A 46,014-nucleotide genomic window follows, 5' to 3' on the forward strand; every position below is an offset into this window, starting at 1 on the left:
AGTGTAGTGCCGTCGTGAGAGAGTCATTATAAACCGATCGTGGTGTCGCTGTCAGCTTTTTATAAGTGAGTCGGACGGCTCCGCGGTGAAGGTCTCAAACTCCGCGCTCGTTTTAATTAGCTTGATCCAATCTTGCACGTGGGAAGGCCTCAAAGCCCCAAGCCGTCGTTTTTAAGTAGCTGAATCAATTTGACGGTGAAGGCCTCAAAGCGCGAGCGCCGACGACTCGCGCGGCGTTGTTGCCGCAACTCCTCGCTCAGTCGCTCACGCGTCGCGGCTGCGGTGCTTACTGCGCCGTGCTTCGTCCTCGCGGCCTGCCCTTTGAGTCCACCCGCCCGCACCGCAACGCCAACCTCACACTCCATCATCGCGGTTCGCTCTCTGCGAGCGCTCACGCGTCCCCTCGCGGGTGGCTCGCGGCGCCGGTGGCGGCCGTCGCCAGGCGCGCCGACGCATCCGCCTTTTTATAAGTAATCTCGCCGTCGCTCACCGGTCAGTCGTGGCGGAAGCAGCGCGACCCGGTGAACGCCATCGCCATGTCGTGCTCGTCGGCGGCGGCGATCACGTCCTCGTCGTTGACGGAGCCGCCGGGCTGGATCACGGCCCCGATCCCGGCCTCGGCGGCCTCCTCGATGGCGTCCGGGAACGGGAAGAAGGCGTCAGAGGCCATCACGGCGCCCGCGGCGGACTTGCCCTCGGCGTCCTTCTCGGCCTTCATCGCCGCCAGCGTCACGGCGTCGACGCGCGATACCTGCCCCATCCCGACGCCGACCGTCTCGGTGCCGGTCGCGAACAGGATCCCGTTCGACTTGACGTGCTTGAGCGTCTTCCAGGCGAAGACCATCGTCTCCAACTGCTCGTCGGTGGGTTCGCGCTCGGTGACGACTTCCAGGTCCGCGGCGGTGGGCGACTGGCGGTCCCGCTCCTGCACGAGGCGGCCGCCGACGATCGGCTTCTCCGTGAACCGCTCGGCGAAGCGGTCGTCGCCCTCGCCTAGCGGGCCGACGTCGAGCACGCGGAGGTTCCCCTTCTCCCGGAGCACGTCGAGCGCGCTGTCGGTGTAGCCGGGCGCGACGACGACCTCTTTGAACGAGTCGGCGACCGCGGTCGCGGTGTCGGCGTCGCACTCGCGGTTCAGCGCGACGATGCCGCCGAACGCCGACTTCGCGTCGGTCCGGAGCGCGCGGTCGTACGCGTCCGCGAGCTCGTCGCTCGTCGCGCAGCCGGCGGGGTTCGTGTGCTTGATCACGGCGGCCGCGGGCTCGTCGAACTCCTTCACGAGGTTCAGGGCGGCGTCGGCGTCGTTGTAGTTGTTGTACCCCATCTCCTTCGAACCGGGGTTCAGCCGGTCGGCGCCGACGACGCTCGCCTCCTCGCAGCCGTCGTCCGCGTAGAGCGCGGCGTCCTGGTGCGGGTTCTCGCCGTATCGGAGCGTCGCGGCGCGCTCCTCGGAGGCGAACCGACGCTCCGGGAAGTCGCCGCCGGCGTCGCCCTCGACGGTCACGCCGACGGCGTCGCTGCCCTCGCGCTCCACCGTCACGCGGTCCTCGGCGAACCACCGGACCGCCCGCGGGTACGCCGTGAACTCCGCGTCGTGGAGCACCCGGTCCTTCAGCGAGTCGGCGTCGTCGTCGCCGTAGACGGGGACCGGCTCCTGGGTGACGATCGGGCCGTCGTCGATCGCCTCGGTGACGACGTGGACGGTACACCCCGTTGTCCGAACGCCCGCGTCCAGCACCTGCTCGTGGGCGTCCATCCCGGGGAACGCCGGGAGCAGCGAGGGGTGGACGTTCAGCGTCGTCGGCGCCGCGTCGAGGAACTCGTCGGTGAGCACGCGCATGTACCCGTCGAGGCAGACGAGGTCGAAGTCGTAGTCGGCGAGCCGGTCTAAGATTCGTCGCTCGTGGGACGCGCGCGACTCCTCCCCCTCGCGCTCGACGACCTCGGTCGGGATCCGTCGCTCCGTCGCGGCCTCCAACACGGGCGCCTGCTCCCGGTTCGTCAGAACGACCGACAGCTCCGCGCCGCCCGGAGCGGCGTCGGCGATGTGTCTGAGGTTCCGTCCCCGGTTGCTCGCGAGTCCGGCGAACTTCATACGCGAGTGGTCCGACCGATCGCGTATATCGATTGCGGTCCGTTCCGCCCGAGTATCCACGTTTGCGGATAGGATCGCCCGACCGGTCGCGAAAAGTGGGCTCACCTATCCACGTCCGTGTGCCACGCCATCGACACGTTTTTGCTGGCTCCGGCGGCAGTCGCGGACATGACGGACCACGCCATCTCGGGCCTGTCGCGGTCGGACCCCCTCGCGGCAGTCTCGCCGCTCGACGGGCGATACGCCTCGCGGACCGCGCCGCTGTCGCCGTACGCCAGCGAGGCCGCGCTGATGCGCGCCCGGACCCGCGTCGAGGTCGAGTACCTGATCGAGCTCGCCGCGCTCGACGAGACGCCGATCGCGCTCGATGACGACGCCGAGGCGGCGCTCCGCGACGTCTACGAGTCGTTCTCCGCCGAGGACGCGCGCCTGATCAAGGCGCTCGAAGTCGAGGGCGCCGAGGGGTACGCCGCGACCAACCACGACGTGAAGGCGGTCGAGTACTTCCTGCGCGTCCGGCTGGACGAGGCGGACGACTCCGGGGCGGTCGACGACGCGGAGGCGCTGTACCCGTGGGTCCACTTCGGGCTCACCAGCGAGGACGTTAACAACCTCGCGCACCGGCTCCTGCTCAAGCCCGCGGTGAGCGAGGTGCTCGTGCCCGCGATCCGGGAGGTCCGGGACGCCTTGGTCGACCTCGCCCAGGAGTACCGCGGGACGCCGATGCTCGCCCGCACCCACGGCCAGCCCGCGACGCCGACCACGTTCGGCAAGGAGATGGCGGTGTACGCCTCTCGGCTCGGGCGCGCGCTCGGCCGCGTCGTCGTCGCGAACGGGGACCTCTCCGGGAAGCTGGCCGGCGCCTCGGGCACGTACGCCGCTCACGACGCCGCCTACCCCGACGTCGACTGGCGGGCGTTCTCCGAGTCGTTCGTGCGCGGGCTCGACTTGGAACACACGCCGCTCGCGACGCAGGTGAACCCCTGCGACGACCTCGCGGCGCTGTTCGACGCGCTCCGCGGCGTCAACAACGTGCTCCTCGACCTGGACCTGGACGCGTGGCTGTACGTCTCCGACCGGTACCTCGGCCAGCGGACCGTCGAGGGGGAGACCGGCTCCTCGACGATGCCGCACAAGGTGAACCCGATCGACTTCGAGAACAGCGAGGGGAACCTGTCGAAGGCGAACGGCGACCTCACCTTCCTCGCGGACTACGTGACTGGCTCGCGGCTCCAGCGCGACCTCTCGGACTCCACCGTCAAGCGCAACGTCGGCGCCGCGCTCGCGCACTGTCTCATCGGCTACGGGAAAGCCGGGAACGGGCTCGCGAAGGTCGTTCCGAACGAGGCGGTGATGCGCGAGGAGCTCGCGGCGACCCCCGAGGTGATCGGCGAGGCCGTCCAGACGATCCTCCGACGCGAGGGCGACACCGACGCCTACGAGCGCGTGAAGGAGCTGACGCGCGGGCGGTCGGTGACGCTCGACGACTTCCGCGAGCTGTTCGGCGACCTCGACGTCGACGAGGACGTGCGCGAGGAGCTGCGGGCGCTGACGCCCGCGGGGTACGTCGGCGTGGCCGACGGACTCGTCGACGAGATCGACGAGTAGGCGTCGCGGTCGCGAGGGACGTCGCGATCGAGAGAGACGTCGCCGGCGTCGCACACCCCCACAAGAGGTTTGTCGGTCGCGCGTGCAGGTAGGGCTGATGCCCTCCGAAAACGACGACGACGTGGAGTACTCCGTCTTCGGCAACGAACCGAGCGACGAGTGGGACGACGCGGACGACGGTCGCGCCGATCCCGACTCGGCGCGATCGGGAGACCGACCCGAATCGCTGGCGGCCGGCGAGGGATCGGGCTGTCCGAAGTGCGGGAGCGAGGAGACCGAGACGGACGAGATCGCGACGAGCGGCACCGGCCTCACCAAGATGTTCGACGTGCAGAACCGCTCGTTCGTCGTGGTCTCCTGCGCGAACTGCGGCTACTCGGAGCTGTACAAGGGACAGTCGAAGGGGAACGCCATCGACTTCTTCGTCGGCTGAGAGCGACGCGGCGACGTCCGTGGCCGCTCCGCCCCGTAGCGGCGCTTGAGACCGCCACACGACGCCGGGAGCGACCGATTTATGTCGACAGAGGAACCGGTTTCGACCGCGTATGGTCTCCCTCCGTCACCCCTCCGAGCTCCCCGTCGTCGGCGTCGTCGCCGACGGCCGCACGTACAGGCACCTGTTGTACCTCCTGCTCGCCGTCCCGCTCGGGCTCGTCTACTCGGCGGTCTTCACCTTCGGGGTCGCGTTCGGCCTGGCCCTGTCGGTCGCGCTCGTCGGGCTGGTGGTCCTGTTCGCGACGCTGATCGGCGCCCGGCTCGCCGCGGGACTGGAGCGGCGGCTCGCGAACGCGCTGCTCGGGACCCACCTACTGCGCCCGGACGACCTCGCCGCCGCGGACGGCGCGCTCGCGGGCGCCAGGAAGTACGTGGACGCGCCGTCGACGTGGCGGGGGCTCGGGTTCCTCTCGTTGAAGTTCTGGGTGAGCCTGCTCGCGTTCGTTCCCCTCGTCCTGCTCGCGAGCGCGCTGCCGCTGGTCGCCGCGCCGCTTCGGTACCCGTACACGGCCGATTTCGGCGAGGTCAACGGCGAGCCGGTGACGTGGGCGATCGACACCCTGCCGGAGGCGCTGGTCGCGCTCCCGCTCGGCGTCGCCGGCGTCCTCCTCGCGCTCCATCTCGCGAACCTCGCGGCGTACGTCGCTCGGCGGATGGCCCTCGCGCTGCTCGGTCGCCCCGAGCCGTCCGAGCCGCTTCCGGCGGTATCGGTGAGCGGCGACGAGGGCGGGAGCGACAGCGCCAACGGCGACGGCGACGAGGGCGGCGACGGTGACACGGACGACGACGGTGACACGGGCGGCCACGGGACCGCCGGCAACGGTGACACGGGCGGCCACGGGACCGCCGGCAACGGTGACACGGGCGGCGACGAGGCCGACGCCTCCGGCGACTTCGACTTCGTCGACGACCCCGCTCCCGCCGACCGCGACGGCGACGCCCGCTGATCCGGGGACGGCTCCCCGAGCGACTTATTCGGCTGGGCTCGTCAAAGCGGATATGGCACCGACGTTGGTCAACGCCGCGTTCGGCGCGCTGCTCGCGGCCGCCCTGCTCGGCGCCGCGTTCGACCGGCGCTCGGTCGCGGTCATCGTCGTCGCCGCGGTGCTCCCGGACCTCGACGCGGTCGCGAGCCTCGCGGTCCCGGGCGCGACGAACGCCCTCCTCCACGCCGTCTGGCTCCCGCTCGCGGCCGGCGTCGCCCTCTACTGGGACACCGAACTGCGGGACGCCTCCCGGCTCCGCGAGCGGGCGGGGCGACGGGGCGTCCGGGTCGCGTGGGTCGCGCTCGCGGCGTTCCTCGTCGCCGGCGTCGGTCCGGACCTGTTCGGCAGCGAGGGGGTGAACCTGCTGTACCCCCTCGCCGACGCCTACTACCTCGTAGACGGGGGGTTCCTCCTCTCGACTGAGGACGGCGTCGTCCAGACGTTCGTCACGCTCGGGGGCGGGGGCCCCGGGATCCTCCCGCTGGAGGCGCTCGGCACGACGGAGTCGTACGCGATCCCGACGTTCGCGAACCCCGACGGCCGCCCGGGGCTCTCGCCGGGCGCCGAGCGCGAACTACACCTCGTCCGGACCGGCTGGCAGCTGGTCGTCGTCGCCGCCGCGGGCGCGCTGCTGGCGGTTCGGTTCCGGTGGGAGACCGACGACGACCCGGAGGCGATCCGGAGGTGACCCGATAGATGGTCTCGACGGTGGTCCACGCCGGGTTCGCGGTGCTGCTCGCCGCCGGGCTGCTCGACGACCGGTTCGATCGGCGGGCGATCGCGGTCCTGCTCCTCGTCCTCGTCGCCCCGGAGGTCGACAGCTTCCTCGGCCCGTTCATGTCGGGCGCCCACCGGACCGTCGGCCACACGCTCGCGATCCCCGGGGTCGCCGCGCTCCTGTTGTACTACGGCACCCGGGTTCGGGAGACCTCGCTCGCGCGCGACCGGCTCTCGGCGCGGTGGGTCGCCGTCGCGTGGGCCGCGCTGTTCGCGCACGTCTTCGCGCACGTGGCGCTCGACTGGGTGCACCTCGACGGCGTGAACTACCTGTGGCCGCTCCGCGATCGGTTCCTCCGGCTCGACGGGGAGGTCCTGCTCTCGACCGCGGACGGGTTCGTCCAGACGTTCGTCGACCTCCGCGTCGACGCGGAGACCGGGGCGCGCACGGTCGACGCGGGGACCACGGGGACCACGGAGACCGTTCACGTCAACAACCCGGTCCAGCCGCGCGATCCGGACGAGGTGACCGACGAGCCGGTCGAACGGATATTTCCGGTCGCGAACGCCGGCTGGCGGCTCTACCTGATCGGGACGGGGCTCTTCGCGCTCGCGGCCCGACGACTGCAGGACCGGACCCCGCCGGAGGGCGAGTCGTGAGGGGGCCGCGGTCGGGGTAAAAGGCCCACATAGTATGGCGGGGCAGTGAATCCCTCGGAGACCGTACGGCCTCGCGATGAGCCCTCGTTCACGCGACGACGAGCGCCTCGCCGGCGAGGAGATCGCCGTGGTCGGCGCGGGGTTCGGCGGCCTCTCCGCCGCCGCGTACCTCGCCGACGCCGGCGCGGACGTGACGGTGTTCGAGCGCAACGAGCATCCGGGGGGGTACGCCGGCCGGATCGAGCGCGACGGCTTCCGGATCGACACCGGTCCCTCGTGGTACCTCATGCCGGAGGTGTTCGACCGCTTCTTCGGTCACTTCGGCCGGTCGACCGAGGAGTTCTACGAGCTGACCGAGCTGGACCCCCTCTACGAGGTCGTCTGGAAGGACGGCGACCGCGCGACGATGCCCGCGGACCGGGAGGGGCAGAAGGCGCTGTTCGAGTCGTACGAGGCGGGCGCCGGCGACCGCCTCGACGCGTACCTCGACGACGCCGCGGAGGCGTACGACCTCGGGATGGACCGGTTCGTCTACCCGAGCCGCTCGCGGCTCCGGGACATGGTCGATACGGACGTGTTGCGGTCGGGGCGCGCGCTCCCGAAGCTCCGGACGATGAACGACTACGTCGGCGACTACTTCGACCACGAGAAGCTGCGGCAGATCGCCGAGTACAAGCTCGTCTTCCTCGGCGGGTCGCCGTACAACACGCCGGCGATCTACACGCTGATGAGCCACGTCGACATGAACCTCGGCGTCTATCACCCGACCGGGGGCATCGCGAGCGTCGTCGACGGGATGGCGGCGCTCGCGACCGACCTCGGCGCCGAGATCCGCACGGGGACGCCGGTGCGCGCCATCGACCCCTCGGTCGCGGCGGTGGGACCGAAGTTCGACGTGGAGACTCCCGGGGCGACCGGCCGGTTCGACCGCGTGGTCGCGAACGCGGCGCCGCCGCACGTCGAGCGCGACCTCCTCTCCGACGAGCACGCGCGCCGCGAGGCGTACTGGGAGTCGCGGACGTACGCCCCCTCGGCGTTCCTCATGTACTTCGGCGTCGAGGGCGACGTCGACCTCGACCACCACGCGCTCGTGTTGCCGACCGACTGGCGCCCCCACTTCGAGAAGATCTTCGACGACCCGGCGTGGCCCGACGACCCGGCGTACTACGTCCACGTCCCCTCGAAGACGGACCCGGAGGCGGCGCCCGAGGGCCGCGAGGCGGTGTTCGCCCTCGTCCCGCTGGCGCCCGGACTCGACGACGACCCGGAGACCCGCGAGCGCTTCCGCGAGCTGGTGCTCGACGATCTGGCCGAGCACGCCGGCGTCGACTTCCGCGACCGGGTGGTGTTCGAGGAGACCGCCTGCGTCTCCGACTTCCGCGAGCGCTTCAACGCGCCCCGGGGCACCGCGCTCGCGCTCTCGCACACGCTCGGGCAGACCGGGCCGCTCCGGCCGGCGCATCGCGCCCCGGGCGTCGAGGGGCTCTACTACGTCGGCGCGTACACGAACCCCGGGATCGGGATGCCGATGTGTCTGCTCAGCGGCGAACACGTCGCCGAGGCCGTGATCGAGGACGCCGGCGGCGGGGTGTTGCCGTCGGTCGTGCCGACCTCGACGCTCCGGTAGGGGCGTTCGGGAGCTCAGCGCCCTGCGCCGCTCCCGTCGACCGCCTCTTGCACGGCGACCCAGTGCGTGATCGTCCCGTCGTCGCCCGGGAGGGGCCGGAGCGAGACGCGATTCAGGAACGGGGTGCCGTCGCGCCGGTGGTTCCACAGCTCGACCGTCACCGGCTCCCAGATCGACACCGCCTCGCGGAGGTCGGCGACGGCCGGGTCACTCGTTTTCGGCCCCTGTAACAGCCGCGGGTTGCGCCCGCGGAGCGCCGCGAGCGAGTAGCCGGTGAGCTCGCGAGTCGTCCGGTTCGCGTACAGGATCGGGGTGTCGCGGTACGCCGGCCCGCAGAGCGTGACGCCGAGCGGCGCGTCGTCGAGGAGCCGAACGCGCTCGATCAGGCGCCGACCGCGGTCGGTGAGGTCGTCCGAGTCGGCGATCGCGGCGGGCAGGGCCGCCTCCGAACGCGTCCGCGGGAGCCGGTGCGGGTCGAGCCCGCGCCTCGCGGAGGCGTCGCCGCCGTCGGTGGCGTCGGGGCGATGGCCGAGGAGGTCGCGGAACGCGCTCCGGGCGGACGCCTCGTCGCACGCCAGGAACTCCAGAATCGCTTCTCTGAGACCCATCGCGCCGTCAGAAGTCCCTGCCGGTCGCGTGCAGCAGGCCGTCCGGGCGGTCCGCCGTGACCTCGTGCGTCGACATGCAGTGATCCACGGGAGCGTCCCGCATCAATCCGCGGTAACACCCACGTCAGTCGCCGGCCCCGTGGGAGGCGGAGACTAAAAGAGCGGTTTGGGAATCCCGACCCGTTATCCCGGACGGCGCGGAAGGGCGACGCGTGCAACGGAACATACAGCAGGCGAGTCGACCCCGCGGGCTCGCCACGGAGACGTGCACGCTCTCGGACGGCCGGACGCTCGCCTACGCCGTCGGCGGAGACGAGGGCGGGACGCCGGTCGTCGCGCACCACGGAACCCCGGGGTCGCGGCTGTTCGCGGCGCTCCTCTCCGAGGCCGCGGCCGGGGAGGGCGTTCGCCTCCTCGTTCCGGACCGACCGGGCTACGGGCGTTCGTCGGCGCCGCCGGTCGGCTGTGAGTGGCGCGACTGGCGGGGAGACTTAGGGGCGCTCCTCGACGCGGAGTCGGTCGACGACGCCGGGGTCGTGGGCTTTTCCGGCGGCGGGGCGTTCGCGCTCGCGGCCGCGGCGGACGAGCGGGTCGATCGCGTCGGGCTTGTCAGCAGCGTCGTGCCCCCGTCCGATGTCGGCCTCGTCAAGCTGTCGCGGATCCCCCTCGCCGTCCGCGTCCTCTTCCGGCTGTCGGGCGCGTACGCGTCTGTGGCCGGCCCCGAGGCGGTCGTCGGTCAGTACACCGACCGCTCGGTGTCGGAGGCCGTCTCGCGGGCGGTCGCCGACGACTTCCGCGAGGCCCTGCGGCCGGGAGCGAAGGCCGTCGCCCGGGAGAACCGGTGGTTCGGCGACGAGTGGGCCGGCCTGGACCGGCCGTCGGCCACCGTCCGCGCCTGGCACGGGACCCGCGACGAGAACGCGCCGCTATCGGCGGTGCGAGCGTTCGCGGATGAGACCGACGCGGGGCTCGCGACCTCCGAGACCGACCACCTCGGAACCCTCCTCGACCGTCAGAGCGAGGTGTTGCGGTGGGTCAGCGGCGCGTGACGGAATTCGAACCGCGATTAGAGTAGCGTCGCTGGCGGAACAACGAACACGGACGGACTCGCGGGGGTCCCGTGAGCAGAGAGGGACCGGAGGTCCCTCTTGCAGCCGGCGCGAAGCGCCGGCGATGCTAGCGAACGGGACCACGCGAGGGAACGAGACGAACGAAGCGAGTCGAGTGGACTCGCGGGGATTTTGAACCGGAGCCAGACGTGCTCACTCCGTTCGCTGCGCGCGACTGGCAGGGTTCAAATCCCGGCTCGTTGCAGTGTCGCGCCGCTCGCGGTGTTGCTCGCGGCGCAAAAACATGGACTCGCGGGGGTCCCGTGAGTGAAACGAACGGGACCACGCGAGGGAACGACTGAACGACCGAAGGGAGTGAAGGAGTGGACTCGCGGGGATTTGAACCCCGGGCCTTCCCCGTGCCAGGGGGATGATCTACCACTGATCTACGAGCCCTCGTACGCGTTCCATCGTTCCCCGCTGGATATATTAAGGCCTTCGACTCGGCGACGGCGGGGACACCGCGTCGCACGCGGACCGCCCGCTCCTCAGATCCGTTCGGAGTCGACGTACACGTCGAGGTCGACGTTCCGGGTCGACCCCTCTAGGTCGCGGACGGCGCGCTGGACGACGCGCTCGGCCTCGGTACGGATGAGCGGGACCGCCTTCTTGACCACCCAGTCGAAGGAGACGAGCCGCGGGAGGTCGAGCGCGTCCGGGCTGGCCGACCCCGGGTCGAACTCGACTTCGAGCGCGACCTCGCAGACCGGCGAGTCGGCGGCGTCGGTCTCGGCGTCGCCGTCGGACTCGGGGTCCGGCCCCGTCGATGTCACGCGCCAGCGCCCGCCGGCGTCGATGTCTTTCGTGATCTCCCAGTCGATCCGCTCCGGCGGCTCGACGCCCGTCACCCGCGAGTGGGCCGTGTAGGTGATCTTCCACCACGCGAACCGGAGCGCGTAGCGGGTTCCGGGGCCACCGTCGCCCTCGATCGTCCGCACGTCGTCGAGGTACTTCGAGTAGCGGGCGTACCCCGGGAAGTCGAGCAGGAACTCGTACACCTCCTCGACGTCGGCGTACACCTCGGTGCTCACGACGAGTTCGTCCACGCAGAGACGTTCGGGCGGCGCGTAATAAGCGGTCCGGCGATGGAACGATTGAGAGGGTTGGATCGGTCGTCCGGTCGGGACAGCGAGTGGGGACAGAGATTCGGCCGCTTGCTTATAAAACGCCGACTGCGCGACGAACGCCTCCAAAGCCCCAGTCGGCTCCGGTCGAGGGGCTCGCTGCGCTCCTCAGTCGCTCGTTTCACTCGCTCCTTGCGGTGTCGCCGGCGGCGAAGCCGCCGGCTGCCCGTGGCGCTACGCGCCACGCTGCTTGCGTCGCCCGTCTTCCCGGAGCCGACTGCCCCTTTGAGTCCCACCCCAACCGCACCGCAACCGCGCCTCGCGCCTCCCCAGCCTCGTCGGTCGTCCTCCGCGTTGCTCCGGACGACCGACTCCCTCGCGCACGCTGCTCGCGCCCGACGGGCGCTCGCAGGTGCGCGCCGCCGCGGAATTGTTTATATTTATAGCGTGTAGTCGTGCTTGCCCGTCTCGGAGTCGAGGAACGCCGTCAACAGGTCGATCGTCGCCGCGACGTCGTCGCCGTCGGCGGTCTCGGTGACGGTGTGGAGGTAGCGCGTCGGGATCGAGATGGCCCCGACGGGCTTCGCGCCGGCGGTGTTCTGGAAGCCGGCGGTGTCGGTGCCGCCCGCGGGCAACACCTCGTGCTGGTGGTCGATCCCCTCCGCCTCGGCCACGTCGGTCAGTCGGCCGTGGACCTTCGGGCTGGTGATCACCGAGGAGTCCTTGAGCTTGATCGCGGTCCCCTCGCCCAGCTCGGTGACGGCGTCGGCCGGCTCCCCGATCTGGGGGACGTCGTTGGCGACGGTGACGTCGAGGGCGACGGCGAGATCCGGATCGATGTCGACGCCGAGCGCATTCGCGCCTCGGAGCCCCACCTCCTCCTGTACGGTCGCCGCGAAGTGGATCGTCACGTCGGGGTCGTCGGTCCGGCGGGCGGCCTCCAGCATCGCGAACACGCAGATCCGGTCGTCGAGCGCCTTGCCGGTCACCCGGTCACCCATCCGCGTCGTCGTCTGGTCGAGCGTGACCAGGTCGCCGACGCCGACGAGCTCGGCCACGTCCTCGCCGTCGCGGCCGAGGTCGATGTACACGTCTTTCACCTCGTCGTCTTTCTCCTGCTGCTCCTCCGTGAGCGTGTGGGGCGGCACGGAGCCGATGACGCCGGTGAGGTCCTCCTCGCCGTGCACGGTGACGCGCTGGGCGCGGAGCACGCGGGCGTCGAACCCGCCGAGCGGGTCGACCTGCACGAACCCCTCGTCGGTGACGTGCCGGACCATGAAGCCGATCTCGTCCATGTGGGCCGCGACCGCGACCGAGTAGTCCGAGTCGCCCTCGACGGTGCCGACGACGTTCCCCATCGCGTCGGTGCGGACCCGGTCGGCGGTGTCGGCGAGCTCGCGGCGGACGATCTCGCGGACGTCGTCCTCGTATCCCGGAACACCGCGGGCCTCGGTCAGCTCTCGTAACAGCTCGAAGTCGAAGTCGAACGACATGCGCGACGGTTGGCGCCCAGCGACAAAGGTGGAGAGGTTCCGGCACGACAGTCGGCGTTCTCCGGAGCGGGCCGCCGACGGTTCGTCGGCGCCGCGTCGTCGTTCGAGAACCTCAAACTTGTTTATCGTTGTTCCGCAACGCTTTTGCGGTGGCTCGCGGGATGGGAGAGTATGAGTGACGTCAGATCGGAACTCCGCGAACAGTTCCTCGACGCCTTCGGCGGCGCCGACTTCCCCGTCGAGAACCAGATGGACCTCGTCCCGGCGCTCCCGAACGGTCCGGCCACGAAGTTCGAGGCCGGCGACGTGAGCCTCACGGCGATGGAGATGGCCGCGAAGCTGGGCAGCGAACAGGAGTTCCCCTACGAGACCCCCGAAGCGCTCGTCGACGACATCCTCGACGGCCTCGAGGCGAAGGGGATCCTCTGACGCCGGCGCTCCTTTTGTCGGTAGTCGGCTCTCGCCCGTAGCGCGCCGCTCGCCGACCCCTCGCCGACCCCTCGCCATCCCGGCGAGGGGTTGATAGGCGACGAGCCGTTATCTGGATCGTGGTCGTCGAGCTCATCAGCGCGGTGCCGCCGTGGATCCTCCTCGGAGTCGCGCTCGGCGGGATCGCCTCCGCCTTCGCGGCGGTCGCCTTCTACCTCGGGGACCGGTTCGTCGCCCCGAGCGTCGCCGCGGCCGGCGACGGCGAGACCGCCGCGGGCGACGAACGACGACGCCGGGAGATCCGCGAGTACCTGACGGCCATCGACGAGCGGTTCCGCGAGGACCACCCGCTCGGCGAGGTGGCCGTCCCCTTCTACCTCCCCGAGCGCGGCGTCGCAATCACGTTCGACGCGCACGACTACTTCCGGCTGGAGGGAGAGGGCGTCTACACCGTCCTCTGCGAGCACGAGATGCCGGGTCGGGGGCTCGGTCGCCGCCTCCCGTTCGACGTTATCGAGCCGGACTGGGGGCCGGACCCGTCGGTCGAACGCGGCGGCCGCGACCCGGTGGCGGCGGCGTTCGCGGAGCTCGACGTCGCCCGCGACGCCGACGCAGACGAGGTGAAACGGGCCTACCGCGAGCGGGTCAAGGAGACGCACCCCGACCAAGGCGGCGACGAGGAGTCGTTCCGCCGCGTCCGCGAGGCGTACGCGACCGCCCGCAACCACGCCGGCGGCGCGGGCGAGGAGGCCGGCCGGGGCCGTCCCGCCGCCCGGACCGACCGTACCGATTCCCCGGCGGGCTTCGGTCGGTGACGGGGGGCGACCGGTGACGGGGAGCGATCGATGACCGGGGGCGATCGATGACCGGGACCGCGTTCGGCGAGCGCGCGGCCTACCTCGACCGCCACGACGCGCTCGTCGTGGCCGACCTCCACGTCGGCCGCGGAGAGGCCTCCGCGGTGTCGCTCCCGATCGGCGAGCGGGAGGACCTCGTCGATCGGCTCCGGGGACACCTCGCTCGGTTCGACCCCGCCGCCGTCGTCGTCGCGGGCGACGTCGTCCACACGTTCGACCGCGTCACCGACCGGAGCCTCGGGACGCTGGAGGCGCTCCGCGACGCCTGCGAGGCGAGCGGCGCCGCCCTCGAACTCGTCGCCGGCAACCACGACACCGCCCTCGCGAACGCGTGGGACGACCGGGTTCACGAGGAGTACGTGTTGGACGCCGCTGGTTCTCCCCGGACCGTCGTCTGCCACGGTCACGAGGCGCCGTCGACGGCGGCCGACCGGTACGTGATCGGCCACGTCCACCCGACGATCGAGATCGAAGGCGACCGCCGACCCTGTTTCCTCGGCGGCGAGGGCGTCTACCGCGGGGTCGACCTCCTCGTCCTGCCCGCCTTCACCCGGCTCGCCCCGGGCGTGGCGGTCAACGACATGCGAACGGGGGCGTTCGACTCCCCGCTCGTCACCGACGCGGACCGGCTGGCGCCGGTCGTGGTGGACCCCGACGCGAGCGATGCGGAGGGGTCGCTCCGATTCCCGCCGCTGGGGGAGTTCCGCGAGCTGTTGTGAACGCTTTTGTCGGCGCGGGAGTACTGTGACCTATGAACACGGAAAACGCCTGCCTCGGCTGCGGCGAGCCGTTCGACTGGGGCGACGGCGAGTGCCCGGCGTGCGGCTGGGACCGCGACGAGTGGGCCGCGAGCGGTCGCCACGGGCTGGAGAAGGAGGGGCACGGAGAGCCCGAGGAGGACGGCGGGTCGGGCGGTGGCGGCGGCGGAATGGGCGGACTCGGTCCTATCCGCTGAGGGCGAGGGAACGCGGTGGAGGGGAAACGAACTGGCGGCCCGCGGCTCAGTCGTCGGTCCCGAGCGTCCACGTCGAGGTGAACTCCTCGACGTCGCCGTCGTACGCTCGCTCATCGGGGTCCGACGAATCGACGTACGACGCGCCGGACCCGTCCGGGCCGTCCGGCCCGTGTCGGGCGCGGTGAAGCGCGTCGCACACGGCGCCCTGCCCGCCCATGTTCACGGCCGCGAGCCGGGAGCGCTTCTGGACCACGTCCAGCCGGTCCGCCCGGATCGGGTCGCCCTCGGGCGTCAGGAACAGCGTGTCGCCCGGCTCCGTCACGTGTCCGCTCGTCGTGACCCGGTCGAGGTAGTCGGCGATCGGCGCGGCGTCGACGACGAGCGATAACCCGCCGAGGTCGACGTGCGCCTCGTCCCCGTCGACCGTCAGGTCGGACCGTTCGAGCGAGACGACCTGTTCGGGGTCGGCCCCAGCGTCGAGCAGCGTCCGGACCGCCTCGCGCTGTCTGGAGACGCGGGCCTTGTCGGCGATTGCGGCGCGGACCGCCGCGACGTCGCCGTCGGCGTCCGGGAACGTCTCGCCGAAGCCGTCGCGGGCGTTGACGCCGGCGGTTATCTCCTCGCCGTGCATGTGGTCGCACAGCTCGATCCGCGCCTCGCGCACCCAGTCGAGCGCCTCGACCTCGTCGCGGGCGTCGGTCGCCATCATCCACGCGAAGGCGGGCGAACACCACGCCGTCGGGAGCGTGAACCGGACCTCGACGCGGTCCCCGTCGACCTCGATCGCGTCGATGTAGTCGAGCTCGACGATGGACCGGGCGAGCTCGGGGTCCTCGACGCGGTCCAATCGATCCCTGACCGCCGCCGTCTCGTGGGGGTCGCCCGGCGGGTCGTCAGCGGATCTCTCCGCCGAGTCGCTCCGGGGATCGCCGCCGGCGTCGTCGGCCGGACCCGCGCTGCTCCCCGACATCAGTCCGCCGCGGCCCCCGCGTCACCGCCGTAGTGGGCGCCGAGGTCGAACCGCTCGGTGATGTCGTCGTCGCGGAACTGGCGTTTCTTCGCCTCGATGTCGATGTCGTACAGCTCCGCGGCGTTCTCGCCCATGATCTTCTTCATGGTTTCGACGTCGAGCTCGACGCCGTACTCGTCTCGCTGCTCGTCGGTGAGCTCGGCGTTCATCACCTGATCGACGAGCCAGTCCGGGTTCCACAGCGCGTAGTCGGAGCCGAACAGGATCCGGTCCTCGCCGAGCCAGAAGAGGAGCTCGCCCATGATCTCCCCGAACTTCCGCTCGCGGTGGGTCGACATCGCGGAGGCGACCGCGAGCCCGCCGTACACGTTCGGCTCCTGGGCCGCGATCCAGCAGAAGTCGTCGAGCCGCGGGAGCCCGACGTGGTTGACGATGAAGTTGAGCTCCGGGAACGACGAGGCGGCGTCGTCGACGTCTTTCACGTCGAACGCGTCGCGGTTGAGCGGGCGGATCGTCGGCCCCTTGTGGGCGTTGATATTCTCGATCCCGAGCTCCGAGCACTTCTCGAGGAACTCGAAGGCGTCGTCGCTGTCGAGCCGCCACCCCTTCGAGTCGCCGCGCCACTCGGCGGTGTACAGCTTCACGCCGGGGATGTCGTACTCCTCCTTGAGGTGTTCGAGGTAGCGCAGCCCCTCCTCGCCGTCGCGCGGGTCGAAGCTCCCGTTGAGCACGAACCGCTCGGGGTACTCCTCCGCAAGTTCCGCGTTCTGCTCGGTGGTGTTGAACCCCTCGTCGTAGAAGTCGTCGAGGTACGTCGGCTGGAAGATCGCCATGTCGGCGGCCGCGTTCCCGAACAGGTCCTCGGTCATCTTGTCGGCGCCGTAGTGCCGGTACGTGTCGATGTCCCACTGCTCCTCCTCCGGGGTGAACCCGGTGTGGTAGTCGTAGAAACACTGGAGGAACTGCTCGCCCCCCTCGTGGATGATGTTCTCCTGCCGCGCGTCCCACATGTGAACGTGGCCGTCGATGACGAAGATCTCCTCGCCGTCCTTCTCGTACATACAAGTGAATGTGTGAATCGACAACACATAACTATAAGGATCGTTCAGGTAAATTACGCACCGGTTGTTCGTTCATCGGTCGAGTCGCCGGTTTCACTCCGTCGCCGTCGCGTTCGATGGCGGTCGCGACGCCGGGAGACCTCACCGTAACGAACGTTTATGATGTAGGCTGCGAGATAATCTATCACATGCAAGCAGCCAGACTCCACGAGTACACCGACGACATGAGCGAGGGACTCACGATCGACGAGGTAGACCGACCGCACGCGACGGGCGCGAGCGACGTGATCGTCGAGGTCGAGGGCGCCGGCTGGTGCCAGACGGACAACCACATCATCGAGGGGATGTGGACGGAGTACGTCCCGCAGGAGCTCCCGCTGACACTGGGTCACGAGAACGCGGGCACCGTCGTCGAGACGGGCGAGGACGTCGAGATCGTCTCGGAGGGCGACCCGGTGATCTGCCACCCGGTCCAGACCTGCGGCACCTGTCGCCCCTGCCGCCTCGGCGAGACGATGCACTGCGAGAACAGCGCGTTCAACGGCCTCACCCACGACGGCGGCTTCGCCGAGTACCTGCACACCAGCGAGCGCTCGGTGATCCCGCTCCCGTCCGGCGTCGAACCGATCGACATCGCGCCCCACGCCGACGCCGGAATCACGGCGTATCACGCGGCGAAGAAGGCGGTCGCCGACCTCAACCCGGGCGACCACGCGGTCGTCATCGGAGTCGGGGGGCTGGGCCACATCGGACTCCAGTGTCTGAGCGCGATGAGCGCGGCCCAGATCACCGCCGTCGACCTCAAGCAGTCGGCGCTGGACCTGGCCGACGGCTACGGGGCCGACCACCTGATCAACCCGAGCGAGGCGGACGTGCCGGCGGAGATCGAGGCCATCACCGACGGGACGGGCGCCGCGCAGGTGCTCGACTTCGTCGGCGCGGACGTGACGACGGGCTACGCGCCCGACATCACCGCGGGCGGCGGCGACCACCACATCATCGGCTACGGCGGGCACGTCCACGAACCGTCACAGGCGCTGGTGAACGGCGAGTTCTCCTTCGTCGGCAACATCGTCGGTCGGTACGCCGAGCTCCAGGAGCTGGTCGCGCTCGTCGAGCAGGGCGACGTCGACCTCCACACGAGTCGGTACGACCTCGGCGACGTGAACACGGTCGCCGAGAAGCTCGAACACCGCGAGATCGACGGTCGCGCCGTGATCACCCCCTGAGTCGGGAGCCGACTGCCGAGCGCAGGCCCGACCCGCAGAAGATTTTTATCGATCGTTGTGGAGCCCCCGAGTATGGACCGCAGAGCCCTCCTCTCCGCGATCGGCGGATCCGTCGCCGCGCTCTCCGGGTGTGCCGGAGCTGATCCGGGCGTTGGTCAGACGCCGAACGGGACCGACGACGGGTCGGCGGCGGCCGACGGGGAGCGATCGTCCGGCGGTGACGAGTCCGGCGCGTCCCTCGCCGTCGAGCTCCGAACGGTGTCGCACGTCGTCACCGCGTACGAGCCGTCGCCGAGCCGCGGGATCGACCCGGCGCACGTCGTCCCCGAATCCGAGGTCCCGGCCGCGCTGCGCGACCCCCTCGCCGAGGCCCGCGACGGGCGGTTCGAGACCGACGACCCGAGCGACGCGCTGCTGGCCGCGGTCGACGAGTTCCGCGTGTACGACCGCGGCGAGCTCAGGCCGTACGTCGAGCTGGACGGGACGCGCTACGCGTTCGACCCGAGGCTTCCGACGTTCACCGCGGAGCTCGTCGACGAGGAGGCCGAGGGGGACGACGAGGACCGCGTCCTCCGGGAGGCGGGGCGGCGCGACGATCTCGGCTCCGAGGCCGTCGAGACGTTCGTTACCGCCTTGACGGCGTACGGTCCGAACGCGGCCCGCGGGGAGTACCGCCGGTGCGTCCGCCCGGACGCCGTCGCCGCGTTCCTCGACGAGTACGACTACCTGGAGGACGGACGCGGCGTCTCCCGGATCGAGACGACCGTCGAGAACGAGGAGCCGCCGTACGCGATCACGGCGCGCGAACTGACCGAGAGAGACATGTGGGACCGGCCGGTAGTCGACGAGTCGGCGCTCGACGGCGAGGTGGTGTCGCTCTTCGAGCGCGCGCTGGCGTCGTCGCACCGGGAGCCGGCGTTGACGACTCCCGATCGCAGTCAGTACTTCGCCGACGAGGTGCCGGACGCCTACGGGGACGTCGCCGCGGCGTACGACGAGCCGCCGTATTACCGGCTCGACGGGACCGTGTACGACATTATCGTCGGAGAGCCGCGGTACGACCGACTCCCGGTGTCGGTCTCGGTCGCGGCGAGCGAGAGCGCGGCGAGCGAGGCCCCCGACCGGGGGTTCACCCTCACGGACGCGCCGGCGCCCGAGAACGCCGACGACGACGCTGAGGGACCGTACACGTTCACGAGCCGGGGCGCGCTGCCGAGCGCCCTCTGGGTGGTTCACGACGGGGAGCGGACGGAGCTAGATATCGTCGAAACCGAGGGCATCGAGGGGCCGCGGCCGAGTCGCAGCGACGGCGAGGCGCTGGAGTCGCTCGACGCGGGCGACGAGATGGCCGCGACGTACGCGGTCCCCGAGGGGCTCTCCGAGGGCACGTACACGAGCCGCGGGCTGTTCCACGTCTCATGGGGGGTCCCGGACCGGACGCCCGACGAGCACGGGGCGTACCCGTTCGAGCTGGAGATCGCGGTCGAATGAGCCGGGGCGGCAGTCCGCCCACCGGTCGAGGGAGCCGCCGCGGAGGAGGCTCAAGTCGGCGTTTCACCCACGGGAAACGTTTTGGTTCGCTTTCACGACGTCCGCGTATGGACGACTCTCTTCGGACCGAGGCGGGGCTCCCGTCGTCGCAGCGGTGGGCGCTGCTCGCCGGCGTCTACGCGTTCGGCTGTGCGACCCTCACGGCGTTCGTGCTCTCCGACATGCTCGGCCTCTTCGCGGAGGTGATCGGCCTCCCGACCGCGTTCTCGATGCCGCTGCTCGCGACGCCGGCGCTCGTCGTCGGCGCGGTCGTCTGGTGGGCGCTCGTCGAGCGACCGGGGAGCCTCACCTACCCGCGCGGGGCCGCGTTCGGGCTGCTCACCGCGCTCGTCACCGGCGCCCTCTGGACGGTCCGGTTCGCGTTCGTCTGGGGGCCGGAGATGCTGACGGCCGGTCCCGTCCCGCTGCTCGTCGGGTTCGTGCTCGGCATGGTCGCCGTCGCGGGCGTCCTCGTCGGCCTCCCGATCACGTACGTCCGCCGTCGGAGCCGGCGGCGGTCGGACGCCGCCGCGACCGCTAACTCCTTGTGACCGGCGCGCACACCGATCGCCCATGGACGAGAACGGCGCTGACGCCGCCGGTTCCCCCGATTCGAACGCCGACCCGCTCGCCGACGCCGACGTCTACCGCGTGCTCGGGCCGGACGGGAGCCCCCTGCCGGACGCGACGGTCCCGGACCTCTCCGACGAGCGGTTCCGCGCGATCTACCGCGATCTGGTCGTCACGCGCCGCTTCGACGAGCGGGCGGTCAGCCTCCAGCGGCAGGGGCGGATCGGGACGTACGCGCCCTGCGCGGGACAGGAGGGGTCGGCGGTCGGGTCGACCCACGCGCTCGCCGACCGCGACCTGATAAGCTACCAGTACCGCGAGCACGGCGCGGTCGTCGTCCGCGACCTGCTCTCCGAGTACCTCCCCTACTGGATGGGTCACGAGTCCGGGACCGAGGCGATCGCCGACGGCAACGTGTTCCCGCTGAACATCGGCATCGGAGCGCACCTGCCGCACGCGGTCGGCGCCGCGTGGGCGTTCGACTACCGCGACGAGGACCGGGTCTCGGTCGCGCACTTCGGGGACGGCGCGACCAGCGAGGGCGACTTCCACGAGGCGATGAACTTCGCGGGCGTCTTCGACACGCCGACGCTCTTCTGCTGTCACAACAACGGGTGGGCGATCTCGATCCCCCAATCGCGCCAGACCGCGAGCGAAACCTTCGCCGAGAAGGCGACCGCCTACGGGTTCGACGGCGTCCGCGTCGACGGGATGGACCCGCTCGCGAGCTACGTCGTCACGCGGGAGGCGGCCGAGCGCGCCCGGGCCGGGGGCGAGGGACCGGCGGACGCGTCCGCCGACACCCCCCGCCCCGCCCTGATCGAGTTCGTCGAGTACCGATTCGGCGCGCATACCACCGCCGACGACCCGACCGCCTACCGCGACCCCGACGACGTCGATCCGTGGCGCGCGCTCGACCCGCTCGACCGCATGGAGGCGTTCCTGCGGGAGACCGGGCGGATCGACGACGAGGGCGTCGCGGCGATCCGCGAGGAGGCCGACGACGTCGTCGCCGACGCGATCGACGTCGCGGAGTCGATCGAGGCCGATCCGACCGACATGTTCGACCACGCGTACGCCGACCTCCCGCCCGAGATCCGCCGCCAGCGCGACGAGTTGCTCGCGGCGATCGACGAGCACGGCGAGGGGTCGTTCCACCGAGAGGAGTAGGCGCTGCGGAGCGCGACGCTACTTATAAATAGTCGCCCGCGGCCGCGGCCGCCGTTCGGCCGCTCTCCAGCGCGCCCTGGATCGACGACCACGCCGTGTAGTCGCCGGCGAGAACGACGGGGCCCTCGGGGTCGTCGGGGTCGGGGAGGTCGGCGTGGACGCCGGGCGGCTGCGCGAACTGCGCGAACCGGATCCGGTGGACGTCGAGCGTCTCTAGCCCGTCGAACCCGCGGTCGGGGTACCACGCTTCCAAGGCGTCGCGGACGTCGTCCCGGAGCGCGTCGGCGGGGCGGTCCAGCGACGCCTCGCCGAGGAACGTCGCCGCGAGCAGCGCGCGGTCGTCGGGGGCGTACTCGGGGGCGACCTCCGACATCGGTATCACGGCGTTGGGCGATTCGTCGGCCGCGTTGAGCAGGATCCGCTTCCCGGTCTCGAACGACTCGCCCGCGGGGAGCGCGTACCAGCCGGTGACGTTGGGAACGGCCTCGGTGGGGATCGACTCGACGCCGGTCAGCCGCCGGGCCTCCGGCGGAGTGGGGGCGACGACGACCGCGTCCGTCTCCCGCGTCGAGCCGTCCGCGAGCTCGACGGTGGCCCCCTCGGCGTCGGCGCGTCCCGTGCGGAACGGGATCCGCCCCTGGCCCGCAGTTCGGACCGATTCGACGTCCTCGCCGGTCTCGATCGTCACGCCCGCCTCGCGGGCGCGGGCGGAGAGCGTCTCGGGGATCGCCGTCATGCCCTCGGCGGGGACGCCGATGGCGCCGCGGCCCATCGCGCGGAACGTGTACTCGAACACCTGCTTCGAGGTGGAGAGGCTCCGGTCGAGCGTGATCCCGCCGTAGAAGGGCTCGACGAAGTTGGTCACGTAGTCGTCCGCGAAGCCCCAATCGCGGAGGTACTCGCGGATGGAGTCGTCCCGCCCGGCGAAGAAGTCGCCCTCGTCCCGCTTCGAGAGGTCGTACCGGAGCGCGAGCGTCCGGAGCTTGTCCGAAAACGAGACCTCGTCGTTCAAGAGCGAGGGGATCGCCCCGCGGGGATCGCGGAGGGGGTCCGAGAGGGTCGACCGCGATCCCGGCCGGCAGATCGTCGCGCCGGGAGCGAAGCGCCGGACGTCGAGGGCGTCGGCGTCGAGCTCGGCCGCGACCGCCGGGTAGCTCGTGAACAGCACCTGAAAGCCGCGGTCGATAGTGAACCCGTCGACGGTCTCGGTCCGCACGCGTCCGCCGACATCGGGCCGTCGCTCGTACAGCGTCACGTCGGCGCCCGCCTCGGCGAGCCGGGTCGCCGCGACGAGCCCGGCGAGCCCGCCGCCGACGACGGTGGCGTCTCCGTCCATACGCCCGATTCGGGTCGAGAGCTTATAAGCGGCGGCGAGTCGGACCCGACCCGGCGAGTGCCGACCGGCGAGTCGCGCCGGCGGGGCGGGAACCGGGCCGTCGCGCGCGCCGGACCGCGTCGGTCACACCGCGCGTCGGTCACACCGCCAGCCGGACGTCCGGTTCCGCGGTGAACGAATCCACGCACCGGTCACAGAGCCGCAGGTCGAGCTCTCTGGAGCCGGAGTCCGCCTCGAAGACGAGCGAAACGCGGCCGAAGGCGGGAGCGCCGCAGTGGGTGCATCGCCCCGCCCGCGCGTCGGGACCCGGCTCCGACCCCGACGGGTCTCGACCGCTCATGTGCACCGGGCGCGGCCGCCTGCCCTCTCGGCTGACGGTCGCGGTCCTTCGGTAATCGAAGCTCGTGTGATCGACCTCCGTCGCGGTCCCGACCCGGAAGTCGTCGTCTCGTTCGCGATCGCGGCGGCTCCCGCGGTCGCGGTCGATATAGCAGATGGCCGCCAAGTCATCAGTGCTCATTGATCTGTCGCGGAGTCGAATCAAACCGTACCCTGTCGGTGGCTTTCACGTACAAGCCGCTTTTATATACTTAATTAGCCGCGATTCCGACGCGCGTCCGGGAGGTCCAACGCGTCGTGGACGACGTTTCGCACCCCGCGCCGGACGCGCTCCGAGGCGGCCTGTTGGGTGATCCCGAGAGCCGCTCCGATCTCCTCTAAACTCGCGTCGCGCGGAACGTCGAAGTAGCCCCGCTCCGCGGCGGCGGAGAGCGCTTCGCGCTGCTCCGGCGTCCAGGGCTTCGACCCCCGGTCGGACCGTTGTTCCAGCTCGTAGATGCTGTCGATCCTGAACTCCGTGATGTCGTTGTCGGCGAGGTACTGGTAGAACTCGGCGACGTTCTGATGGTCGGGAAACCGGAGCCGCAGCCGCCAGAAGTCGTTCGTGCTCTTGCCTTCGAGCACCGCGCCGTCGGCGTCGACGATGCCTTTGACGACGTCGAGCTCGTCGGTCACCCACTCGACGCGGTAGAGGCGCTGGCGTTCCTCGGCGCCGTCGATCAGCAGCTCGTCGAGCACGGCGACCGAACGCGTCTTGTCGCTGGCCTCTAGCGACTCGGTGAGCGAGTCCAACGTCGCCGACTCCCCGGTGACCCACACGTACGGTATCACGCGGTCGCCGGTCGGAACGATGCGTTCGAGCTCGGCCTCCAGCGCGAGGTCGGCGACGAAGCCGCCGAGCTCGAAGCGGTCGACCGAGATGCCGAAGTCGACGAGGATGGTCATAGAACATGTTTCTAATACAATAGTTTATATGTTCCTCTCAGCAACAGTCACGGATCGGTACGGATCGGATCCGACCGACGGACCGCAGAGACCGGCTCCGAATCGGCGACGTCGCGCCCGTCCGCGCGTCGAGTGAGAAGCGATTAGTCGCCGCCGCCGCAAGGGTGCGTATGGAGTCGACGGAGACGACGACGGCGTTCCGCGGGCTGAAGAGTCGCGCGTCTGGCCGCGTTCACGAGACCGCGGACCCGACGGCGGTGTCGGCCGAGGAGCAGGCGCGCGGGCTCGACCCCGCCTACGACTACGACGCGGTCGACCCGGAGGCGCTGTTGGGGTCGCCCGAGGACGGCCCGGCGGGCGCGGGGCGCGGCCACTGGCGCTTCGACGCGCTGCTCCCGTTCCCGGCCGAGACGGCGATCTCGGCCGGCGAGGGCGCGACGCCGCTCGTCCCGACCGATCGGCTCGCCGACGAGCTCGACGTCGATTCGGTGTACGTCAAAGACGAGGGGCGGAACCCCACGGGGACCGTGCTCGACCGCGGCCTCTCGGTCGCGCTCACCGCGGTCGCGGCGCGGGCGGCCGAGGGCGCCGACGTCGAACCGCTCGCGTGCGCGAGCCCGGGCAACGCCGGGCAGTCGATGGCGGCGTACGCGGGCCGGGCCGACCTGCGCTCGTACGCGTTCGTCCCCTCGCGGTGCGCGTTCTCGAACAAGGCGATGACGAACGTCCACGGCGGCGACATGCGCGTGGTCGGCGGCCGGTTCCCCGCGGCGGCCGCGGCGGTCGACGAGCAGCTGGAGACCGACTACACCGACCTCGGCGAGTTCGCGACGCCGTACCGCCACGACGGCGCCAAGACGCTCGCGTTCGAGCTGGTCGCCGATCTCGGCGACGCGCCCGACGTCGTCGTCGTCCCCACCGGCTCCGGCGAGGTGATCGCGGGCGTGTACAAGGGGTTCACCGAGCTGGTGCGGGTCGGCGCGGTCGACGCGGTCCCGCGACTCGTCGCCGCGCAGGCGGCGGGCTGCGCGCCGATCGCGGCGGCGGTCGAGCGCGGCCTCGACGAACCGGAACCGTGGGAGACGCCCGACACGATCTGCGGCGAGCTGGAGATCGCCGACCCCGCGGGCGGCGCGGCCGCGGTCGAGGCGGTCACGGAGAGCGGCGGGACGGCGGTCGGCGTCGAGGACGAGGACGTGCTCGCGAGCGCGGTCGCCGTCGCCCAGAATGAGGTCATGGAGATGGGCGCTACCGGCGGCGCCGCGCCCGCCGGCGCCTGGGCGCTCAAGGAGGACGGGTTCTTCGACGGCGACGAGACGGTCGTGCTGGTCAACAGCGACGCCGGGCTCAAGACGCCTGACGTGCTGCGCAGCCACCTGATGGGACAGGGTATCTGAGCGCTGGGGCGGCGAGCGCGGCCGGCTGGCCTCCACGCGCCGCCGCGGTCGCCGACGTCGGCCGGGGAACCGTTTTTACGTCGGCCCGCGTACGTGAGAGTATGTACGTCCGCGACGCCAAAAACCGTGACGAGGCGTGGTTACTGGACGCGATCGAGCGGCTCGGGCTCGACGACGTCGCCTTCCGTTCGCGGGACTACGTGATCGCGGTCGACCAGGAGTCGGGCGACCGAGCCGGGTTCGGTCGGCTCCGGCTCCACCGCGGCGACGAGGGCGAGGAGAACCGGATCGAGCTCACCGGGATCGGCGTGCTCCCCGAGTGGCGCGGTCGCGGCGTCGGCGCGCACGTGGTCGAGCGCCTCGTCGACACCGCGGCCGCGGACGGGTTCGAGACGGTGTACGTCCTCACCGATCAGCCCGCCTACCTGACCCAGTTCGGCTTCGAGGAGGTCGACACCGACGAGCTCCCGCCGGCGCTCTCCGACCGGCTCGACGAGAAGCGAGAGTTCCTCGGCGGCGGCGTCGTCGGCCTGCGGCTCCCGGTCGACGCGTTCGAGATGCCGGACCGCTTCCGCGAGGCGTTCAAGGAGGCCGAGCCGGCGGAGTCGGCCGACGGCGACGAGACGGAGTCCCCCGAGGACTTCGGGATCGATCCCGAGTCGGCGACGTATAAGTACGACACCGGGCGGTGATCCGCGTCGAGGGCGCACCCGGAGCGCGGCCGCGACCCCGACCGCTTATCGCCCCGCCGGCCGACGACCGGATATGGACCTGATCGAGGCCGCGCGCGACGCGCTCGACGACGCGCACGTCCCGTACTCCGAGTACCGCGTCGGCGCCGCGCTCCGAACCGCCGACGGGACCGTCTACACCGGCTGTAACATCGAGAACGCGAACTACTCCAACAGCCTCCACGCCGAGGAGGTCGCGCTCGCGGAGGCGGTGAAGAACGGCCACCGCGAGTTCGACCGGATCGCCGTCACGTCCGGGGTGCGAGACGGCGTCACCCCCTGCGGGATGTGCCGGCAGACGCTCGCGGAGTTCGCGGCCGACGACCTCGTCGTCGTCTGCGACGAGGGCGACGGCGAGACGAGCGCGTACACGCTCGGCGAGCTGCTCCCGAACACGATCTCGGAGGGAACGCTCGACGACGCGAGGGACGTCTGAGGGCGGAGGGGAGGCCGAGCCGCCGGGCGGCGGATCGCGAGACGGAACTACTTTTAAACGGCTCGCCGAAGGGCGGAGACATGACCGACGAAAGCGAGACCTCCGCCGACGGCGCCGCGGGCGACAGCGAGGACCCCAACGACGAGGCCGGCTACCACGTCGAGGTGGGGCCAGACGACGTCGCCGACGCCGTGCTCCTCCCCGGCAACCCCGAGCGCGTCGACAAGGTCACGACGCTGTGGGACGACCACGACGAGGTCGCGCACCACCGCGAGTACCGCACCGCGACGGGCAGCTACGACGGCGCGCCGATCTCGGTGACGTCGACGGGGATCGGCTCGCCGTCGGCCGCCATCGCCGTCGAGGAGCTCGCCCGGGCGGGCGTGGACACGTTCATTCGAGTCGGCTCCTGCGGCGCGATCCAGCCCGGGATGGACGTCGGCGACCTCGTGATCACGACCGGTGCGGTCCGGCAGGAGGGGACGAGCGACGAGTACGTCCGCGAGGACTACCCGGCCGCCGCCGACGGGGAGGTCGTCTCGGCGCTCGTCGCCGCCGCGGAGCGGCTGGGCCACGACTACCACACCGGCGTGACGATGAGCGCCGACTCCTTCTACGCCGGCCAGGGCCGTCCCGGCTTCGAGGGGTTCGAGGCCGCCGGCTCAGACGAGCTGGTCGCCGAGTTGCGGGACGCGAACGTGAAGAACATCGAGATGGAGGCGTCGGCGATCCTCACGATCGCGAACGTGTACGGGCTCCGCGCCGGCGCGGTCTGTTCGGTGTACGCGAACCGCGTGACCGGCGAGTTCCGCACGGAAGGCGAGTCGCGAGCGGCCGAGACCGCGAGCCTCGCCGTGAAGCTCCTCGCGCGTATGGACGAGGTCAAGCGGGAGGCGAGCGCCGACCGCTGGCACGCCGGGCTCTCGCTGTAGACCGGAAAGCAGTCCCCCGGTCTCGTCGCCCTCACGGACGTTCCAAAGCGACTTTACCCGCGCACTGCGGAACGATAGGCATGAGTACACAGGTCGTCGTCGTCGGCTCCGGCTACGCCGGGGCGGGTGCGGTGAAGGCGTTCGAAGACGAGGTCGGCGAGGGCGAGGCGGAGCTCACGTGGGTCTCGGAGCACGACTACCATCTCGTTCTCCACGAGGTCCACCGGGCCATCCGCAACCCCTCGGTCGCGGACAAGATCACCATCCCGGTCGACGAGATCAAATCGCCCGAGACGGCGTTCGTGCAGGGGCCGGTCGTCAACGTCGACACCGACGAGCGCGTCGTCGAGACGGACGACGGGACGACCGTCGACTACGACTACCTGCTGCTCGGCGTCGGCTCCACGACCGCCTTCTTCGGCATCGACGGCCTGAAAGAGCACTCCCACCAGCTCAAGAGCCTCGACGACGCGAAGGCGATCCACGAGGACGTGCGGTCGGCCGCGGCCGAGGCGACCCGGTCCGACCCCGTCGAGGTCATCGTCGGCGGTGCCGGGCTCTCCGGCATCCAGACCGCGGGCGAGATCGCGGAGTACCGCGACAAGCACCGCGCCCCCATCAACATCACACTCGTCGAGGGGCTCGACGAGGTCTTCCCCGGAAACGACGCCCAGCTTCAGGGCGCGCTCCGCCAGCGGCTGGAGGACGCCGACGTGGAGATCCTCACCGGCGACTTCATCTCGAAGGCCGACGAGGACGCGGTCTACCTCGGCGGCGGCGGGGACGAGGAGGCCGAGGAGCTCGCCCACGACGTCTTAGTCTGGACCGGCGGGATCACGGGCCAGCCGGAGCTGGAGAACGTCGAGGTCGAGAAGGACGAGCGCTCCAACCGGGTCCACGCAGCCTCCGACTTCACCACCAGCGACGACCGCGTGTTCGCCATCGGCGACACCGCCCTCGTCGAGCAGGGCGACGACGACGTGGCGCCGCCGACCGCGCAGGCCGCCTGGCAGGCCGCCGAGGTCGCCGGCGAGAACCTCGCGCGGGCCGCCCGCGGCGCGCCCCTCCAGTCGTGGGAGCACTCGGACAAGGGGACCGTCATCTCCGTCGGCGAGAAGGCGGTCGCTCACGACGTGGTCGGGATGCCGATCAAGACGTTCGGCGGCACCCCGGCGAAGCTGCTGAAGAAGTCCATCGCGGTGCGGTGGATCTCGAAGGTCTCCTCGCCCGGGCGCGGCGTGAGCGCGTTCGGCGACATGTAGGCTCGGCGGTCACGACGTAGGCTCGGCGGTCACGACGTAGGCTCGGCGGTCACGACGTAGGCTCGGCGGTCACGACACCGGTCGAAGCGGCTTTTCGCGGTCACCGGCTTTCGACTTCGACAGCGGCGGCGCTCTGGCCGTCGGCGGGTCGAGTGTGAGAGCGGAAGAGAGGTGTCGCCGGCGAGACCGTTGATTTCGGCGGTCGTCAGTGCTCGGCGGGCTCGTCGGGGGCGCGCATGTCGTCGATGCGGAGGATGAGGATGTTCGCGGTGTCGTCTTTCCCGTCGACGGTTCCGTCGATGACGAGCTTCGAGAGCGGCGTGGGGCCGACGGTGACTGAGTCGCCCTCGTGGAAGCTCCGGACGGAGCCCTGGACGTGGATCTCGGCGCGGCAGAGCTCGGGGTGGTGAACGCTGGAGAGGTCGATCCCGTCGACGTTGACGCCCGTTACCTCCTCGCCCTCGTGGAAGATCGGGACGTCGGCCGGCTCGTCCATGCGCTGGATGTCGAGCGCCTCGTACGCGTTCGAGGTTGGCTTGTAGCCGCCCTTCGGACCGGGGACGCCCTCGACCAGCTGGAGCGCTTTCAGGCTCTGCATCTGGTTGCGGATCGTGCCGGGGTTGCGGTCGACTTCCTCGGCGATCGCCTCGCCCTTGACGGCGTCTTCCTGTTCCCCGTACAGGTTGATGAGGGCCGTGAGGATGCTTTTCTGACTCGACGTGAGCTCGATCGATGACATGGTCGCGAATAGATTGCGGCACCGCTTAAATGCGATGGAAGCCCATTATAAACGATCGTGCGAGATCCGCCGATCCGCGCCGTCGACGGCTACGATCCGTACGTCGACGGCTACGACCCGTACCGTCTGCGCAGCCGGACGTACGCGAGCGGGCTCGAGAGCGCGACGACGACGCCGACCCCGATCAGGGCCAGTCCGAGGTCGCTCACGAACAGGGCGATCCCGGCGCCGACGAGGCCGATCACCGCCCCGGTGAAGGCCACGGCGATCATGCCGCCGATCGGTTCGATGTCGCTGCCGCTGACGTCGGCGGGGTCGAACTCGGGAGGTGGCTCGTCGGCGGCGTCGCTTCCGGCGTCGTCCTCGTCGGCGGCGGCGGAACTGCCGTCGCCCTCGTCGACAGCGCCGGAACCGCCGTCGGTGCCGCTCATACCCGACGATCGGGACGCGGCGACAAAACCGTGTGCGATCGCGTCCGGCGGTCGGTCCGGCTGGACCCCCGCCATTCAAGCGCCGGGACGCCGCGTCCACTGGTATGACCACCGTCAGGATCATCGGCGCGCCGACCGACTACGGGGCGAACCGACGCGGCGTGGACATGGGACCGTCGGCCATCCGGTACGGCGGGCTCGCCGACCAGCTCGCGAGCGCGGGCGTCGAGACCGTCGACGCCGGCGACCTCGCGGTCCCGCGCGCGGAGGAGCGCGACCCGGACGCGGACGCCCCGAGCGGGGGGAAAGCGAAGTTCCTCGGGGAGACGGCCGACGTCTGCCGGCGCCTCGCGGACGAAGTGGGCGGAACGCTCGCCGACGGCGCCGTCCCGCTCGCGCTCGGCGGCGACCACTCGATCGCCATCGGGTCGCTCGCGGGGTCCGCGCGCGACGCCGACATCGGGGCCGTGTGGTTCGACGCTCACGCCGATCTCAACACGCCCTCGACGACCCCCTCGGGCAACGTCCACGGGATGCCGCTCGCGGCCGCGCTCGGCTTCGACGAGTTCGCGGGGTCGGAGTGGGCGAACGCGCCCGGGCTCACCCCGGAGAACGTCGCGCTCGTCGGGCTCCGCTCCGTCGACGAGTCGGAGGTCGAGGTCATCCGCGAGCACGGCTTCGCGGCGTACACGATGTCCGACATCGACGAGCGCGGGATCACCGACGTCACCGAGGAGGCGATGGCGACCGCGGGCGACGGCGTCGACGGCGTCCACGTCAGCCTCGACCTCGACTGGCTCGATCCCAACGAGGCGCCCGGGGTCGGGACGCCGGTCCGCGGCGGGGTGACCTACCGTGAGGCCCACAGCGCGATGGAGATCGTCGACGAGGCCGGCAGCCTCCGGTCGATGGAGCTCGTCGAGGTGAACCCGACGCTGGACCAGCACAACGAGACGGCCGAGCTCGCGACGGAGCTGGCGGCGAGCGCGTTCGGGAAGCGGGTGTTGTAAGGAGTGACCCGCGGCGGTCAGACCCCGCGGTCCAGCTCGTCGACGACGCGCTGGAGGTCGGCCTCGCGCTCGATCTCCCGTTTGATCTCCTCGCGGCGACGGACGGCCGCGGAGTCGGCGTCGTAGGCGCGGACGAACTCGGCGCGGGTGTGCTCGTCGAACGCGTGTCGGATCGCGAAGTAGCCGTCCGGGACGATCGTGCCGCACACCTTGCACTCGTGGCGCTGGTGGCCGTCGGTCTGGTGGACGATGGCCGACTCAACGTCGTCGAAGGCGGCGTCACAGCCGTCGATTCCGCACGTCCAGCGAGGCATGTGTTCCCGTCGCTCCCGCGGGGGATTAACCGTTTCCCCCGGCGGCGACGGGTCGTCGGCGCCGCCCGGGAGCGTCGGCGTCGGACGCGCTCGCTGTACCCCGCGCCGGAACCGGATCCGCTCGCCGTCGAACGATACCCCTTTGCTCGGGGACGCATATCGTGCATTCGTGACCCGATCGAGAACGCGCGTCGACGCCCACGTGAAGGTGCTCGACGACGACGTCGTGGCCCTCGCGAAGGAGCGGGGGATCGACGCGCTCGTGTACGCGCCACACTTCACCCGGCTCCGGACGGTCCAAGAGCGCGCGGGTCGGTACGCCGACGACGACCTGACGATCGTCCCGGCTCGCGAGGTGTTCACCGGCGACTGGGGGAACCGCCGGCACCTCCTCGTCCTCGGGCTGGAGGAGCCGGTTCCCGACTACATCACCTTCGAGGCGGCCATGGCCGAGTTCGAGCGACAGGACGCCGTCGTGCTCGTCCCCCACCCCGGCTTCGCCACCATCTCGCTGACTCGCCCGGAGATCGCGGCGCACGCCGAGCGGCTCGCCGCGGTGGAGACGTACAACACCAAGCTCCTCCCGCACCAGAACGGCCGGACGCGACGGATCGCGGAGGTGACCGATCAGCCCGGGTTCGGCTCCTCGTACGCGCACCTCCCCGGCACCGTCGGCGAGGCGTGGACCGAATTCGAGGGCGACTTCGACGACGCCGACGCGGTCGTCGACGCCTTCCGACAAGAGCGTCCCCGGACAGTGGTCCACCGCGGCGGGGTCCGCCACCAGCTCCGCGGGCTCCTCGAGTTCGCGCACCTCGGCTACGAGAACACCTGGGAGAAGCTCGACCGGCTGTTCCTCTCCGGCGACGAGCCGACCCTGCCGACGAACGTCGTGTACGAGGGTCGGTTCAACGACGTGAGCGTCTACTCCGGGACGCTCTCGGACTACCGACCGAAGTGACGCGGCCGCCGTTCCGCGATCGCAGAGAAGTGAGACGCCTCAGACGCCGAGCCCCGCCGCCGCCTCCGAGGCGGCCGCCGAGAGATCGAGGTCGAGCGTCACGACGTAGGTGTGGAGCGCCCAGAACGCCGCCAACTCCAGCGCCGTGATGACGACGGTGACGAGGTCGGCGTACTTGCTGCTCGTCGTCACGCCGGAGGGGAGGCCGTACTCCGTGTCCGACAGCGGGTGGAACAGCGCGATCCCCCGGCGGCTCCCGACGACGTCGAGGAGGTAGTGGGTCAACACGCCGATCCAGACGTACTGGAGGTTCCCGAAGACGATCGGGTACGCGACGAAGACGGCGAGCACCGGGAGGCTGTGGAGGGTCTTCCGGTGGCGACCGAACGCGGTGTCGACGTCGGGGAACAGCGCCCCCAGCACGATCGGCACGGTGATCTGGGCGGTGGTCCGCGCCGTGGCCATGTCGAGCCCGGGCTCGATGACGAAGCCGAGCCCGAGCGCGAGCAGCAAGGCGTTGAGGACGTGGCCGCGTTTGTTCATACCACCGGGTGGCTGGGGCCGTAAGTGAAACCTCCGGATTCGGGCGACCGGCGGAGGGCGGTCCAGCCGGTCGCGCGAGCGCGCCGTCCGTTTGACTCGGGCGCGCCGCCGGTCGAAAGAGCCACGGCGGACGCCGCCCAGCGGTCGGTATGGAGTACGAGGAGCCGAAGTTCTTCCACGTGATGCAGTACGCGGCCGCGGCCGACCGCGACGTCATCGACATGGTGAGCGGCAACCCCGACTGGGAGCCGCCCGCCGCGCTGCGGGAGGCGCTCCGCGAGTACGCCGACCTCCCCCCGGACGCCTTCCAGTACCCGCCGAGCGAGGGCCTGCTGGAGCTCCGGGAGGCGATCGCCGAGCGGCGGAGCGTCGACGTCGACCGCGTCGTCGTCACGAACGGGACCGGCGAGGCGAACTATCTCGCGATGGCGCGCGCGTTCGATCGGGACGCCGGCGACGAGGCCGTCCTCCTCGATCCGGTCTACCCGTACTACCCCGGGAAGGTGGACATGCTCGGCGGCGAGGCGGCGCTCGTCCCGACCGAGCGCGACGGCGGCCTCGACGTCGCGGCGATCCGCGAGGCCGCGAGCGCGGACACCGCGCTGATCGTTTTGAACACGCCGAACAACCCCACGGGAGCCGTGTACGACCTCGACGCGGTTCGCGAGGTCGTCGAGATCGCGCACGCGGTAGACGCCCTCGTCCTCGTCGACGAGGTGTACGACCACTTCGACCAGACCGGCCGCTTCGAGTCGGCGCTGACGCTGGACTCCGACCGCGTGATCGTCACCAGCGGCTTCTCGAAGTCGATGGCGATCACGGGCTTCAGAGTGGGGTACGGGATACTCCCGGCGGGCCACGTCGGCGACGCGAAGACGCGGCACATGCTCGTGAACGTCGCGGGCCCCCGGCCGTCGCAGTACGCGGTCCACCACGCGCTCGCGGAGACGCCGCCCGAGTACTACGCGGAGGCCCGCGAGCTGCTGGCGGACCGGGCGGACGCGTTCACCGACGCGCTCGACGCGGCCGGCGCGGAGTACAGCCGCCCCGAGGGCGCCTTCTACGTGCTGGCGCGCTTCGAGGGCTTCCCCGGGACGATGGCGAACGTGAAGCGGTTAGTCGACGAGGCCGGCGTCGCCGGGATGCCCGGCGAGGCGTTCGGCAGCGCGCGCGACGAGTGGATCCGGTTCGCCCTCGTCACCCCCCGCGCCGTGGAGGCCGCGGAGCGGCTGGCGGACTACTTCGGAGACTGATCCGCGGCGGATCGCGGTCGGCGCGTGCCTGCGAGGCCGCCTGGCGGCCGAGCAGCACGCGCGAGGGAGTCAGTCGCCCGGAGCGACGCGGAGGGCGACTGACGAGGCTGGGGAGGTTGAGGTGTGGGACGGTGCGGACGGGTGGGATTCAAAGGGGCAGGCGCGAGGCGGGCGGAGGCGACGCAAGCACCGTAAGGAGTGAGCGCAGCGAACGACTGAGGAGCGCAGCGAGCGTGCGCCCGCCTCGCGCCTGGGGCTTTGGCGGTGTTCTCCGTCGATCCCCGACCAGCGATTCAGTAACGTTCAACCGAAACGTACCGAACCGCGTCTAGCCGAAGTTCTCGACCTTCGCGGCGTCCGCGTCGCCGCCGGCGGCGTCGATTCCGGCCTCGGCGTCGGCCACCAAATCGGCGAAGCCGTACACGAAGACGGTCTCGCCGTCGACGCCCGTCAGCGCCTCGGCGACCGCGTCGTCGAGTTCCTCGTCGGCGTCGAGGAGGTGGATCGCGGCGCCGCGCTCCTTCAGCCGGTCCAAGCGGTCCGCGTGCGACACGTCGTCGTCGCGGTAGACGACCGCGGCCTCCGCGCCGTCGTCGAGCGCGCGCTCCGCGATGGCGACCGCCGGGCCGACGCCCGGGCCGCCCGCGATCACGACCGCTCGCGGCTCGCCGTCGTAGTGCTGGTCGCCGAACGGGCCCGAGAGCGTCATCTCCGTGCCCGCCTCCGCGTCGGCGAGGAACGCGGAGAACTCGCCGCCCTCCTCGGGATCGATGCCGACCGTGACCTCGAAGCTGTCCCCGACCGTGGGCGACGAGAGGGTGTAGAAGCGGGCGACCGACTCGCCGTCGATCTCGGTGCCGAGCCTGACGAACTGACCGGGTTCGGCGGCGAACCCGTCCGGCGCGTCGAACCGGAGGGCGTACGTGTCGCGGCCGACCGCCTCGACCGCGCTGACCGTCGCTGTCGTGTCCATACGACAGATCCGGTCGGCGGACACAAACGTGTTCCCGTCCGCGTCGGTGTTGCCCGCGTCTGAGACGACCGGCCGGTGACGGGCGCTCGGGATTCGACGAACGTCGAAAAACGACTGCGACGCAGAGGGTCGATCGTGAGGAAAAATGGAAAACGATCGTCCACCTGAGACGGTTTTAGATGGGAATTTTTTGTTGTATATCCATATATACGATTAAATATGGACGAATGTTTGAAAAGCCGCTGGTAGCTCCTTCCAGAAGTCTTTTGATGAGTCCGGCGAAACCTGCGACATAGCATGGCTGCGGACTTCAACTGGGCCGTCGGCGGGGAGGCCGGCGACGGCATCGACTCGACCGGGAAGATCTTCGCGCAAGCGCTCTCTCGGGCGGGTCGACACGTGTTCACGTCGAAGGACTTCGCCTCGCGGATCCGTGGCGGTTACACCGCCTATAAGGTGCGAACCTCCGTCGACAAGGTACAGAGCGTCGTTGACCGGCTCGACGTGCTCATCGCGTTGACCCCCCGGACCATCGAGGAGAACCTCGACGAGCTCCACGAGGGGTCGGTGATCATCTACGACGGCGAGCGGACCACGATGCAGGACGTCGAGATCCCCGGGGAGATGACCGGGATCGACGTCCCGCTCAAGCGGCTCGCCGAGGAGGCCGGCGGGGCGATCATGCGGAACGTCGTCGCGCTCGGCGCGGCCTGCGAGGTCGCCGAGTTCCCCATCGAGAACCTCGACTCCGCCCTGGAGAAGCGATTCGCGGACAAGGGCCAGAAGCTCGTCGACAACAACAAGGAGGCCGCCCGCGCGGGGCGGTCGTACGTCGGCGAGGAGTACGACCACGAGTTCGACTACGACTTAGAGACCACCGACGAGGACTACGTCCTCCTCAACGGCGACGAGGCCATCGGCATGGGCGCCATCGCCGCCGGCTGCCGCTTCTACGCCGGCTACCCGATCACGCCCGCGACCGACGTGATGACGTACCTCACCGGCCGGATCGAGCGCTACGGCGGCCACGTCGTGCAGGCCGAAGACGAGCTCTCCGCGATCAACATGGCGCTCGGCGCGGCCCGCGGGGGCGCGCGGTCGATGACCGCGACCTCCGGGCCCGGGATCGACCTGATGACGGAGACGTTCGGGCTCATCGCCACCTCGGAGACGCCGCTCGTCATCTGTAACGTGATGCGCTCCGGGCCCTCGACCGGGATGCCGACGAAACAGGAGCAGGGCGACTTGAACCAGATGCTGTACGGCGGCCACGGCGAGGTGCCGCGGTTCGTGCTCGCGCCGACGACCATCGACGAGTGCTTCTGGAAGACGGTCGAGGCGTTCAACCTCGCCGAGAAGTACCAGCTCCCCGTCTACCTCACCGCCGACCTCTCGATGGCGGTCACCGAGCAGACGTTCTCCCCGGACACGTTCGACATGGACGCGGTCGAGGTCGACCGCGGCTTCGTCGTCGACGAGGCCGACATCGACGACCACATGAGCGACTCCGGCGGCTTCCAGCCCCACGAGATCACCGACGACGGGGTGTCGCCGCGGGCGTTCCCCGGCACCGCCGACGGCGCGCACATGTCCACCGGGCTCGAACACGACGAGCAGGGCCGCCGGACCGAGGACACCGAGATGCGCGTCGCACAGGTCGACAAGCGCAACCAGAAAGTCGAGACGGCCCGCGAGCGCGAGGACTGGAGCCCGCGCGAGTTCGGCGACGCGGACGCCGACACGCTCGTGATCACGTGGGGGTCGAACGAGGGCGCGCTCGCCGAGGCGGTCGAGATGCTCGACGACGAGGGGCTCGACGTGCGGGTGCTCTCGGTGCCGTACGTCTTCCCGCGGCCGGACCTCACCGACGACGTCGAGGCCGCGGAGAACGTCGTCGTCGTCGAGTGCAACGAACAGGGGCAGTTCGCGGACCTGGTCGAGCACGACGTGCTCGCGCGCGTCGACCGCGTGAACAAGTACAACGGCGTGCGATTCAAGGCCGACGAACTCGCAGCGGAGATCAAAGCGACCCTCGCGGAGGGGGCGGAGGCGTAACCAATGAGCTCAGACATTCGATTCACCGATTTCAAGTCCGACAAGCAGCCGACGTGGTGCCCGGGATGCGGCGACTTCGGCACCATGAACGGGATGATGAAGGCCCTCGCGGAGACGGGCAACGACCCCGACAACACCTTCGTCGTCGCCGGCATCGGCTGTTCCGGCAAGATCGGCACGTACATGCACAGCTACGCGCTCCACGGCGTTCACGGACGCGCGCTTCCGGTCGGGACCGGCGTCAAGATGGCCCGCCCCGACATCGAAGTGATGGTCGCCGGCGGCGACGGCGACGGCTACTCCATCGGCGCGGGCCACTTCGTCCACGCCGTCCGGCGCAACGTCGACATGACGTACGTCGTGATGGACAACCGCATCTACGGGCTGACGAAGGGGCAGGCGTCGCCCACCTCGCGCGAGGACTTCGAGACGTCAACGACCCCCGACGGGCCGAAGCAGCCCCCGGTCAACCCGCACGCGCTGGCGCTGGCGTCGGGCGCGACGTTCATCGCGCAGTCGTTCTCCTCCGACGCGCTCCGCCACCAGGAGATCATCCAGAAGGCGGTCGAGCACGACGGGTTCGGCTTCGTCAACGTCTACTCGCCGTGCGTCACTTTCAACGACGTCGACACGTACGACTACTTCCGCGACTCGCTGGTCGACCTGAAGGAGACGGACCACGACCCGACCGACCGCGGCGACGCGAAAGACGTCATCCTCGACTCCGAGAAGGAACACCAGGGCGTCATCTACCAGAACGAAGAGTCGGTGCCGTACCACGAGCAGCACGGCGTCGACGAGGACATGTCGGTCATCCCGGACGGCGCGCCCGAGGGCGCGACCGACCTCGTCCGCGAGTTCTACTGACGCCGCCGTCCGTCTTCGCGACCGATTTTTTTGACGACCGGCGACCGCCGAAGCGCCCGACATTCCGACCTCGGCCGAGAGCCAAATTCCGGCGACGGAGCCGGCTCACGCCCTGTTCGTGACCGGTTTCAGCAAGCCTAATTACGTGGGTCCGAATTACATTGTATATGGTTGATCGCTACGACGTCGTTATCGCGGGCGCCGGACCAGCGGGGGCGCAGTGCGCCCGCGACCTGGCGACACGCGACTACGACGTCGTCGTTCTCGAAACGGAGCCGGAGGCCGAGTTCCCCCGCCAGAGCAACAAGTCGACCGCGGGGACCTTCCCGTCGATGATGTCGGCCTTCGGGATCCCCGACGACGTCGTGATGTCGTACACCGACGACGTGGTCCTGGAGTCGCCGAACAGCTACTACGAGAGCTACCAGCCCGGCGCGGTCTTGGAGTTCGCCGACTTCAAGCGCTTCCTCGTCGAGGACGGCCGCGAGAACGGCGCGGAGTACCGGTTCGACTCGCGCGTCTCCCGCCCGATCCTCGACGACGACGGGGTCGTCGAGGGCGTTCGGTACGACGGCGACGAGGAGGTGTACGCCGAGGTGGTGGTCGATGCCACCGGCCCGGCCGCGCCGATCGCGAGCGCGCTCGACGTGGTCGACCTCGAACGGGAGAACCAGGCGATCGGCATCGAGTACGAGATGGAGGGCGTCGAGATGAACCACCCCGAGTACGCCGACCTGCGGCGGGCGATGATGCTCCGGCTCGACCACGACATCGCCCCCGGCGGCTACTCGTGGATCTTCGCGACCGGTGAGGACACCGCGAAGGTCGGCATCTGTTACATCCAGAACGACCGCCACCGCGAGTTCGCCGAAGAGGGGAAAACCGTCGACGGCTACCTCAACGACTGGATCGAGCGCGATCCCCGGTTCGCGGACGCCGAACAGATCGACGACACGATCCACCGCGGCTCCGCGCACATCCAGATGCCCGACGAGATGCACACCGACCGGTTCCTCGCGATCGGCGACACCGTGCCCACCATCGACCCGCTGTGGGGCGAGGGGATCCACAAGGGGATGAAGTCGGCCCGCGCCGCGGCCGCCACCATCGACCGGTGTCTCACCGACTCGGAGCGGCGCCTCGACGCCGAGAGCCTCGCCGTCTACGAGCGGCTCTGGCACCGGGACGTGGCCCCGCGGATGCGCGCCCGGCTGATGCTCACCCGACTGCTGTACCTCGCGCCGAACGAGCGGTACGACCGGTTCATGGAGGACCTCCGCCGGACCGACGACAACACGCTTGAACAGGCGAATCAGGGGAACAAGGCCGCGATGGCGAAGCTGCTCCACCTCGACGACCTCCCGTTGTTGACGAAGTTCGCCCGGGAGCGGTGGGGCGCGTAGGTCGCTCGGTTTAGAGGTCGGCCGCGTCGCGAGAGACCGCTGCCGCTCCGTCTACCGCTCGTCGATCGGAACGATCTCGGCGCTCTCGGGGCCGGTGTACCGGGCGCGCGGACGGATGAGGCGGTTGTCGGCCTGGTACTCGACCATGTGGGCGATCCAACCGCCGGCGCGGCTCATCGCGAAGATGGGCGTGTACATGTCGACCGGGATACCGAGCGAGTCGTAGACGGAGCCGGAGTAGAAGTCGACGTTCGGCGCGATACCTTTGTCTAACAGTCCTTCGTCGGTGAGGTACTCCTCGATCGCGGTGGTGTAGTCGAGCCACTTCGTGTCGCCTGACGACTCGGAGAGGTCCCGCAGCTTCTCCTGGAGGATCTTCGCCCGCGGGTCCTTCACTTTGTACACGCGGTGGCCGAAGCCGGGGATGCGCCGGCCGTTCTCGCGGGCGTCTTTCACCCACGCGACCGGGTCCTTCGCGGAGTCGTCGATCTCGTAGAGCACTTCCATCACGTCTTGGTTCGCGCCGCCGTGGAGCGAGCCGGAGAGCGCGCCGATCCCCCCGGTGACGCCGGAGTAGACGTCGGCCAGCGTCGATCCGATCACCATCGCCGTGAACGTCGAAGCGTTGAGCCCGTGGTCGGCGTGGAGCGTGAGGGCCATGTCGAACGTCTCCTCGCTGACGGCGTCGGGCTCTGTGCCGGTGAGCATGTAGAGGAAGTTCCCGGCGTACGAGAGGTCCGGGTTCGGGGCGAGCGGCGCCTCGCCCTGACGCGCGCGTTCGAAGGCCGCGAGGACGGTGGGGACCTTCGCCGTGATCCGACGGCCCTGCCGGCGGGCCGTCTCCGTGACATCGTCGTCGTCCGTGTCCGCGTCGGGGTCGTACGCCGACAGCATGGAGGTCGCCGTCCGGAGGGCGGCCATCGGCCGCTCGCCGGCGTCGGCGACGGTCCGGACCGTCTCGAGGACGTCGTCGTCGACGGCCCGCTCCGCGGCCAGGTTCGCGGCGAACGCGTCGAGCTCCTCGCGCGTCGGCAGCGAACCGTGCCAGAGGAGGTACAGCACCTCCTCGTAGCTCGCGCCGCGAGCGAGGTCCTCGATGTCGTACCCACGGTACACGAGCTTGCCGGCCTCGCCGTCGACGTGGCTCAGCTCCGACTCCGCGACGAGGACGCCTTCGAGCCCGCGCTTTAACTCGTCTGACATGCAGTGACGTTCCGACCACCGCCAAAAAAGCGTTATCTTTCAGGAGGGATGAAGTTCGACGATCGACGAACATCGGGGAGTCGAACGACGCCGATATCGGCGGGCGAGACGCGGCGTATCGGCCGCGTCAGCGAGCCGGAACGACCGTCACGGTTCGCTTGCGGTCGATCGCGTCCTCCAACTCCTCGGCGATGGCCGAGCCGCGGGACACCTGCACCTCGCCGCCGCGCCCCACGGTGGCGGTGAACAGGTACTCGCCGTCCGCGCGCACCTCCACCGTCTCGCCGACGCCGTCGTCGACGTCGATGACGACGTGCCGGGACGTGATCTCCGGCTGGACGACGGTGCCGCGCTCCTCGCCGACCTGTCCGCCTCGGCCGTCTCCCCCTCCGGCCGCGCCGCGGCTGCCGGCACCGGTGCCGCGCGAATCCTCCGGCTTCTCGTCGTGGGTGCGGACGTCGATCTCGATGCCGAGCCGGTTTTCGATGTCGCTGATGCGGCCGCCCCCCTTGCCGATGACGGTGCCGATGTCGCCCTCGGAGACGTACACGACCGCCTCGTCGTTCCCCCTGAGCTCGACGTCGACGTGGCCGTGCGCGACCGAGCGGATCTCGCGTTCGATCTCCTGTTTGGCGATGCGACCGACGCCGGTCTCGCTCTCGCCTTCGCCGTCCTCGTCGTTCAGCGGGACCGTGACGACCTGTCGGTTGAACGTGTAGATCTCGTACTCCGGACGGCCGGTCTCGAAGTTCGACACCTGGATGACCGGGCGGGCGAGGTCCTCGGCGGTGAGTCCGGCGGGCACCTTCACCTCGGTCGTCACGTCGTAGACCGTGTGGACCTCGCCGGCCTCGATGTACACCACGGTGTCGACGATCTGGGGGATCATCCCCAGCTCGACGCGGCCGACGAGCCGCTGGAGCGCGTCGATGGCGCGGGAGGCGTGGACGACGCCGACCATCCCGACGCCTGCCATCCGCATGTCGGAGAACACCTCGAAGTCGTTCGTCTTCCGCACCTCGTCGTAGATGGTGTAGTCGGGGCGGACTAAGAGGAGCGAGTCGGCCGTGTTCTCCATCTCGCCGCCGAGGGCGCCGTACTGGGTGATCTCCGGGCCGACCTGGAGGTCGCGCGGCTTCTCCATCGTCTTCACGGCGTAGTCGCTGTCGTTGAGGAACTCCGCGACCGCCTGCGCGAACGTCGACTTCCCGGCGCCGGGCGACCCGGAGATCAGGACGCCGCGCTTCCGCTCTTTGAACCGCTCGCGGAGCTCGTCGGCGAACTCGTAGTCGTCGAGCGTCGTCTTCGCGATCGGGCGGACCGCCGTGACCTCGATCCCGTCCGCGAACGGCGGTCGCGCGACCGCGATCCGGTAGTTCCTGAACTGGACGATGTCCAGGCCGTCGTCGGAGAGCTCGATGAACCCCTCGTTGGACTGGCGGGCCAAGTCGACGATGGCGGTCGCCCACTCGTCCATCTGCGCCTCGCTCGTCGGCTCCTCGTCGATGATCTCGTACCGCATCTCGCCGAGGGCACCGCGCTTCGCCTTCGGCTTCGTCCCCGTCTTGAGGTGGACCGACATCGTCTCGTCGGTGAAGAACTCCTGAATCGGAAGCTCGTCGACGACGCCGCGGGCGACCGGCTCGACGTACTCGACGTCGATCCCCTTCGCGCGGGCGACCTCCGCCTGGACGATGTCGCTCGAGAGGAGCGTCGCGTCGTGGTCGGCCGCGATGTCGCGGATCAGGGCGTCGACGTCGCCCTCGTGGGCGTGCGATCGGGCGTCCCCGTCGGCGCGCTCGCCGACGTACCGGAGCTCGATCGTCCCCTCGTCGGCGAGGTCGGCGAGGCGCTTGAGCTCGCTCAGGCCGTCCCACCCCGACTCCAGCCCGTCGTTCGCCTGCGACTCCAGCTCTCCGACGACGGCCTCGGGGACGAGGACCGTCGCCCCCTCGTAGGTTCCGTCCGCGACGCGTTCGGACACGCGGCCGTCGACGACCGCACTGGTGTCCGGTACTACGTTCATACCGTGGTTCCGGGCGGGAGCGGTATAAGCGTGTTCGACCCGCGCGGCGTCCCGCTTTGCAGGGCCGAACCAGCGCCGCGGCCGCCGGGGCGCGACCGCTCAGTCGTCGGCCGCCGCCCGCGACTCGCGCTCCGATCGCAGCCGCCGGGCGTACTCGGTGAAGTTGTCGAACAGGCCCTTCACCTCGCAGGCGGCCTCGTGCGCCGACGGGGTGATGCCGTCGAGAACGGCGTCGACCCGGCGGTCGCCGAGCCGCTCGCGTTTCCCCTCGGTGACCTCGCGGGCGGTGTCGACGTCGTACTCCGGGTGGAACTGCACGCCCCAGCAGTGGCCGTCGCGGAAGGCGTGGACGCCGTGGTCGTTCTCGGCGAGCAGCGTCGCGCTCGGCGGGAGGTCGATCACCGCGTCGCCGTGGGTGGTGAACGCCGTGAACTCCTCGTCGATCCCGTCGAACAGCTCGTCGTCGCCGCGCCGACGCACGGCGTTGTACCCGATCTCGAAGCCGTCCATCCCCGCCACGCGCCCGCCGAGCGCCTCCGCGAGCACCTGGTGACCGTAACAGACGCCGAGCACCGGGACGCCGGCCTCCGCGGCGTCCGCGACGTAGTCCACGAGCGCGGGGATCCACGCCTCGTCCCAGTAGACCGACGACCGCGAGCCGGTGACCACCACGCCGTCGAAGTCGGTGTGGTCGGGAAGGTGTCCGTCGACCGCGTCGAACTCGACGAGGTCGGCGTCGAGCTCCCGTCGGAAGTTCCGCCGGGTGTCGGCGCCGTCGTGGGCCGCGTTCAGCAGGGCGAACCGAAGCCGTGTCATTGCCCGCACCGAGGCGGGACGGACGCAAAACGGTTGCGGCGGCGGGAAGCGCTACCGGCGTCCGGGAGGGGTCGATCCGAGGGGACCGAACGAGTCACCCGGAGAGCGGGTCGGCGCCGTGCTCCGCGAGCCACCCGGCCAGCGCGTCGTTGACCGCGGCCGACGCCTCGACGCCGACGAAGTGCCGCGCGCCCTCGACCACGTGGAGCTCGCCGCGGGGGAGCCCCTCCGCGAGCGTCTTCGCCGCCGACACCGGACAGACGGCGTCGTCGGTCCCGTGGACGGCGAGCGTCGGCGTCGTGACCTCGTAGAGCCGGTCGGCGACGTCGAACGATTCGACGGCCGCGCGGTGCGCCTCGAACGTCTCGCGGTCGGCGTCCTCGGCGAGCCGCCACTCGGCGATCCGCGGGAGCGCGTCGGGGTGCGCCTCGCGGAAGTCGACGGAGAGCAGGCCGTGGAGGGATCCCTCCACCGCCGCCGGGTCGGTGGGATCGGCCCACACGCCGTCGGGGTTGTAAGCGTCGCCCGCGGGCGGCGTGCCGACGACCGTCAGGCTCGCCGGGCGCGAGGAGGCGAGCGCGGCCGTGAGCGCGACCATCCCGCCGAGGCCGTATCCGACGAGGTGGGCGTTCCGGATCCCCTCCGCGGCGCATACCGCGTCGACGTCGGCGGCGAGGCCTTCGACCGCGTACGGGCCGGGCGGCGCGTCGGACCGGCCGACCCCGCGCGTCTCGGGCGTTATCACCGTGTGCGGCCCCGCCAGCGCGGCGTGCTGCCAGCCGAACTGCCAGGCGCCGAGCCCGACGTCGCCGCAGAACACGACCGCCTCGTCGGGATCGCCCGCGTCCGGCGCGTCGACCTCGTAGCGGACCGAGACGCCGCCGTTGTTCGCGTGTGGCATGGTGAACTCGCGGGTGGGTTAGGCCTCTTGGAGGCTCCGAAGGACGTCCGGCGCCGCCGCGAGCGCGTCGTCGAGGGCGTCGACGTCGGGGCCCCCGCCCTGCGCGAAGTCCGGGGGTCCGCCGCCGCCGCCGCCCACGCGGCCGGCGAGGTCGGCGACGACCTGTCCGGCGTTGACGTCGACGCCGTCGGGGACGCCGACGACGAAGCTCGCGGAGCCGTCCGCCCCGCTCCCGACGACCGCGACCTTCCCGTCGTCGACGTGCGCGTTCGCGGTCGGCGCGAGCTAGTCGGGCGTCGCCGTCGAGCCGCTGGATCACGCGCGGCACCGCCCACGTTGACCTCCTCGGGCGTCGGCGCCGCCGGAGGCCGCGCGGCGGCGGCTCCTCTTTCAGCGACTCGATCTCCTTGCCGCGCGCCTTCACTCCTCGAAGAACCGCTCGGCCCGTCTCGGGGATGTCTGAGCGGGTCGACGTCGAGCACTGCTCGCGGCGGTCGTACAGCGCGTCCCCTCGTTGCGCTGGGTGCGCCTCGAATCGCCGCGGCCGACCGCGGCGAATACGAGTCCGCTCGACGCCGTCCTGGACGGGTTCCGTCTTCAGCACTTTGGGACGGGCCGATCTCGCCGTCCGGTCGGACGTGAGTGCCGCGCACGCCTGCACGTCGGGCGTCGCCGACGGGATCAGCCGGACGTTCGTTCCGGCGGACAACCCCCGGCGTATAGAGGTCGAAGCCGTGTTCGGCCTCGGGGCCTCGTTGCGGTCGGGCCACTCCTGGCGCACGGGCACGTCGTCGCGGACGAGCGTCGTTGGCGACGCGCTCGATCCGCTTGACGTCTCGCGGGGTGATCCGCTGTGTGGCGGACGTCGAGCCGGCGAGGAGTCGATCCCATTCTGGCGCGCCGGGCCTGCCGGACGTATGTTCGGCCGAGCACTTCGCTGGGCGGCGTGGCCGATCAGGGGTGGCGTCGCCGGTGTGGTGCGCTGGAGTCGGTCGGCGGCGGCGCCGTCGTACCTGGCCCTTGGACGAACTCCCCCTTGCCGGGGGGTCGGCGTGGTTCGATGGAGCACGACGCCACCTTCCTCCTGCACGGTCGACGACTTGTCGACCGTGCGTCTCGCGGCGGTGAGGCTGCCCGCGATCGCGGGCCTGTCCGCCGCCCTCGGGGGTAGAACATCGTGCTGGTCCAAGACGACGTCGTAGCCGTCTCGCGCTCGAAGACGTCGAGGACGAGGCCTCGAACTGCGGTCGGCCCTGGTCGTACGTAGAACCGCTTCTCCGTCTCGGGGAGTCGCCTGAGCCCGGCTCGTCGGCCGCGTCTTCCGCCTCGTCGGCGTCCGCCTCGTGGCGGTCGGCACGAGCCGTAGAAGTCGTCCGGCACGTCGACCCGTCGCGCCCCGCTCGGCCGCGATGTCGGCGACCATGTCCGGCTGGATCCCGTGGGAGTCGTACAGCTCGAGGGAGCGTCTCGGTCGGGGATCGGTTCGGCCGGTGCCGGCGTACTCCGTCTGCGAGCGACGCCACCTGCGGGAGCCGGCGTTCGAGCGGTCTCGCGGTATTCCGCTCCTCGGTGGGAACGATCTCCGCGGATCGTGTCGGCGGTTCTCGTAGCCGAGGCGCTCGGCTGCATGTCGAACGAGCTCGTCGAGCGGGGCGGTCGACGTCGACCTCGTCGACGAGCCGCTTCGTCCGCCGGAGCACCATCGGGCGAGGAGCCGCGTGCCGGACGTTCGGAGACGTCCCGTCGCCGAACATGTACGCGAGCGTCCGCGAGTGGTCGGGGCGGATCGCGGTAGATGGATTCGAGGGGCTCGACGGAGCTCGCGGAGCCGGTCGACGGTCGGACGGTCGAGCCGGTCGGCGATCTCGCCGCGAGCGTCTCCACGGCGTCGATCTCTTCTCTTTTTTT

The 46,014-nt window shown here is 70.5% G+C and carries 44 protein-coding genes, 1 tRNA gene and 1 pseudogene; 26 read left to right on the forward strand and 20 right to left on the reverse strand.

The window, feature by feature from the left end; all coding sequences use genetic code 11:
• Window positions 1–493: 493 nt before the first annotated feature.
• Complete coding sequence (gene purN / locus DJ82_RS00195; RefSeq protein WP_094580774.1) at window positions 494–2,095, reverse strand: phosphoribosylglycinamide formyltransferase; 1,602 nt, start codon at window positions 2,093–2,095, stop codon at window positions 494–496.
• Window positions 2,096–2,263: 168 nt separating this feature from the next.
• Here purN and purB point away from each other — a divergent pair, with 168 nt between their 5' ends.
• The 6 genes from purB (at window position 2,264) to DJ82_RS00225 (ending at window position 8,188) form a co-directional block, all read left to right on the forward strand.
• Window positions 2,264–3,703, forward strand: coding sequence for an adenylosuccinate lyase (gene purB / locus DJ82_RS00200; protein ID WP_094558514.1), 1,440 nt, complete (start codon window positions 2,264–2,266; stop codon window positions 3,701–3,703).
• 97 nt (window positions 3,704–3,800) lie between these two features.
• A complete protein-coding gene (locus DJ82_RS00205; RefSeq protein WP_094524569.1) occupies window positions 3,801–4,136 on the forward strand; it encodes a zinc ribbon domain-containing protein in 336 nt (111 codons plus the stop codon).
• Between the two features lie 112 nt (window positions 4,137–4,248).
• A complete protein-coding gene (locus DJ82_RS00210; RefSeq protein ID WP_094580775.1) occupies window positions 4,249–5,145 on the forward strand; it encodes a sensor domain-containing protein in 897 nt (298 codons plus the stop codon).
• A gap of 52 nt (window positions 5,146–5,197) precedes the next feature.
• Entirely contained in the window at window positions 5,198–5,872 is a 675-nt protein-coding gene (locus DJ82_RS00215; protein ID WP_094580776.1) for a hypothetical protein, read from the forward strand.
• A gap of 8 nt (window positions 5,873–5,880) precedes the next feature.
• On the forward strand, window positions 5,881–6,561 hold the full coding sequence (locus tag DJ82_RS00220; protein ID WP_094580777.1) for a metal-dependent hydrolase: 681 nt from the start codon (window positions 5,881–5,883) through the stop codon (window positions 6,559–6,561).
• A 76-nt stretch (window positions 6,562–6,637) separates the two neighbouring features.
• Window positions 6,638–8,188 (forward strand): NAD(P)/FAD-dependent oxidoreductase, encoded by a 1,551-nt coding sequence (locus DJ82_RS00225; protein WP_094580778.1) that lies wholly within the window; start codon window positions 6,638–6,640, stop codon window positions 8,186–8,188.
• Window positions 8,189–8,202: 14 nt separating this feature from the next.
• Here the strand turns inward: DJ82_RS00225 and DJ82_RS00230 are convergent, their stop codons facing one another.
• Window positions 8,203–8,796, reverse strand: coding sequence for a PAS domain-containing protein (locus tag DJ82_RS00230; RefSeq protein WP_094580779.1), 594 nt, complete (start codon window positions 8,794–8,796; stop codon window positions 8,203–8,205).
• A gap of 212 nt (window positions 8,797–9,008) precedes the next feature.
• Between DJ82_RS00230 and DJ82_RS00235 the strand changes: the two genes are divergently transcribed.
• Window positions 9,009–9,845, forward strand: coding sequence for an alpha/beta hydrolase (locus tag DJ82_RS00235; protein WP_241881347.1), 837 nt, complete (start codon window positions 9,009–9,011; stop codon window positions 9,843–9,845).
• Window positions 9,846–10,229: 384 nt separating this feature from the next.
• On the opposite strand, the gene DJ82_RS00240 is transcribed toward DJ82_RS00235, so the two are convergent.
• The 3 genes from DJ82_RS00240 to DJ82_RS00250 form a co-directional block, all read right to left on the reverse strand.
• Window positions 10,230–10,301 (reverse strand) — tRNA-Ala (locus DJ82_RS00240).
• A 92-nt stretch (window positions 10,302–10,393) separates the two neighbouring features.
• Entirely contained in the window at window positions 10,394–10,951 is a 558-nt protein-coding gene (locus tag DJ82_RS00245) for an SRPBCC family protein (protein WP_094524575.1), read from the reverse strand.
• A gap of 458 nt (window positions 10,952–11,409) precedes the next feature.
• The gene (locus tag DJ82_RS00250) at window positions 11,410–12,462 is read right to left on the reverse strand and encodes a M42 family metallopeptidase (RefSeq protein ID WP_094580780.1); all 1,053 of its coding nucleotides are present in this window, start codon (window positions 12,460–12,462) and stop codon (window positions 11,410–11,412) included.
• A 171-nt stretch (window positions 12,463–12,633) separates the two neighbouring features.
• Between DJ82_RS00250 and DJ82_RS00255 the strand changes: the two genes are divergently transcribed.
• From DJ82_RS00255 to DJ82_RS00270, 4 genes are all read left to right on the forward strand, one after another.
• A complete protein-coding gene (locus DJ82_RS00255; protein ID WP_094524577.1) occupies window positions 12,634–12,891 on the forward strand; it encodes an MTH865 family protein in 258 nt (85 codons plus the stop codon).
• Between the two features lie 119 nt (window positions 12,892–13,010).
• Entirely contained in the window at window positions 13,011–13,706 is a 696-nt protein-coding gene (locus tag DJ82_RS00260; RefSeq protein WP_094580781.1) for a J domain-containing protein, read from the forward strand.
• Window positions 13,707–13,753: 47 nt separating this feature from the next.
• Entirely contained in the window at window positions 13,754–14,467 is a 714-nt protein-coding gene (locus tag DJ82_RS00265) for a metallophosphoesterase (RefSeq protein ID WP_094524579.1), read from the forward strand.
• A gap of 32 nt (window positions 14,468–14,499) precedes the next feature.
• Entirely contained in the window at window positions 14,500–14,703 is a 204-nt protein-coding gene (locus tag DJ82_RS00270) for a hypothetical protein (protein WP_094524580.1), read from the forward strand.
• A 46-nt stretch (window positions 14,704–14,749) separates the two neighbouring features.
• Here DJ82_RS00270 and DJ82_RS00275 read toward each other — a convergent pair whose 3' ends face one another.
• Together DJ82_RS00275 and DJ82_RS00280 are read right to left on the reverse strand one after the other, a co-directional pair.
• The gene (locus DJ82_RS00275) at window positions 14,750–15,673 is read right to left on the reverse strand and encodes a metal-sulfur cluster assembly factor (protein ID WP_094580782.1); all 924 of its coding nucleotides are present in this window, start codon (window positions 15,671–15,673) and stop codon (window positions 14,750–14,752) included.
• Entirely contained in the window at window positions 15,673–16,734 is a 1,062-nt protein-coding gene (locus DJ82_RS00280; RefSeq protein WP_094580783.1) for an amidohydrolase family protein, read from the reverse strand. The genes DJ82_RS00275 and DJ82_RS00280 overlap by 1 nt, the downstream gene beginning before the upstream one ends.
• 188 nt (window positions 16,735–16,922) lie before the next feature.
• On the opposite strand from DJ82_RS00280, the gene DJ82_RS00285 reads away from it, so the two are divergent.
• The 4 genes from DJ82_RS00285 (at window position 16,923) to DJ82_RS00300 (ending at window position 21,233) form a co-directional block, all read left to right on the forward strand.
• Entirely contained in the window at window positions 16,923–17,963 is a 1,041-nt protein-coding gene (locus DJ82_RS00285; protein WP_094580784.1) for an NAD(P)-dependent alcohol dehydrogenase, read from the forward strand.
• Between the two features lie 72 nt (window positions 17,964–18,035).
• Complete coding sequence (locus DJ82_RS00290) at window positions 18,036–19,454, forward strand: hypothetical protein (protein WP_094580785.1); 1,419 nt, start codon at window positions 18,036–18,038, stop codon at window positions 19,452–19,454.
• Between the two features lie 107 nt (window positions 19,455–19,561).
• Window positions 19,562–20,044, forward strand: coding sequence for a hypothetical protein (locus DJ82_RS00295; RefSeq protein ID WP_094558522.1), 483 nt, complete (start codon window positions 19,562–19,564; stop codon window positions 20,042–20,044).
• A 22-nt stretch (window positions 20,045–20,066) separates the two neighbouring features.
• A complete protein-coding gene (locus DJ82_RS00300; protein ID WP_094580786.1) occupies window positions 20,067–21,233 on the forward strand; it encodes a thiamine pyrophosphate-dependent dehydrogenase E1 component subunit alpha in 1,167 nt (388 codons plus the stop codon).
• A gap of 22 nt (window positions 21,234–21,255) precedes the next feature.
• On the opposite strand, the gene DJ82_RS00305 is transcribed toward DJ82_RS00300, so the two are convergent.
• The 3 genes from DJ82_RS00305 to DJ82_RS00315 form a co-directional block, all read right to left on the reverse strand.
• Window positions 21,256–22,569: an NAD(P)/FAD-dependent oxidoreductase gene (locus tag DJ82_RS00305; protein ID WP_094580787.1), complete on the reverse strand. Its 1,314-nt coding sequence runs from the start codon at window positions 22,567–22,569 to the stop codon at window positions 21,256–21,258.
• A gap of 139 nt (window positions 22,570–22,708) precedes the next feature.
• Window positions 22,709–23,089: a hypothetical protein gene (locus DJ82_RS00310; RefSeq protein ID WP_094580788.1), complete on the reverse strand. Its 381-nt coding sequence runs from the start codon at window positions 23,087–23,089 to the stop codon at window positions 22,709–22,711.
• Window positions 23,090–23,163: 74 nt separating this feature from the next.
• The gene (locus DJ82_RS00315; protein ID WP_094524589.1) at window positions 23,164–23,853 is read right to left on the reverse strand and encodes a helix-turn-helix domain-containing protein; all 690 of its coding nucleotides are present in this window, start codon (window positions 23,851–23,853) and stop codon (window positions 23,164–23,166) included.
• A 170-nt stretch (window positions 23,854–24,023) separates the two neighbouring features.
• On the opposite strand from DJ82_RS00315, the gene DJ82_RS00320 reads away from it, so the two are divergent.
• From DJ82_RS00320 to DJ82_RS00340, 5 genes are all read left to right on the forward strand, one after another.
• Window positions 24,024–25,250, forward strand: coding sequence for a pyridoxal-phosphate dependent enzyme (locus DJ82_RS00320; protein WP_094558526.1), 1,227 nt, complete (start codon window positions 24,024–24,026; stop codon window positions 25,248–25,250).
• Window positions 25,251–25,351: 101 nt separating this feature from the next.
• The gene (locus tag DJ82_RS00325) at window positions 25,352–25,942 is read left to right on the forward strand and encodes a GNAT family N-acetyltransferase (RefSeq protein WP_094524591.1); all 591 of its coding nucleotides are present in this window, start codon (window positions 25,352–25,354) and stop codon (window positions 25,940–25,942) included.
• Window positions 25,943–26,015: 73 nt separating this feature from the next.
• Window positions 26,016–26,417 (forward strand): cytidine deaminase, encoded by a 402-nt coding sequence (cdd, locus tag DJ82_RS00330; protein ID WP_094524592.1) that lies wholly within the window; start codon window positions 26,016–26,018, stop codon window positions 26,415–26,417.
• 80 nt (window positions 26,418–26,497) lie between these two features.
• A complete protein-coding gene (locus tag DJ82_RS00335) occupies window positions 26,498–27,349 on the forward strand; it encodes a nucleoside phosphorylase (RefSeq protein WP_094558528.1) in 852 nt (283 codons plus the stop codon).
• A gap of 80 nt (window positions 27,350–27,429) precedes the next feature.
• On the forward strand, window positions 27,430–28,611 hold the full coding sequence (locus tag DJ82_RS00340) for an NAD(P)/FAD-dependent oxidoreductase (protein WP_094580789.1): 1,182 nt from the start codon (window positions 27,430–27,432) through the stop codon (window positions 28,609–28,611).
• Between the two features lie 205 nt (window positions 28,612–28,816).
• Here DJ82_RS00340 and DJ82_RS00345 read toward each other — a convergent pair whose 3' ends face one another.
• Complete coding sequence (locus DJ82_RS00345) at window positions 28,817–29,350, reverse strand: Rrf2 family transcriptional regulator (protein WP_094525408.1); 534 nt, start codon at window positions 29,348–29,350, stop codon at window positions 28,817–28,819.
• A 110-nt stretch (window positions 29,351–29,460) separates the two neighbouring features.
• Complete coding sequence (locus DJ82_RS00350; RefSeq protein WP_094526636.1) at window positions 29,461–29,781, reverse strand: hypothetical protein; 321 nt, start codon at window positions 29,779–29,781, stop codon at window positions 29,461–29,463.
• A 104-nt stretch (window positions 29,782–29,885) separates the two neighbouring features.
• On the opposite strand from DJ82_RS00350, the gene rocF reads away from it, so the two are divergent.
• Window positions 29,886–30,791, forward strand: coding sequence for an arginase (gene rocF / locus DJ82_RS00355; RefSeq protein WP_094525406.1), 906 nt, complete (start codon window positions 29,886–29,888; stop codon window positions 30,789–30,791).
• Window positions 30,792–30,808: 17 nt separating this feature from the next.
• On the opposite strand, the gene DJ82_RS00360 is transcribed toward rocF, so the two are convergent.
• On the reverse strand, window positions 30,809–31,105 hold the full coding sequence (locus DJ82_RS00360; RefSeq protein ID WP_092561897.1) for a hypothetical protein: 297 nt from the start codon (window positions 31,103–31,105) through the stop codon (window positions 30,809–30,811).
• 169 nt (window positions 31,106–31,274) lie between these two features.
• Between DJ82_RS00360 and DJ82_RS00365 the strand changes: the two genes are divergently transcribed.
• On the forward strand, window positions 31,275–32,066 hold the full coding sequence (locus tag DJ82_RS00365) for a PHP-associated domain-containing protein (RefSeq protein ID WP_241881348.1): 792 nt from the start codon (window positions 31,275–31,277) through the stop codon (window positions 32,064–32,066).
• 39 nt (window positions 32,067–32,105) lie between these two features.
• On the opposite strand, the gene DJ82_RS00370 is transcribed toward DJ82_RS00365, so the two are convergent.
• Complete coding sequence (locus DJ82_RS00370) at window positions 32,106–32,609, reverse strand: metal-dependent hydrolase (protein ID WP_094525404.1); 504 nt, start codon at window positions 32,607–32,609, stop codon at window positions 32,106–32,108.
• A 149-nt stretch (window positions 32,610–32,758) separates the two neighbouring features.
• On the opposite strand from DJ82_RS00370, the gene DJ82_RS00375 reads away from it, so the two are divergent.
• Entirely contained in the window at window positions 32,759–33,862 is a 1,104-nt protein-coding gene (locus DJ82_RS00375; RefSeq protein WP_094558531.1) for a pyridoxal phosphate-dependent aminotransferase, read from the forward strand.
• Window positions 33,863–34,190: 328 nt separating this feature from the next.
• Here the strand turns inward: DJ82_RS00375 and DJ82_RS00380 are convergent, their stop codons facing one another.
• Entirely contained in the window at window positions 34,191–34,835 is a 645-nt protein-coding gene (locus tag DJ82_RS00380; RefSeq protein ID WP_094580790.1) for an FAD-dependent oxidoreductase, read from the reverse strand.
• A 297-nt stretch (window positions 34,836–35,132) separates the two neighbouring features.
• Between DJ82_RS00380 and DJ82_RS00385 the strand changes: the two genes are divergently transcribed.
• From DJ82_RS00385 to DJ82_RS00395, 3 genes are all read left to right on the forward strand, one after another.
• Window positions 35,133–36,890, forward strand: a complete 1,758-nt coding sequence (locus tag DJ82_RS00385; RefSeq protein WP_094558532.1) for a 2-oxoacid:acceptor oxidoreductase subunit alpha — start codon at window positions 35,133–35,135, stop codon at window positions 36,888–36,890.
• Window positions 36,891–36,893: 3 nt separating this feature from the next.
• Complete coding sequence (locus DJ82_RS00390; protein WP_094525400.1) at window positions 36,894–37,757, forward strand: 2-oxoacid:ferredoxin oxidoreductase subunit beta; 864 nt, start codon at window positions 36,894–36,896, stop codon at window positions 37,755–37,757.
• 167 nt (window positions 37,758–37,924) lie between these two features.
• On the forward strand, window positions 37,925–39,160 hold the full coding sequence (locus tag DJ82_RS00395; protein ID WP_094525399.1) for a digeranylgeranylglycerophospholipid reductase: 1,236 nt from the start codon (window positions 37,925–37,927) through the stop codon (window positions 39,158–39,160).
• A gap of 51 nt (window positions 39,161–39,211) precedes the next feature.
• On the opposite strand, the gene citZ is transcribed toward DJ82_RS00395, so the two are convergent.
• From citZ to DJ82_RS15085, 5 genes and pseudogenes are all read right to left on the reverse strand, one after another.
• Window positions 39,212–40,363 carry a citrate synthase gene (gene citZ / locus DJ82_RS00400; RefSeq protein ID WP_094580791.1) on the reverse strand — a complete coding sequence of 384 codons (1,152 nt, stop codon included), beginning with the start codon at window positions 40,361–40,363 and terminating at the stop codon, window positions 39,212–39,214.
• 127 nt (window positions 40,364–40,490) lie between these two features.
• Window positions 40,491–42,389, reverse strand: a complete 1,899-nt coding sequence (locus DJ82_RS00405) for a PINc/VapC family ATPase (protein WP_094580792.1) — start codon at window positions 42,387–42,389, stop codon at window positions 40,491–40,493.
• A gap of 99 nt (window positions 42,390–42,488) precedes the next feature.
• On the reverse strand, window positions 42,489–43,205 hold the full coding sequence (locus tag DJ82_RS00410; protein WP_094580793.1) for a type 1 glutamine amidotransferase: 717 nt from the start codon (window positions 43,203–43,205) through the stop codon (window positions 42,489–42,491).
• A gap of 94 nt (window positions 43,206–43,299) precedes the next feature.
• On the reverse strand, window positions 43,300–44,106 hold the full coding sequence (locus DJ82_RS00415) for an alpha/beta fold hydrolase (protein ID WP_094580794.1): 807 nt from the start codon (window positions 44,104–44,106) through the stop codon (window positions 43,300–43,302).
• Between the two features lie 18 nt (window positions 44,107–44,124).
• Window positions 44,125–44,307: pseudogene (locus DJ82_RS15085) on the reverse strand (DHHA1 domain-containing protein); the annotation flags it as partial.
• Window positions 44,308–46,014: the final 1,707 nt, after the last annotated feature.

This window comes from Halorubrum sp. Ib24 (assembly GCF_002252745.1).
Lineage (GTDB): Archaea > Halobacteriota > Halobacteria > Halobacteriales > Haloferacaceae > Halorubrum.

What these genes read in the sequence shown, in the direction of transcription:
- DJ82_RS00335 (WP_094558528.1), top strand. Translation starts at nt 26,498, where the DNA reads ATGACCGACGAAAGCGAGACCTCCGCCGACGGCGCCGCGGGCGACAGC.
- DJ82_RS00405 (WP_094580792.1), bottom strand. Translation starts at nt 42,389, where the DNA reads ATGAACGTAGTACCGGACACCAGTGCGGTCGTCGACGGCCGCGTGTCC.
- DJ82_RS00230 (WP_094580779.1), bottom strand. Translation starts at nt 8,796, where the DNA reads ATGGGTCTCAGAGAAGCGATTCTGGAGTTCCTGGCGTGCGACGAGGCG.
- purN (WP_094580774.1), bottom strand. Translation starts at nt 2,095, where the DNA reads ATGAAGTTCGCCGGACTCGCGAGCAACCGGGGACGGAACCTCAGACAC.
- DJ82_RS00270 (WP_094524580.1), top strand. Translation starts at nt 14,500, where the DNA reads ATGAACACGGAAAACGCCTGCCTCGGCTGCGGCGAGCCGTTCGACTGG.
- DJ82_RS00280 (WP_094580783.1), bottom strand. Translation starts at nt 16,734, where the DNA reads ATGTACGAGAAGGACGGCGAGGAGATCTTCGTCATCGACGGCCACGTT.
- DJ82_RS00410 (WP_094580793.1), bottom strand. Translation starts at nt 43,205, where the DNA reads ATGACACGGCTTCGGTTCGCCCTGCTGAACGCGGCCCACGACGGCGCC.
- DJ82_RS00385 (WP_094558532.1), top strand. Translation starts at nt 35,133, where the DNA reads ATGGCTGCGGACTTCAACTGGGCCGTCGGCGGGGAGGCCGGCGACGGC.
- DJ82_RS00225 (WP_094580778.1), top strand. Translation starts at nt 6,638, where the DNA reads ATGAGCCCTCGTTCACGCGACGACGAGCGCCTCGCCGGCGAGGAGATC.
- DJ82_RS00380 (WP_094580790.1), bottom strand. Translation starts at nt 34,835, where the DNA reads ATGGACACGACAGCGACGGTCAGCGCGGTCGAGGCGGTCGGCCGCGAC.
- DJ82_RS00255 (WP_094524577.1), top strand. Translation starts at nt 12,634, where the DNA reads ATGAGTGACGTCAGATCGGAACTCCGCGAACAGTTCCTCGACGCCTTC.
- DJ82_RS00205 (WP_094524569.1), top strand. Translation starts at nt 3,801, where the DNA reads ATGCCCTCCGAAAACGACGACGACGTGGAGTACTCCGTCTTCGGCAAC.
- DJ82_RS00290 (WP_094580785.1), top strand. Translation starts at nt 18,036, where the DNA reads ATGGACCGCAGAGCCCTCCTCTCCGCGATCGGCGGATCCGTCGCCGCG.
- DJ82_RS00220 (WP_094580777.1), top strand. Translation starts at nt 5,881, where the DNA reads ATGGTCTCGACGGTGGTCCACGCCGGGTTCGCGGTGCTGCTCGCCGCC.
- DJ82_RS00370 (WP_094525404.1), bottom strand. Translation starts at nt 32,609, where the DNA reads ATGAACAAACGCGGCCACGTCCTCAACGCCTTGCTGCTCGCGCTCGGG.
- DJ82_RS00310 (WP_094580788.1), bottom strand. Translation starts at nt 23,089, where the DNA reads ATGAGCACTGATGACTTGGCGGCCATCTGCTATATCGACCGCGACCGC.
- DJ82_RS00360 (WP_092561897.1), bottom strand. Translation starts at nt 31,105, where the DNA reads ATGCCTCGCTGGACGTGCGGAATCGACGGCTGTGACGCCGCCTTCGAC.
- DJ82_RS00215 (WP_094580776.1), top strand. Translation starts at nt 5,198, where the DNA reads ATGGCACCGACGTTGGTCAACGCCGCGTTCGGCGCGCTGCTCGCGGCC.
- DJ82_RS00275 (WP_094580782.1), bottom strand. Translation starts at nt 15,673, where the DNA reads ATGTCGGGGAGCAGCGCGGGTCCGGCCGACGACGCCGGCGGCGATCCC.
- DJ82_RS00250 (WP_094580780.1), bottom strand. Translation starts at nt 12,462, where the DNA reads ATGTCGTTCGACTTCGACTTCGAGCTGTTACGAGAGCTGACCGAGGCC.
- DJ82_RS00345 (WP_094525408.1), bottom strand. Translation starts at nt 29,350, where the DNA reads ATGTCATCGATCGAGCTCACGTCGAGTCAGAAAAGCATCCTCACGGCC.
- cdd (WP_094524592.1), top strand. Translation starts at nt 26,016, where the DNA reads ATGGACCTGATCGAGGCCGCGCGCGACGCGCTCGACGACGCGCACGTC.
- DJ82_RS00295 (WP_094558522.1), top strand. Translation starts at nt 19,562, where the DNA reads ATGGACGACTCTCTTCGGACCGAGGCGGGGCTCCCGTCGTCGCAGCGG.
- DJ82_RS00285 (WP_094580784.1), top strand. Translation starts at nt 16,923, where the DNA reads ATGCAAGCAGCCAGACTCCACGAGTACACCGACGACATGAGCGAGGGA.
- DJ82_RS00395 (WP_094525399.1), top strand. Translation starts at nt 37,925, where the DNA reads ATGGTTGATCGCTACGACGTCGTTATCGCGGGCGCCGGACCAGCGGGG.
- DJ82_RS00265 (WP_094524579.1), top strand. Translation starts at nt 13,754, where the DNA reads ATGACCGGGACCGCGTTCGGCGAGCGCGCGGCCTACCTCGACCGCCAC.
- DJ82_RS00210 (WP_094580775.1), top strand. Translation starts at nt 4,249, where the DNA reads ATGGTCTCCCTCCGTCACCCCTCCGAGCTCCCCGTCGTCGGCGTCGTC.
- citZ (WP_094580791.1), bottom strand. Translation starts at nt 40,363, where the DNA reads ATGTCAGACGAGTTAAAGCGCGGGCTCGAAGGCGTCCTCGTCGCGGAG.
- DJ82_RS00350 (WP_094526636.1), bottom strand. Translation starts at nt 29,781, where the DNA reads ATGAGCGGCACCGACGGCGGTTCCGGCGCTGTCGACGAGGGCGACGGC.
- DJ82_RS00305 (WP_094580787.1), bottom strand. Translation starts at nt 22,569, where the DNA reads ATGGACGGAGACGCCACCGTCGTCGGCGGCGGGCTCGCCGGGCTCGTC.
- DJ82_RS00315 (WP_094524589.1), bottom strand. Translation starts at nt 23,853, where the DNA reads ATGACCATCCTCGTCGACTTCGGCATCTCGGTCGACCGCTTCGAGCTC.
- DJ82_RS00340 (WP_094580789.1), top strand. Translation starts at nt 27,430, where the DNA reads ATGAGTACACAGGTCGTCGTCGTCGGCTCCGGCTACGCCGGGGCGGGT.
- DJ82_RS00375 (WP_094558531.1), top strand. Translation starts at nt 32,759, where the DNA reads ATGGAGTACGAGGAGCCGAAGTTCTTCCACGTGATGCAGTACGCGGCC.
- rocF (WP_094525406.1), top strand. Translation starts at nt 29,886, where the DNA reads ATGACCACCGTCAGGATCATCGGCGCGCCGACCGACTACGGGGCGAAC.
- DJ82_RS00300 (WP_094580786.1), top strand. Translation starts at nt 20,067, where the DNA reads ATGGACGAGAACGGCGCTGACGCCGCCGGTTCCCCCGATTCGAACGCC.
- DJ82_RS00415 (WP_094580794.1), bottom strand. Translation starts at nt 44,106, where the DNA reads ATGCCACACGCGAACAACGGCGGCGTCTCGGTCCGCTACGAGGTCGAC.
- DJ82_RS00390 (WP_094525400.1), top strand. Translation starts at nt 36,894, where the DNA reads ATGAGCTCAGACATTCGATTCACCGATTTCAAGTCCGACAAGCAGCCG.
- DJ82_RS00325 (WP_094524591.1), top strand. Translation starts at nt 25,352, where the DNA reads ATGTACGTCCGCGACGCCAAAAACCGTGACGAGGCGTGGTTACTGGAC.
- DJ82_RS00320 (WP_094558526.1), top strand. Translation starts at nt 24,024, where the DNA reads ATGGAGTCGACGGAGACGACGACGGCGTTCCGCGGGCTGAAGAGTCGC.
- purB (WP_094558514.1), top strand. Translation starts at nt 2,264, where the DNA reads ATGACGGACCACGCCATCTCGGGCCTGTCGCGGTCGGACCCCCTCGCG.